This is a genomic window from Terriglobales bacterium, from assembly GCA_035457425.1.
Lineage (GTDB): Bacteria > Acidobacteriota > Terriglobia > Terriglobales > Acidobacteriaceae > JACPNR01.
Genome location: DATIBR010000018.1, coordinates 1 through 42,136 on the forward strand (window position 1 = coordinate 1; position 42,136 = coordinate 42,136).

At 67.1% G+C, this 42,136-nt stretch carries 43 protein-coding genes and 1 tRNA gene; 15 read left to right on the forward strand and 29 right to left on the reverse strand.

Features of this window, described 5'->3' with window-relative positions; translation table 11 throughout:
- Positions 1 to 757: hypothetical protein (locus tag VLA96_01565; protein HSE47874.1), on the forward strand; the 757-nt coding region annotated here is incomplete at its 5' end.
- A gap of 6 nt (positions 758 to 763) precedes the next feature.
- Positions 764 to 1,294 carry a phosphohistidine phosphatase SixA gene (gene sixA, locus VLA96_01570; GenBank protein HSE47875.1) on the forward strand — a complete coding sequence of 177 codons (531 nt, stop codon included), beginning with the start codon at positions 764 to 766 and terminating at the stop codon, positions 1,292 to 1,294.
- On the opposite strand, the gene VLA96_01575 is transcribed toward sixA, so the two are convergent.
- The 4 genes from VLA96_01575 to VLA96_01590 all read right to left on the reverse strand — a co-directional run bounded on the left by VLA96_01575 (position 1,246) and on the right by VLA96_01590 (position 6,214).
- Positions 1,246 to 2,772 carry a Ppx/GppA phosphatase family protein gene (locus tag VLA96_01575; GenBank protein HSE47876.1) on the reverse strand — a complete coding sequence of 509 codons (1,527 nt, stop codon included), beginning with the start codon at positions 2,770 to 2,772 and terminating at the stop codon, positions 1,246 to 1,248. The genes sixA and VLA96_01575 overlap by 49 nt on opposite strands.
- Positions 2,773 to 2,778: 6 nt before the next feature.
- Positions 2,779 to 3,645: a CHAD domain-containing protein gene (locus tag VLA96_01580; protein ID HSE47877.1), complete on the reverse strand. Its 867-nt coding sequence runs from the start codon at positions 3,643 to 3,645 to the stop codon at positions 2,779 to 2,781.
- The gene (locus VLA96_01585; protein ID HSE47878.1) at positions 3,626 to 5,365 is read right to left on the reverse strand and encodes an ATP-binding protein; all 1,740 of its coding nucleotides are present in this window, start codon (positions 5,363 to 5,365) and stop codon (positions 3,626 to 3,628) included. Before VLA96_01585 ends, VLA96_01580 begins: the two co-directional genes overlap by 20 nt.
- Positions 5,366 to 5,449: 84 nt before the next feature.
- Positions 5,450 to 6,214 (reverse strand): RDD family protein, encoded by a 765-nt coding sequence (locus tag VLA96_01590; protein ID HSE47879.1) that lies wholly within the window; start codon positions 6,212 to 6,214, stop codon positions 5,450 to 5,452.
- 3 nt (positions 6,215 to 6,217) lie between these two features.
- Here VLA96_01590 and VLA96_01595 point away from each other — a divergent pair, with 3 nt between their 5' ends.
- The gene (locus VLA96_01595) at positions 6,218 to 7,189 is read left to right on the forward strand and encodes a stage II sporulation protein M (protein ID HSE47880.1); all 972 of its coding nucleotides are present in this window, start codon (positions 6,218 to 6,220) and stop codon (positions 7,187 to 7,189) included.
- Here the strand turns inward: VLA96_01595 and VLA96_01600 are convergent.
- The 5 genes from VLA96_01600 to VLA96_01620 are packed head-to-tail and all read right to left on the reverse strand — an operon-like array spanning position 7,167 to position 12,473.
- Positions 7,167 to 8,543, reverse strand: coding sequence for a DUF58 domain-containing protein (locus tag VLA96_01600; GenBank protein HSE47881.1), 1,377 nt, complete (start codon positions 8,541 to 8,543; stop codon positions 7,167 to 7,169). The two genes, VLA96_01595 and VLA96_01600, sit on opposite strands and share 23 nt — an antisense overlap.
- Positions 8,544 to 9,494, reverse strand: coding sequence for a MoxR family ATPase (locus VLA96_01605; GenBank protein ID HSE47882.1), 951 nt, complete (start codon positions 9,492 to 9,494; stop codon positions 8,544 to 8,546). It abuts the gene before it with no gap.
- The gene (locus tag VLA96_01610) at positions 9,494 to 10,669 is read right to left on the reverse strand and encodes a DUF4350 domain-containing protein (protein ID HSE47883.1); all 1,176 of its coding nucleotides are present in this window, start codon (positions 10,667 to 10,669) and stop codon (positions 9,494 to 9,496) included. Before VLA96_01610 ends, VLA96_01605 begins: the two co-directional genes overlap by 1 nt.
- On the reverse strand, positions 10,660 to 11,634 hold the full coding sequence (locus VLA96_01615; protein HSE47884.1) for a DUF4129 domain-containing protein: 975 nt from the start codon (positions 11,632 to 11,634) through the stop codon (positions 10,660 to 10,662). The genes VLA96_01610 and VLA96_01615 overlap by 10 nt, the downstream gene beginning before the upstream one ends.
- 5 nt (positions 11,635 to 11,639) lie before the next feature.
- Positions 11,640 to 12,473, reverse strand: a complete 834-nt coding sequence (locus tag VLA96_01620) for a hypothetical protein (GenBank protein ID HSE47885.1) — start codon at positions 12,471 to 12,473, stop codon at positions 11,640 to 11,642.
- A gap of 249 nt (positions 12,474 to 12,722) precedes the next feature.
- Between VLA96_01620 and VLA96_01625 the strand changes: the two genes are divergently transcribed.
- The 3 genes from VLA96_01625 (at position 12,723) to kdsB (ending at position 13,901) form a co-directional block, all read left to right on the forward strand.
- Positions 12,723 to 12,799: transfer RNA gene (locus tag VLA96_01625), tRNA-Met, on the forward strand.
- Positions 12,800 to 12,857: 58 nt separating this feature from the next.
- Positions 12,858 to 13,127: a DUF2277 domain-containing protein gene (locus VLA96_01630; protein ID HSE47886.1), complete on the forward strand. Its 270-nt coding sequence runs from the start codon at positions 12,858 to 12,860 to the stop codon at positions 13,125 to 13,127.
- A 42-nt stretch (positions 13,128 to 13,169) separates the two neighbouring features.
- The gene (gene kdsB, locus VLA96_01635; protein ID HSE47887.1) at positions 13,170 to 13,901 is read left to right on the forward strand and encodes a 3-deoxy-manno-octulosonate cytidylyltransferase; all 732 of its coding nucleotides are present in this window, start codon (positions 13,170 to 13,172) and stop codon (positions 13,899 to 13,901) included.
- Between the two features lie 36 nt (positions 13,902 to 13,937).
- Here kdsB and VLA96_01640 read toward each other — a convergent pair whose 3' ends face one another.
- The 8 genes from VLA96_01640 to VLA96_01675 form a co-directional block, all read right to left on the reverse strand.
- Positions 13,938 to 15,086 (reverse strand): M48 family metallopeptidase, encoded by a 1,149-nt coding sequence (locus tag VLA96_01640; protein HSE47888.1) that lies wholly within the window; start codon positions 15,084 to 15,086, stop codon positions 13,938 to 13,940.
- A 166-nt stretch (positions 15,087 to 15,252) separates the two neighbouring features.
- Positions 15,253 to 16,698: a phosphoglucomutase/phosphomannomutase family protein gene (locus VLA96_01645; protein HSE47889.1), complete on the reverse strand. Its 1,446-nt coding sequence runs from the start codon at positions 16,696 to 16,698 to the stop codon at positions 15,253 to 15,255.
- An 83-nt stretch (positions 16,699 to 16,781) separates the two neighbouring features.
- On the reverse strand, positions 16,782 to 17,876 hold the full coding sequence (locus VLA96_01650) for a mannose-1-phosphate guanylyltransferase (GenBank protein HSE47890.1): 1,095 nt from the start codon (positions 17,874 to 17,876) through the stop codon (positions 16,782 to 16,784).
- Positions 17,873 to 18,871: a type I phosphomannose isomerase catalytic subunit gene (locus tag VLA96_01655; protein HSE47891.1), complete on the reverse strand. Its 999-nt coding sequence runs from the start codon at positions 18,869 to 18,871 to the stop codon at positions 17,873 to 17,875. Before VLA96_01655 ends, VLA96_01650 begins: the two co-directional genes overlap by 4 nt.
- 116 nt (positions 18,872 to 18,987) lie before the next feature.
- Positions 18,988 to 20,190 (reverse strand): pyridoxal phosphate-dependent aminotransferase, encoded by a 1,203-nt coding sequence (locus VLA96_01660; GenBank protein HSE47892.1) that lies wholly within the window; start codon positions 20,188 to 20,190, stop codon positions 18,988 to 18,990.
- Complete coding sequence (coaD, locus tag VLA96_01665) at positions 20,187 to 20,684, reverse strand: pantetheine-phosphate adenylyltransferase (GenBank protein ID HSE47893.1); 498 nt, start codon at positions 20,682 to 20,684, stop codon at positions 20,187 to 20,189. The genes VLA96_01660 and coaD overlap by 4 nt, the downstream gene beginning before the upstream one ends.
- A gap of 169 nt (positions 20,685 to 20,853) precedes the next feature.
- On the reverse strand, positions 20,854 to 21,921 hold the full coding sequence (gene recA / locus VLA96_01670; GenBank protein ID HSE47894.1) for a recombinase RecA: 1,068 nt from the start codon (positions 21,919 to 21,921) through the stop codon (positions 20,854 to 20,856).
- Between the two features lie 156 nt (positions 21,922 to 22,077).
- A complete protein-coding gene (locus VLA96_01675) occupies positions 22,078 to 23,682 on the reverse strand; it encodes an FAD-dependent thymidylate synthase (GenBank protein HSE47895.1) in 1,605 nt (534 codons plus the stop codon).
- Between the two features lie 165 nt (positions 23,683 to 23,847).
- Here VLA96_01675 and VLA96_01680 point away from each other — a divergent pair, with 165 nt between their 5' ends.
- Positions 23,848 to 24,507, forward strand: a complete 660-nt coding sequence (locus VLA96_01680) for a response regulator transcription factor (protein ID HSE47896.1) — start codon at positions 23,848 to 23,850, stop codon at positions 24,505 to 24,507.
- A 148-nt stretch (positions 24,508 to 24,655) separates the two neighbouring features.
- Here the strand turns inward: VLA96_01680 and VLA96_01685 are convergent, their stop codons facing one another.
- The 5 genes from VLA96_01685 to VLA96_01705 form a co-directional block, all read right to left on the reverse strand.
- Positions 24,656 to 25,009 (reverse strand): helix-turn-helix transcriptional regulator, encoded by a 354-nt coding sequence (locus tag VLA96_01685; protein ID HSE47897.1) that lies wholly within the window; start codon positions 25,007 to 25,009, stop codon positions 24,656 to 24,658.
- 182 nt (positions 25,010 to 25,191) lie between these two features.
- The gene (locus VLA96_01690; GenBank protein HSE47898.1) at positions 25,192 to 25,686 is read right to left on the reverse strand and encodes a GNAT family N-acetyltransferase; all 495 of its coding nucleotides are present in this window, start codon (positions 25,684 to 25,686) and stop codon (positions 25,192 to 25,194) included.
- Positions 25,670 to 26,284, reverse strand: a complete 615-nt coding sequence (locus tag VLA96_01695; GenBank protein HSE47899.1) for a DUF2238 domain-containing protein — start codon at positions 26,282 to 26,284, stop codon at positions 25,670 to 25,672. Before VLA96_01695 ends, VLA96_01690 begins: the two co-directional genes overlap by 17 nt.
- A 49-nt stretch (positions 26,285 to 26,333) precedes the next feature.
- Positions 26,334 to 27,080, reverse strand: coding sequence for a 3-oxoacyl-[acyl-carrier-protein] reductase (gene fabG / locus VLA96_01700; protein HSE47900.1), 747 nt, complete (start codon positions 27,078 to 27,080; stop codon positions 26,334 to 26,336).
- 41 nt (positions 27,081 to 27,121) lie between these two features.
- A complete protein-coding gene (locus tag VLA96_01705) occupies positions 27,122 to 28,294 on the reverse strand; it encodes a cation:proton antiporter (GenBank protein ID HSE47901.1) in 1,173 nt (390 codons plus the stop codon).
- 163 nt (positions 28,295 to 28,457) lie between these two features.
- Here VLA96_01705 and VLA96_01710 point away from each other — a divergent pair, with 163 nt between their 5' ends.
- Together VLA96_01710 and VLA96_01715 are read left to right on the forward strand one after the other, a co-directional pair.
- A complete protein-coding gene (locus tag VLA96_01710) occupies positions 28,458 to 29,138 on the forward strand; it encodes a DUF5752 family protein (protein HSE47902.1) in 681 nt (226 codons plus the stop codon).
- Positions 29,139 to 29,166: 28 nt separating this feature from the next.
- Entirely contained in the window at positions 29,167 to 30,549 is a 1,383-nt protein-coding gene (locus VLA96_01715; GenBank protein ID HSE47903.1) for a glycosyltransferase, read from the forward strand.
- Positions 30,550 to 30,608: 59 nt separating this feature from the next.
- Here the strand turns inward: VLA96_01715 and VLA96_01720 are convergent, their stop codons facing one another.
- Positions 30,609 to 31,331 (reverse strand): DUF2071 domain-containing protein, encoded by a 723-nt coding sequence (locus tag VLA96_01720; GenBank protein ID HSE47904.1) that lies wholly within the window; start codon positions 31,329 to 31,331, stop codon positions 30,609 to 30,611.
- A gap of 124 nt (positions 31,332 to 31,455) precedes the next feature.
- Between VLA96_01720 and VLA96_01725 the strand changes: the two genes are divergently transcribed.
- The 4 genes from VLA96_01725 to VLA96_01740 all read left to right on the forward strand — a co-directional run bounded on the left by VLA96_01725 (position 31,456) and on the right by VLA96_01740 (position 34,853).
- A complete protein-coding gene (locus VLA96_01725) occupies positions 31,456 to 32,061 on the forward strand; it encodes an MXAN_5187 C-terminal domain-containing protein (protein HSE47905.1) in 606 nt (201 codons plus the stop codon).
- A 134-nt stretch (positions 32,062 to 32,195) separates the two neighbouring features.
- Positions 32,196 to 33,755, forward strand: a complete 1,560-nt coding sequence (gene purH, locus VLA96_01730) for a bifunctional phosphoribosylaminoimidazolecarboxamide formyltransferase/IMP cyclohydrolase (GenBank protein HSE47906.1) — start codon at positions 32,196 to 32,198, stop codon at positions 33,753 to 33,755.
- A gap of 215 nt (positions 33,756 to 33,970) precedes the next feature.
- On the forward strand, positions 33,971 to 34,375 hold the full coding sequence (locus VLA96_01735; protein HSE47907.1) for a MerR family transcriptional regulator: 405 nt from the start codon (positions 33,971 to 33,973) through the stop codon (positions 34,373 to 34,375).
- Positions 34,376 to 34,532: 157 nt separating this feature from the next.
- On the forward strand, positions 34,533 to 34,853 hold the full coding sequence (locus VLA96_01740) for a PilZ domain-containing protein (GenBank protein HSE47908.1): 321 nt from the start codon (positions 34,533 to 34,535) through the stop codon (positions 34,851 to 34,853).
- Between the two features lie 9 nt (positions 34,854 to 34,862).
- Here the strand turns inward: VLA96_01740 and VLA96_01745 are convergent, their stop codons facing one another.
- Together VLA96_01745 and VLA96_01750 are read right to left on the reverse strand one after the other, a co-directional pair.
- Positions 34,863 to 35,909, reverse strand: coding sequence for an aldo/keto reductase (locus tag VLA96_01745; protein ID HSE47909.1), 1,047 nt, complete (start codon positions 35,907 to 35,909; stop codon positions 34,863 to 34,865).
- 71 nt (positions 35,910 to 35,980) lie between these two features.
- A complete protein-coding gene (locus tag VLA96_01750) occupies positions 35,981 to 36,472 on the reverse strand; it encodes a zinc ribbon domain-containing protein (GenBank protein ID HSE47910.1) in 492 nt (163 codons plus the stop codon).
- A gap of 112 nt (positions 36,473 to 36,584) precedes the next feature.
- Between VLA96_01750 and tsaA the strand changes: the two genes are divergently transcribed.
- Entirely contained in the window at positions 36,585 to 37,040 is a 456-nt protein-coding gene (tsaA, locus tag VLA96_01755; GenBank protein ID HSE47911.1) for a tRNA (N6-threonylcarbamoyladenosine(37)-N6)-methyltransferase TrmO, read from the forward strand.
- 18 nt (positions 37,041 to 37,058) lie between these two features.
- Here the strand turns inward: tsaA and VLA96_01760 are convergent, their stop codons facing one another.
- From VLA96_01760 to asnS, 4 genes are all read right to left on the reverse strand, one after another.
- On the reverse strand, positions 37,059 to 37,589 hold the full coding sequence (locus tag VLA96_01760) for a hypothetical protein (protein HSE47912.1): 531 nt from the start codon (positions 37,587 to 37,589) through the stop codon (positions 37,059 to 37,061).
- Between the two features lie 132 nt (positions 37,590 to 37,721).
- Positions 37,722 to 38,861 carry a serine hydrolase domain-containing protein gene (locus tag VLA96_01765; protein ID HSE47913.1) on the reverse strand — a complete coding sequence of 380 codons (1,140 nt, stop codon included), beginning with the start codon at positions 38,859 to 38,861 and terminating at the stop codon, positions 37,722 to 37,724.
- Positions 38,862 to 38,937: 76 nt separating this feature from the next.
- Positions 38,938 to 39,900 (reverse strand): arginase, encoded by a 963-nt coding sequence (rocF, locus tag VLA96_01770; GenBank protein ID HSE47914.1) that lies wholly within the window; start codon positions 39,898 to 39,900, stop codon positions 38,938 to 38,940.
- A 202-nt stretch (positions 39,901 to 40,102) separates the two neighbouring features.
- Entirely contained in the window at positions 40,103 to 41,425 is a 1,323-nt protein-coding gene (gene asnS, locus VLA96_01775; protein ID HSE47915.1) for an asparagine--tRNA ligase, read from the reverse strand.
- A gap of 122 nt (positions 41,426 to 41,547) precedes the next feature.
- Between asnS and VLA96_01780 the strand changes: the two genes are divergently transcribed.
- Complete coding sequence (locus VLA96_01780) at positions 41,548 to 41,967, forward strand: GxxExxY protein (GenBank protein HSE47916.1); 420 nt, start codon at positions 41,548 to 41,550, stop codon at positions 41,965 to 41,967.
- Positions 41,968 to 42,136: the final 169 nt, after the last annotated feature.

Consider the following 42,136-nt stretch of genomic DNA (forward strand, 5'->3'; position numbering starts at 1 on the left):
CAATCCCACGACCGCGCGCCTCTACACCGACATGAGCATGATGACGGCCGACTCCGTCGTGACCCAGGCCGTGCACTCCGTCTTCAACTTCCTCACCGCCTACTCCGAGCGCGGCGACTACGACGGCCTGCTGGTCGCGCCGCTCAATCTCGCGGAAGGCACGCTTCGCCTCATCGAGCGCGAGACCGAGCACGCCTCGGCCGGCAAGCCGGCGCGCATCATCGCCAAGATGAACTCGCTCATCGACACCGACGTCATCCGCGCGCTCTACCGCGCCTCGCAAGCCGGCGTGGAGATCGACCTCATCGTGCGCGGCATGTGCGCGCTGCGGCCCGGCGTGCGGGGCGTCAGCGACCACATCCGCGTGCGCAGCATCGTCGGCCGCTTCCTCGAGCACAGTCGCGTCTTCTACTTCGCCAACGCCGGCGACGAGGAGGTGTTCCTCTCCAGCGCCGACTGGATGCCGCGCAACCTCTACGAGCGCGTCGAACTGATGTTCCCGGTCCGCGACCCGCTGCTCCGCCAGCGCTTGCGCCAGGAGGTGCTGGATATCTACCTCGCCGACACCGAGAAGGCCCGCGTCCTGCGCTCCGACGGCCGCTATCATCGCGTCGGCCGCGCCCCGCGCCACGCCGGCGCGCGCCGCTCCTCGCCGGCCTTCAACGCGCAGGACTTCCTCATCGGCCTCGCGGAGGGCAAGAGCGTCTTCGAAGACAAGGTGGCGCGCAAGTCCGCTCCCACCGTCGAGGCCATCTAAACCGCCATGATCGTCTACTTTCTCCGCCACGCCAGCGCCGGCGAGAGCCTCTCCGACCCCAAGAAGGATGAGCGCCGCGCGCTCGACAAGGAAGGAGTCGAGCAGTGCCGCTACATCGGCCGCGTGCTCGCCGCCCTCGACGTCCAGGTCGACGCCCTCCTCTCCAGCCCGCTGAAGCGCGCTTCCCAGACCGCGTCCTTCGTCGGCAATGAGCTGGGTTACGACGGCAAGCTGCAGTTCGACAACGCGCTGCGTCCCGAAGCCGACTACAACGATTTCCGCCAGCTGCTCGCCCGGCACCACAAGCAGGACGCCGTCATGGTGGTGGGCCACAACCCCAGCTTGAGCGAGTTCTTGAGCCTCGCCATCAGCCGCCGCGGCGCCGACGAAGCCGTCGACCTGAAGAAGGGCGCGGTCGCCCGCGTCGAGGTCGACAGCAAGAGCGCCGTGCTCCACTGGTGCATCACCCCGAAGATCGCGCGCGCGCTTTACGCCTCTTCCGCGCGCAAGTCGCGCCCGAAGACCTCGCGGAAGTAGGCGCGCTCCTTCGCCAGCGCCCACATCTCCAGGTCCGCGCCGCCGCGCTTGGTGCCGACCCGCAGCCTGACCTCGCCGCCCCGCACGCCTGCGCGCACTCGCCGGACGGCGCCGCGGCGCCCATGGTTGAGCGCCCGCGCCAGCCGCAGCAGCACCACCGCCCGCCGGATCGCGTTCCGCTCCGCCGGCGCGAACCGCTTCATCAGCGCGTCGTCCCCCGAGGGCCGCGACTTCCCCAGGTACCGCGTGATCGCCGCGATCACCTGCCGCTCCCGCACCGAGTAGCCGAAGATGTCCGAGTGCGCCACGATGTAATGCGTGTGCCGCCGCCGTCCGCTGCGATTGATGAACGCGCCCACCTCGTGCAGCATCGCGGCCGCGCCCAGCCACTCCGCGTATTCCGGGCTCAGTCCATGCAGCCGCTTCAGCTCGCCGAACAGCTGCAGCGCGAGCTCCCGCACGTGCTCGGCGAATCCCAGGTCCACGTCGTAGTGCCGCGCCATGCTGAGCAGCGCGTCCCGCCGGTCCGCCTCGATGCGCCGCCGCAGCGGCGTGCGCCGGTCGTAGTCCGCCGCCATCTGCGCCAGCAGCCCGTCGCGCAAGCCGAGCGGCGAATAGCGGAAGCCAGCCAGCCTGGCCGTCTCCATCAGCGTGGCGAACACCGCCGCTCCCGCCACGATGATCTCCGACCGGCGCGGCCCGATCCCCGGCAGCGCCGCGCGCTCCTGGCGCGACATCTGCGCCAGCCGCTTGGCCAGCTTCACGGTCGTCGCTCGCGTCACGCCTTCGCTCACCAGTCCCCGGCCGAGCTTCACCTTGGCCGCCCCCGCCAGCGCCGCCGCCGTCCCCGACGTCCCGATCATCGCGCGCCCGCGCATCGGCTCCAGCTTGCTGCCCAGCCGCGAGAGCTCCTCCGCGATGAACTCGCGCAGCCGCCGCAGCTCTTTCTTCTTCGGCGGATCGTGTTGCAGGAAGTCGCCCGTCAGCCGCACCGCGCCCAGCGGCAGGCTCGCCATCTGCTTGATGTGCCCGCCCGCCGAGAGCGTCAGCTCACAGCTTCCGCCCCCCAGGTCCACCAGCAGCATCCGGCCCGAGGCCAGCCGCGTGTTCGACACGATCCCCAGGTGGATCAGCCGGCCTTCTTCCAGGCCGGTGATCACTTCGACCTTCCAGCCAGTCGCGGCCTTCACCCACTCGGTGAAGGCGTGGGCGTTGCGCGCGTCGCGCAGCGCGCTGGTTGCCACCAGACGCACCGCGTCCGTGCCGTATCGTTGCGTGGCTTTATAGAAGCGCTGCAGGACTTCGACGGTGTGCGCCATCGCTTCGGGCGCGAGCTGCCCCGACCGGAAGACGGAAGCGCCCAGCCGCGTGACCTCGCGGTCTTCGTGCACGACCTCCAGCCGCCGCCCGCGCACCAGCCGCGCGATCTTCAGCCGGACCGAGTTCGCTCCGATGTCGATGGCCGCGAAGATCGGCATGAGTGGTTAGGATGCGCTCGCGACGTCTGGTTTTCCGCTCGCCACCGACTCCGGCCGCTTCGCGCTCGTGGGCAGGCCCGGCGGCGCCTCCACCCGGATGTGCGGCCGCACCACCGCGCGCGACTCCTTCAGCGCCGCCGCGCGCGCGGTTCGCTCGTGGCTTCGCAGGATGTTGGTCAGCCGGCTGTCGGCCGGCAGCACCTCGCTCGCCCGTTCGTGCAAGACGAGCCAGTCGTGCCACAGCCCGATCGCATCCTGCACCTGCTTCATCCGCTCGATCAGCGCGCGCGCCTCGGCCCGCGGCAGCGCCTGCTCCGCCGTGTACCGGATCGCCTTGCACGCCAGCCGCAGCTCGTGCAGGTCCTTGACCTTCACCTTCGGAAACTCGTCCGCCAGCGCGGTCAGGCGCTCGACCGCGCTCTCCCACGCGCGCACCCGCGCGCCCGTCGCGCTCGAGGGCGCGCCGCGCTCCACCCGCCGCGCCCGCGCGATCCGCGCCCGCAACGCCGTCACGGTCTCGGGGTCGAGCTCTTTCGCCAGCTTCCGCGCCGCCCGTGCCCGCGCTTCCTCCATGTCCGCCAGCAGCACCCGGCGCTCCTCCCGCTCGCGCTCCGTCTCCAGTTCGCGCAGCAGATCGAGCTGCACGTCGAGGTCGCGTACCCGTCCCGCCCGCTTGCGCGCGCGCTCCAGCCGCTTCCCCAGCTTGCGCAGGGCGCGCGCTCCTTCCCCTTCCGCTAGCTCGGCATACGCTTCCAGCCGCCGGCAGCTGGTTCGGAAGAAGTGCACCGCCTTGGGGTCTGCCGCGCGCGCGACCGCGTCCAGGCTCGCGCGCACCCGCTCCAGCACCGGCAGCTCAGCCTTTCGGTTTGCCATGTCCGTCTCTTTCGCCTGCATGCGGAAGCAGGAAGTAGAACGTGGATCCGTGGTTCAATTCGCTCTCCACCCGCACGCTGCCGCCGTGGTTGAGCACGATGTGTTTCACGATCGCCAGCCCGAGCCCGGTGCCTCCGGTCTCGCGCGACCGCGCCTTGTCCACCCGATAGAAGCGCTCGAACAACCGCGGCAGGTGCTCGTAGGCGATTCCCGGGCCGAAGTCGCGAACGTAGAACTCTACGCCTCGGTCGCCCTTTCGCGCACCCAGCAGGATCCGGCTGCCCGAGCCCGCGTACTTGACCGCGTTCTCCACCAGGTTCGAGAACACGTGGTACACGGCGTCGCGATCCACCCGGACCGCATCCGGGAGTTCCGCTTCGATCGCGAGCTGCAGCCCCTTCGCTTGTGCCTCCGGCTGGAAACTGGCCAGCGCGTTCCGCAGCAGCTCGCTCGCGGGCACCGGCCCCAGCTTGAGCGGCTGCTCGCCCGACTCCACCCGCGCCAGCGTCAGCAGATCCTCGGTCAGGGTCGTCATGCGCCGCGCGTTCTCCAGCACGATACTCAGGAACTCGCGCGCGTGAGCGGGCTCTGCCGGGGCCTTTTCCAGCAGCGTCTCAGCATAGCCCTGGATCGAGGTCAGCGGTGTGCGCAGCTCGTGCGACACGTTGGCGATGAAATCCCGCCGCGTGCGGTCCACGCGCTCGATCTCCGTGACGTCGTGCAGCACCAGCACCGCGCCGCCCTCGGCGATCGGCGCCGCCGTCACCGCGAAGCTGCGTCCCGGGACGACCGTGGCCGTCCCGCTGCGCACCTCGCGCTTTTCCATGCATGCTTCCAGCAACCCCAGCAGGTCGGGGTCGCGGACCGTCGCCACCGCCGGCTCGTTCACTTTTGCTGGCTGCCCTAGCAGGCGAGCCATCGCGCCATTCGCCCATTGCACCCGGCCGTCCGCCGCGACCGCCAGCACGCCGTCCTGGATGCTGTTCAGCAACGCCTCCATCTGCGTCCGGCCCTTCTCGATGGCGGCGAAATCCTGTTCCAGGTGCCGTGCGGTCTCGTCCAGCGCACCCGCCAATTGCCCGATCTCATCGTTGGAGCGCTCCTCGATGCGCGCCGCCAGGTCGCCGTGCGCCACGCGCTGCGCGAACCTGGCGATCGTTTTCAGCCGGGTCGCCGTCGAATGCGCCAGCCATGCCGCCAGCACCATTGCCAACGCCATCGCCAGCGTGCTCGCCAGCAGCAATTGCCGGCGAATCTCCGCCACGCGTTGCTGGATCGAAGTGATCGGGTACGCCAGCCGCACTGCGCCGTTAGCGCTCGGCACCGCCACGTACAGGAACTCCACTCCGACCGTGTGGCTGCGCCGCACGTTGCTGCCCGGCTTGCCCGCCAGCGCGGCCACGAACTCCGGCCGCGTCGCATGGTTCTCCATCCGGTCCGGATCCGCTTCCGTGTCGGCCAGCACCTTCCCGCTGCGCTCGATCGCCGTGGCGCGCGCGTGCGCCGCCTGCGCCACGCGGTTCGCGATCGCCTGCGGCGCCGCGCCGGGCGTGTCCACCTCCTGCGCGAACAGTTCCGCCTTCTCGGTGAGCGACGCCTCCAGGTCCCGCAGCAGCGACTTTTCCCACGCGCTCCGAATCATGACGTCGAGCGTGAGCGTGGCCACGGCCAGCACGGCCAGGAAGGCGAGCGCGAGTTTCAGGAAGACGCGGCTTCTCACAAGTGTGGGCGGGGCCGGGCGGCTGGGGACGCTCCGATTGTAGGTGCCGGCGACACCGGCGAAAAGCACCTTCTCTGGTGCAGCCTACGAGTGGAAGCTCGCCGATCTCCGGTACTGGCGGACCACCGTCTCGATCAGCTCCTCGTCCCTGGGCCGCTCTTCCGGACGCAATTGCAGGCTCATGGCCAGGTGGTCGGCGAGTTCCCGGGCCAGGCGATAGCGCAGCTCGGAATCCAGGTCCAGCCGCCGCGCCAGAAAGTTCTCCGACATCGCGATCTGCTCTGGAACGAGCTTGGCCACCGGATATTGCTGAGTGTCCTGCGTCTCCTGCGTGTTCCAGTACACCTTCTCGCTTTCCGGAGGACGCTCGTGCACCACCACCGTGCCCGCGACATAGTCGCCGAGCCGCTTGTTCTGGCTGCTCAGGAACATCACCACCAGCCCGACGCCGTAAAAGCCGGGCAACGAATCCACCGCGCGCAGCAGGTTCCGCGCCATCGCGTCCTGTGCCGTGATGCTGGCGCCGGTGTCCTTGATCACGCGCAGCCGCAACTCGCGCTTCCCGGGCGTCTGCCCCTTCCAGAGCGCCTCGAAACCCGCGAAGTAGGCCCAATAGAGCACGAACCAGATCACGATCCCGATCGCCAGACCCCAGGATGGTCCCATGCTGCCGAACAACGAAAAGCCCGGCAGCGCGATCAGGCCGACGAAGAAGACCCCGATGACGATGACCGCCTGCAGCAGCGTGTCGATGGCGAACGCCAGGAAGCGGCTGCCCACTCCCGCCAGCGGGAATTCCAGCGCCACCTGCTCGGGGGTATCGATGGTAAGCTTCTCGATCGGTTCCATCCGATGATCTCCACGTACTGGCTGGAGAAGCGCAAACCGCAGTGGGACGCCCTGGAGGCGCTCCTCACTCGCACCGGCAAGTCCGGCGTCGCGCGCCTCAACCGCGCCGAACTCCGTGAACTTGCCCTGCTCTACCGCCAGACCGCTGCCGATCTGTCCGTCGTCCGGAACGATCCGGGAGCGCAAAACTACGCACGCTATCTCAATCGCCTGCTCGGGCAGGCACACAATATCATCTACACCGGCAGGCGCACGACCGGATTTCGCGGCCTCTTCCGCTTCTATCGCGAAGATTTCCCGGCCGCCTTCCGCCGCAATCTCAACTACGTCCTGTTCGCCACCGCGCTGTTCTTCGCCGCCGCGTTCGCCGGCTTCCTGCTCACGCTCTACGATCCCGACTTCAAGCTGCGCCTGCTCGGCCCCCACATGGTCCAGACCATCGACCGCCGCGAGATGTGGACCCACTCCATCCTTACCATGAAGCCGGCTGCCTCGAGCGCGATCATGACCAACAACCTCTCCGTCTCCTTCGTGGCTTTTGCATCCGGGGTGCTGTTCGGGCTGGGACCGCTCTACATGATGGCCACCAACGGCCTCCTCATGGGCGCCATCGCCGCCGCTTGCTGGATGACAGGGATGAGCGACAAGCTGTGGGCTTTCGTGGCGCTGCACGGCGTGCTCGAACTGCCCGCCATCTGGATCGCCGCGGGCGCCGGCCTGCTGCTCGGTCGCGGCCTCCTGTTCCCGGGGCGGCTCGCGCGCAAGCAGGCGCTCGCCTCGGCGGGCGCCGAGGCGGTGAAGCTCGTCGCCGGCATCATCCCATTGCTGGTCGTTGCCGGCATCCTGGAGGGCTTCGTCTCCCCTGTCGAACTGCCTGCGGTCGCGCGCTATCCGCTGGCTGCCTCCCTGCTCGCCGTCTTGCTCACCTATCTCTTCAGCGGCCGGCGCCCGGCTACAGCCGATCCCGGTCTTTGATCTCGAGATAACTGTTCAGGACGGTGGGAGTGAGGTGGGCGGCCTCCACCTCGTAGGGCAGCACGCCCTGCTCGCGCAGCCGCGCCATCGTCACGACACGGCGGTGCTCCGTCTCCGCGGCCGCGGTGAAGCGGTACAGCCCGGCCACGTCCTGCGACGCGGGCGGTTGTGAGCTGATGCTTCGCAGGTCGGCCTGCCCGATGACGGCGAACATCACCAGGTGTCGCCGCGCCAGTTGCGACACCGCCTCGACCACGTCCGGCGTCCGCGCCGTTTCCGGAAAATCGGTCAGCCAGATGATCAGGCTGCGTCGCGTCTGCATCCGCATGAGCAACGCCGCAGTGCGCAGGTGGTCGGCTTCCGACGTCTCCTCTTGCACTTGCGCCAGTTGTTCGATCAGCAGTCGCAATTGTTGGGCGCCATGGTTGGGCAGCAGCCGCGTACGCACTTTTCGGCCGTACGCCAGCAACCCCACGCGGTCTCCGGAGTGCAGCGCCAGCTGCGCCGCCGCCAGCGCCGTGTTCACCGCGTAGTCCAGTTTGCTGAGGTTGCCGTCGCGCGCCCGCATCAGGCGTCCGCAGTCGACCACCAGCCACACCGACTGGCTGCGCTCGGTCTGGTAGTGCCGCGTCACCAGCTTGCCGCGCCGCGCCGTCGCGGTCCAGCAGATGTCCCGCCACTCATCGCCCTCCTGGAATTCGCGCAAGCTCTCGAACTCGCGCCCCAGGCCGCGCTGCTGCGCCAGCCGGCGTTGCTGCTCGATCATGCGGCTGCGCGTGAGATACAGCGCCTGGCTCTCCCGGTCCTGCAGATTCGGATACCCGCGCGCCGGCGCTCGCGCCGGCGCTTCCACCCACAACTCCGCGATGCCAGCGGCGCTTTGCAGCCGCAGGTGCATGCTGCCGAACACCACGTCGCCCCGGCGCTGCGGCAGCACCGAGTACCGCACCGAGCTCTCGCCCGCGCCGGGCACCACGATCGTTTGCTCGCTGGGCTCCTGGCACAGCGTTGCCGGCACCGCGTCCGCGACCCTCGCCCAGTACGCCATGCTGCCCCGGTTGGCAAGCACGATCTCGACTGCGGAGGGCTGCCACAGAGCCAGCGGGCCCTGGAATCGGCGCTGCACCGTCAAATGCAGGCCGCGGCGCAGCCGCGCCAGGTCAACCAGCCACGCCACCAGCACCAGCGCGTCCCACGCGAACATTCCGAGAAGGAACAGCGGCTGCCAGAACATCGGCGCCACCCAGACCAGTCCCAGCCCCAGCAGCAGGAAGCCGCGCCTTCCCATCGCGAAGCCGCGCTTCACCGGCGCCGCGGCCGCGGTCGCTGGCGGCGGCATGAGCAAGTCGGCCATCTAGCGCGGCACCTCGACCGAGCCCACCAACTGCGTGAGGATGTCGTCGCTGCTGAACCCCTCGAGCTCGGCCTCGGGCCGCAACCGGACGCGATGCCGCAGCGTCGGCGCCACCACGCTCTTCACGTCGTCGGGGATCAGGTAATCGCGGCCGTCGAGCACCGCCTTTGCCTTCGCGACCTGCATCAATGCCACTCCCGCGCGCGGACTCGCCCCCAGCATCAGCGCCGGCCACTCGCGCGTCTTGCGCACGATGTTGCTCACGTACCGCAGCAGCTCCGGCTGGATGGTGATGTGCGCCGCCTTGTCCCGCGCCTCCTCCAGCCACCCCGCGGGCAACGGCTTCAGGTCGAGCGTGGAGAGGTCGTGCGCGTCGAATCCGCGATGATGACTGGCCAGCACCTCGACCTCGTCATTCGCCGACGGGTAGCCCATCTTCACCTTCAGCAGGAAGCGGTCGAGCTGCGCCTCCGGCAGCGGATACGTCCCTTCGAATTCCACCGGATTCTGCGTGGCGAATACCGTGAAGTCGCGCGCCAGCGAATGCCGGATGCCGTCGATGGTGACCTGCCGCTCCTCCATCGCCTCCAGCAGCGCCGCCTGCGTCCGCGGTGGCATGCGGTTGATCTCGTCCACCAGCAGCAGGTCGGTGAAGACCGGGCCGCGGTGCAGTTCGAACTTGCTCGTCGCGGCGTTCAGGATGTTGCCGCCGCTGATGTCCGCCGGCATCAGGTCCGAGGTGCATTGCACGCGCTGGAACTTGAGACCCACCAGGTGCCCCACCAGCTTGCCGAGCAGCGTCTTCCCGATCCCGGGGACGCCCTCCAGCAGCACGTGCCCGCGGCACAGCAGCGCCAGCAGGCACTGGTCCACTACCCCGGCCTGCCCCAGCAGGATCTTGTTGAGTTCCGTCCTTCCATGGTCGATGGCGCTTGCCGTGCCTGCTTGCATCACTGCTTCCCCTCCGTCCGGATGTGGACGTTCGTGACTTGCATCGTATACCGATGGAGCGCGCGCACCACCTCGATCGCTTCCAGCTCGCTGGCTCCCGGATCGAAGCGCAGCGCCTCGGCGTGGCGGATCGTGTCGCGCGCGCCCGCCGCGCCGTACTGCGCCTCGAAGGCGTCGCTGATCTGCGCCGCGGTCGCCGAGTGCGGCAGGCCCAGTCGCCGCGTCGCCGCGTGCCGGAAGCGCTCGTATGCCACCTCCACGCTCACGTTCGCGGCGTGAGCCCGGCGATACAGGTGTGCGAGCGCGTCTGTGAATTCCAGTGGGCTCAGCCGCGTCTGGCTGTGCCGCACGAATGTCGGTCCCAGCCGGCGCGAATACGTCAGCAGGACGAAGCCGCTCACCAACCCCAGCTGCAGCAGGCCCCACTTCAGTGGACTCGACCACAGCGAATCCAGCGCCGTCCGCGCTTCACCGTGATAGTACTCATCCCAGAGAACGCGGCGCCCCTGCTTCGGTCCCACGCTGTTGAGGAACAGGTAGAGGTTGCCGCGCTCCTGGATCCCGTTATTGGTGAGCGGCGTCGCCCCCGCCCACCAGATCACCTCGCCGCTCCCGACCGGGTACGAGACCACCACGTCTTCGCCGTCCGCGGAGTAGTGCACCACCGTCCCGTCTTCGGCGTGCGGCTCCCAGTACGATTCCGCCGCCGTGCTGATGGCCGCTGCGTCGCGCGTCAGCTCACTCGCGGTCACGCGCGGATAGGTCTTCCACACCACGTGCGGCATCCCAAAGCGCGCGCGCGATGCGCCCACCGTCCAGGCTGCCTGCGGACCGATGGCCAGCACCCGCCCGCCGCGCGTCAGGAACTCCTTGATGGCCCGCCGCTCCTCCTCGCTCGCCGCCGTCAGCGGCTGCGCCAGGATGTACGTCGCCGGCAACGCTATCCGCGCTAACTCGGTGGGTGAGGCATCGGCGCGCTCGACCTGGTATCCCAGCTCCTCGAGCAGCAGGTAGGAAGCCTTGGCTCCGCCGCGCCCCGCCGCGTACGACGAGGGCCACGCGCTGTCCTGCTGCCGGGTCGCGCCCGCCAGCACCGCGATGAGCGAAAGCACCGCCGCGGCCACGGCGCCGCCCAGCAGCAGCTTGCGGTCGGAGGGCGTGCCCGTCATCGGCATCCGAGCTGCTCCGTGTTCTCCAGCGCCGCGGCGAACTCCTCGCGCGTGACCGGCAGCTGCGCGTACCACGCCAGCTCGAAGCGCCGCGTGATCTCGCGCAGCGCTCCCTGTTCCGGGCGCTCCGCCCCGAGCAGTTGCAGATACTCGCGCGGCGTCCGAGCCCGGTCAGGCCGCCACGCCCCCGCGCTCTCCAGCCGCGAGATCGCCGCCCAGTACGCCAGCCGGGTCGCCTCGCGCCATTGTCCCGCGGCCGCCGCCGTATTCGCCTCCGCCAGCCACGTTCGCCAGTGCTTGCTCGAAGGCGCCGCTTCTCCGCCGTCCAGCGAGAATCCTCCCTCTGCCGGGATCCGCGAGATCAGCCGATAGCTCCAGTACGCCAGCACGGCCAGCGCCAGCACCATCGCGAGGATGACCAGCGCGCGCCCCAGGTCCGGCATGGAACCGATGTGCGGCAGGAGCCGCTGCACCATCTTCAGGAGCCAGCGGACCACTTCCTCCCGCAGGTGCTCCGTCCACGACTGGCCTCGGACGTTGGCGAACTCGCGCCGGTTGAGGATCGATCCCAGCCGAGTCCTGGGCGTAGCGGTGTCCTCGGCTGCTTGGTAGGCCGCCAATCGCTGCTCGAGGCGAGCGAGTTCGCCGCTCAGCCGCGCCAGTTCCTGGGTGCGCTGCGGGTCATCCTCTTCCAGACGGGCCAGCGCTTCCTTGACCGCGGCGAATGAGAATCGGTACTCCTCGCCGGTCGGCGCCGCGACGACCACGGCCGGCGGGATCGTCTCATTCAGTCGGTCGACGGAGGCCGCGTCGGCAGGCAGCTGCTCGATCGCGCCGCGCAGCTCGCGCACACGTTCCTGGAACGTAGGCAGGTCTATGCGGTCTGCCATCGCCTGGCCATGGACCGGCGTAGCCAGGCCCAGGCAGCCGCAACATAGCGCCACCGCCGCCAGGATGCGCAGGCGAGCCATGTCGCCTACGAGTTGCCGGCCGAACCCGCCGCTTGCGCCGCCTGCATCGCCGGCTGCCTGGTCGCGAGCACGTTCATCATGTGCTGCAGGTCGAACGCTTCCTTGCGCACTCGCAGGTCGTAATACAGCAGCGTCATCGAGATGCTGACGATGGGCGCGGTAAGCGCATTGAGCCCGAAATCGAGCACGTTCTGCACCACCTGGATCCCGACCGTGAGGGCCCCGGGACCCTTGATCCCTCCCATGAGCACCAGCACGACGCCCAGCAACAGCCCCATGCCGAACTTGATCGCCCACATCAGCAGGTAGACGAGGAAGACCGTCCCGCGGTGTCCCTTGGTGAGCTTCATGCTCCGCTGAAACGCATCCCAGGGGTTGAGCTGTTCGAACAATGCCGCTGGGACCGCCAGCGCCGCTCCCAGCGCCACGATGATCCCCGGAACGATGAGCGCCAGCATTCCCAGGAACGTGAGCAGGCCGACCAGCATCATCGTCCCGATGACCTCGCCGATGTGGCTTTTCATCCGCCCGAAAGCCTCGGCGATCGTGATCGGCTCGTTCAAGTGCACCGCCGACACCGCGAAGAAGCTCGCGCCTTGCGTGAATGCGATGCTCACCAGGTAGACCACCAGGAACAGCAGCCCGCTGACCGCGGTGATCACGATGCCGGCCGTGCCGAGCGACAGCATCGTCAGCGACAGTACCCCAAGCTGGAACAGCAGGATCAGCAGATACGGCAGCGCCGCGACACCGAAGAACAGCGCGAAATGCTTCCGATAGAGCGTGAACGTCGAATCGAACAGCTCACCGGTGCTCAGAGGACGCAGAGTATTTTCCATCTAATACCTTCCAAAAGGGTCCTGGGTGGCTGGCATCCTACAACGGCTTGGCAGCAGAGTAGAAGTTTCTCCTGCGCTGTTCTGGAAACCGGAACTCATGGATGCCCCGGCGGCGCTCCCCCGCCAGGCGCGCCAGGTTTGACCGCCTCCAGAGCTGCCTCTTACAATGGATATCGCGTGAGCCACCTCACGCACGGCTCGCCGCGGCGAGGCGTCCTGCCTTGAGGGTTTTCACCCGACAAGATGAGTGGCGGTGTAGCTCAGGTGGTTAGAGCGAGGGTCTCATAATCCCTAGGTCGTTGGTTCGAGTCCAACCGCCGCCACCAGTTTTCTCCGCTGCATTCCGCTTCCCGGGTCCCCGGCTTTTGTTACCCTGAGCAGGCTATGTGCAGAAACATCAAGACCCTGTTCAACTTCGAGCCTCCTGTGACGGAAGACGAGGTCCGCGCGGCTGCGCTGCAATTCGTCAGGAAGATCACCGGATTCAACAAGCCGTCCAAGGCCAACGAAGCCGCGTTTGAGTCCGCCATCGATGAGATCGCCGCCATCTCCAGCCGGCTGCTGCGTTCGCTCGAAACTTCAGCGCCACCCAAGAACCGCGAGGAGGAGGCCGCGAAGGCCCGGGCGCGCGCCCAGGAGCGCTTTGGCACGTAGCACCGCCGCTCTCGACTCCCCATCCTTTAGAATGCCCCGGGTTTGCATAAGACGATGAAAGCTGTCGCCATCATCCCGGCGCGCCTCGGGTCGACGCGCCTCGCACGCAAGGCGCTGCGCGAGCTTGCCGGAAAGCCCATGGTCGGCCACGTGTACGAGGCCGCGCGGCGCTGCTCCGAGCTGGCTGACGTCATCGTCGCGACCGATTCCGACGAGATCCTCGCCGTCTGCCGCCAGCATGGCTGGAACGCCCGCATGACCTCGCCCGACTGCCGCAGCGGCACCGATCGCGTGCGCGAGGTCGCGCAGCAAGTCGCCGCCGACGTCTACGTCAACGTCCAGGGCGACGAGCCGCTCGCCCGCCCCGAGCACATCCAGGCCATGCTCGACCTCATGCGCGAGCCGCACGTCGAGGTCGCCACCGTCAGCACTCCCTGCCCCGCCCACGACGTCGCCAATCCCAACGCCGTCAAGGTCGTCGCCGACCTCTCCGGCCGCGCGCTCTATTTCTCCCGCGCCACCATCCCCTTGGACCGCGACCAGAAGGGCGGCATCCGCTACGCCAAGCACCTCGGCTTCTACGCCTATCGCAAGCCCGCGCTGGACCGCTTCTGCGCGCTTCCGGAATCCGCTCTCGAACGCGCCGAGCGGCTCGAGCAGCTCCGCTTCCTCGAGAATGGCATCGCCATCCACGTCGCCCAGGTCCCCTTCGACACAGTCGGCGTCGATACCGAAGAGGACCTCCAGCGCGTCGAGTCCGTGCTGCGTCGTTGAAGGGAGTCCTGCGTGGGCCCGCGCCGGCGCGGTAGCTCAGGCGCGCTTCGCCGCCCACGCCTCCGCGGCGCTGATGCGCCGCGCCACCGGCGGGTGCGAGTGGAACAGGATCTCCACGATGCGCGACGGATTCCGCTCCGCCAGGTTCTGCCCTGCCAGCTTGTTCATCGCCGTCACGAACGGCCCCACGCTGGCGATGTTCGCCCAGCAATAGCGGTCCGCCTGGCGCTCGTTGTACCGCGAGTACGCGTTCATCACCGGCAGCAGCACGAGCGAAAGCACGCTCGACACCAGCAGCAACAGCGGGATGCCCGCGAAATCTGCCAGGCCCTGCAGTTCGAACCAGTGGCGCCCTTCGATCACGTACTGCAGCGCCTGGTTCGCCGCCCAGAAACCCAGCAGCGAGATCCCCGCCTGCATCACGATGCTCTTGAAGATGTGCTTGTGGACGTGGTGGCCCAGTTCGTGCGCCAGCACCGCCTCGATCTCGTCGTCGTTGTAGTTGCCCAACAGCGTGTCCGCCAGGATGATGCGCCGCGTCGCGCCCAGCCCGGTCAGCGCGGCGTTCGCCTTCTTGCTCTTCTCCGAGAGCTTCCACTCGTAGACGCCCCGCACGCGCGTCCCGGCCCGTTCGCTCAGCCGCACCAGCCGCGTCTTCAGCGCCTCGTTCTCCAGCGGCACGAACTTGTAGAACAGCGGCAGCAGGATGACGGGCGCGAGCTGCGCGAACACCACGAACAGCACGATCGCCACCGCCCACGCGGCCAGCCACCACAGGTCGGGCGCCTGCCGGATCGTGAAGTAGATCATCTCCAGCACGATCACGCCCAGCACCAGGCCGACCAGCCACTCCTTCACCTGGTCCCACGCCCACGCGCCTGTCTTTTCGTTCGAGAGGTTGTAGCGGTGCTCCAGGCGAAAACCGTAGTAGTCCAGCGGCAGCCCGATCAGCTTGGTCAGCAGCGTGAGGAACAGCACGTACACCAGCAGCGCCAGCGCGTAGTGGTCGCCGGTGACCTGCACCGCCCAGTCGCGCAGGCGGTTGGTCCAGTGGAAGGCCAGCAGCGCCACCAGGAACAGGAACCCGAGCGCGACGTCGCCCACGCTCAGCCAGCGCTGGACGCGGTTGTACTCCCGGGCCTCCGGCGTGTCAGGTGGCGGGGCCTGTTGCACAGGGAGAGCCATGCAGAAGGCATTGTAGATTGCGGATGGTTGATTGCAGATTGAAAAGCAGCAAGCGCAGATCGAAAAGCAGCGCAGGCCGACCATTCCTTGTCGTGCGATACGAATGTCATTTTGCGGCCGGCGTCAGCCGGCTGAGGAACCCATGCATTCCCGCGACGGGCTGCGCTCACGCCACCCGCGCCGCCTGCTCCGTCACCAGCGCTTCCGCCTCAGCCAGGATCTCGTGCACCAGCTCCGGCGACGACGCCTCCGAATACACGCGCAGCAGCGGCTCCGTGCCCGACGCCCGCAGCAGCACCCACGCTTCCGCGCCGCCGTCGCGCACCGGCGCGTCCAGGAACAGCTTGTAGCCGTCCATGTCTTCCGTGCGCGTCACGCGGTAGCGTCCCACCGCGCCGATCCCGTCCTTCGCGCGCCGGATCGCCGCTTGCTTCACGTCCTCCGCGAGATGCAGGTCGCGCCGCCCGTAGTAGTGCGGCCCAAATTCCTTCTGCAGGTCCGCGACCAGCTCCCCCAGCGTCCGCCCGTACGACGCCATCGCGTTCGCCAGCAGCAGCGAGTTCAGCACCCCGTCGCGCTCCGGCAGGTGCCGCGGGATCCCGATGCCGCCCGACTCCTCGCCGCCCACCAGCACCTCTTTGCCGCTCAGCACCACGTCGCACACGTACTTGAACCCGATGCCGTGCTCGATCAACTCGCGCCCGTACTTCTTCGCGATCCGGTCCAGCATGCCGGTGGTGTTGAACGCGCGCGTCACCGCCCCTGGCCACTTCTTGTGATCGAGCAGCCACTTCAGCAGGACGGCGAAGCACTTGTGCGCGTCCACGAAGCTGCCGTCCTCCGCCACCGCCCCGATGCGGTCGGCGTCGCCGTCGGTCGCGAACCCCGCGTGGAAGCCGCCCGCAACCACCTTCTCCTGCAGCGCGCGCACGTGCGGCTCGATCGGCTCCGGATTGATCCCCGGGAACAGCGGGTTCAATTCCCCGCGTATCTCTTCGTGCGCGATGCCGTGCTCGCGGAAGATCCCCGCCAGCACGCCGCGCCCCGCTCCGTACATGCAGTCGATCGCGATCTTGTAGCCCGCGCGCTGGATCAGCCCGAGATCCGCGAACTTCGTGATCGCCTCGACATACGGCTGCTTGAAGTCCGTGACGGTGACTGAGCCGCCTTTCTTCGAAGGTAGACCCTGGGCCGGAGGCTGCTCCGGCAGGAGCGCGGCGATCTTCGCCATGATGGCCGGCGTCGCCGACCCGCCATAGCCCGCCTTGTACTTCACGCCGTTCCACGACCACGGATTGTGGCTCGACGTGATGACCACGCCGCCCGCGGCCTTGGTATGCTTCACCGCGTACGAGATCGCCGGCGTCGGCGTCGCGTCGCGTGCCAGGCGCACCGCGATCCCCGTCGCCGCGATCGTCTCCGCCGCCAGTTCCGCCGCGCGCTTCGACGCGAACCGCGTGTCGTAGCCGACGATCAGCCCCTGCTTGGGATCTTCATTCCGGTGGACGTACGCCGCCATCGCCGCCGCCACCCGCCGCACGTTGTCGAACGTGAAGTCGTCGGCGATCTGCCCGCGCCACCCGTCGGTCCCGAACTTGATTGGTACTGTCATGTTTGCGTAGTTGCGAGTTCTGAGTTGTTAGTTGTTAGCGTCCGACGGCCCGGCCACTAACGCCTCACAAAACAACTCGCAGCTCACAGCAGCCTGTCCAGCTTCTTCTGCTCCAACTCCTTCACCAGTTTCCCGACGTCCTGCGACCGCTCCCGCGTCGTCACCAGCAGCGCGTCCTCGGTCTCCACCACCACGACGTCGTTCACGCCCACCGCCGCCACGAACTTCGTCGGCGCGTAGATGTAGTTGCCGTTGGCGTCCAGCGCCAGCCCGCTCTTCGCCTCGATCACGTTCCCGCCCTTGCCGTTGCGCGCGTGGTGCTCGTACAGCGCCGCCCACGACCCCAGGTCGTTCCACCCGAACTCCGCCGGGATGCAGTACAGGTGCGACGAGTGCTCGCCCTTCGCCGACCGCGGCTCCAGCACCGCGTAGTCCACGCTGATGTTCTCGCACTTCGGATACAGCTTCCGGAACGCGCCCTCGAACCTCTTCGTCCCCCACGCCCGCGCGATCTCCTCCAGGTAGGGCGCCGATTCCGACAGGTGCTCGCGCAGCGCGTTCGCCAGCGTCCGCGCGCCCCACACGAACATCCCCGAGTTCCAGAAGTAATTCCCCGCCGCCAGGAACTCTTCTGCCTTCTCCAGCGCCGGCTTCTCCGTGAAGCGCCGCACGCGCAGCACGCCTTTGTGCTTCTCCCCGGCTTCGATGTACCCGTAGCCCGTCTCCGGACGCGTCGGCTTGATCCCCATCACCACGATGTTGTCGCCGGCCGCCGCCAACTCCGCCGCCTTCTCCACCGTCTTGCGGAAGCGCTTCTCGTCCTCGATCACGTGGTCCGCCGGAAACATCCCGAGCACCGCGCGCGGCTCTAGCTTCTCCAGGATGAACGCCGCCAGCCCGATCGCCGGCGCCGTGTTGCGCTGCGCCGGCTCCGCGATGATCTGCTCGCGCCGCAGACCGCCGAGCTGCTTCGCGATCACCTCGCTCAAGTCGCCGTTCGTGATCACCCAGAAGCGGTCCTTCGACGCGAGCGGCTCCAGCCGCGCCACCGTCTGCTGGATCATCGTCCGCTCGCCGTCCAGCGCCAGCACCTGCTTGGCGAGCTTCTTGCGCGAGCGCGGCCAGAACCGCGTGCCGCGCCCTCCGGCCAGGATGACGGGATGGAAGCTCGCCTTCATCCGCGCGTCACCGCCCGCACGTCTTCTACATGGGTCTCCGGATGTTCGGCCCTCCCCGCCGGCAGCGCCATCGTCAGGAACTCGGCCTGCCATTGCGGATGCACGCTGAACTCGCGCACGCTCGCCGGCACCACCACCGCCTGGCCGCGCGCGAACGTGATCGGCTCATGCCCGGGCGCTTCCAGCCGCGCGCCGCCGTTCAGCGCGACGACGATCGTCGGCGACTCGCCTCGCCCACCCGCCGGCGTCCAGCTATCGCCCCGGTCAAGCTTCCGGCGCTCGATGCGGAAACACGGCGAGCTGATCAGCAGGGCCGTCTCTCCTCGACGCCGCACCTTGCCCGCATGCGTCTTCTCTTTCGTCGCCGCCAGGCCTTCCTCGACGTGCAGCGGCCGTGGACGACCGTAGTCGTACAGCCGGTAGGTCGTGTCGGAGTTCTGCTGCGTCTCCACCAGGATCGACCCCGGCCCGATGGCGTGCACCGTCCCCGCATCCACGTAGATCATGTCGCCGGCCGCCAGGTCGATCCAGTTCAGCAGGCTCTCGGCGCGCGTCTCCGCGATGGCGCGCCGCAGTTCTTGCTTGGTCGTGCCCGGCTTCAGTCCCAGTCCGACCTGCGCGCCTGGCTCGGCGGCGAGCACGTACCAGCACTCCGTCTTGCCGCACGCCTGCCCGATGCGCTTCGCGCCTTCGTCGTCCGGATGCACCTGCACCGAAAGCTTCTCACGCGGAAACAGGAACTTGATCAGCAGCGGGAAGCGCTTCGCATCCGGCGCTGCCTCGCCCGTCAGCGCCCCGCCAAACTCCTTCGCCAGCTCGCCCAGCGTCCGGCCGCGCAGCGGGCCGTTCGCCACCTTGCAGGCGTCGCCCGTCAACCACGCCTCACCGATCGGCTGCCCTTCGGCCTTCTTGTCATAGATGGGCGACAGATCCCGCGCGCCCCACGGGCGCTCGTGGAACTCCGGCAGCAATAGCAATGGATAGAGTTCTGCCATGGAAACGCGAAAGGGGCCGCGCAAAGCAGCGAGAACAGACGTCAGGCCGAGCCCGCCGCGGCGGGCTGCTTAGCTTAGAGAAGCTATTGTAGCGGCCAGTTGCCAGAAATCGACGCCTACAGCGCCGCGAAGAACTTCTTCATCCGCTCCAGGCCGCGGTCGATCTCGCTCGCCTTGGTCGCGTACGAGATGCGGATGTGCTCCCTGGTCCCGAAGCCCTCGCCCGGCACCGTGACCACCCCGGCCTCGCGCAGCAGACGCGCCGCGATGTCCGACGCCGACTTCGTCCCGCCCTTCCCGACGTGCGCCCCGATGTTCGGGTAGACGTAGAACGCCCCCTGCGGCTTCACGCACTTCACTCCCGGGATGGCGTTCAGCCCCGCGACCACGCGGTCGCGCAGCTCGATGTACTCCGCGCGCATGTCGTCGATGCAGTCCTGGTGCATGGTCAGGGCCGCCAGCGCCGCCTTCTGCACGATCGAGGTCGGGTTCGAGGTCGACTGGCTCTGCAGCTTCTGCATCGCCTTCACGATCGGCTCCGGCGCCAGCGCGTAGCCCAGCCGCCAGCCCGTCATCGCGTACGTCTTCGACAGCGACCCGATCACCACGATCCGGTCCCGGTAGTCCGTGCGCTCGGCCACCGACGTCGCCTTCCCCGCGTAGTTCAGGTAGACGTAGCACTCGTCCGACACCAGGTAGATGCCGTGCTCGTGCGCCATCTTCGCGATCTCGTCCTGGTCGGCCGCGCTCATCACCGCGCCCGACGGGTTCGAGGGTGAGTTCAGGATGATGGCCTTCGTCCGCGGCGTGACGGCCTTCGCGATCATCGCGGCCGTCAGCCGGAAGCCCTGCGCCTCGTCGCACTCCACGTAGACCGGCTTGCCGCCCGCGTACTGGATGATGTCCTTGAACGAGACCCAGTACGGCACCGGCACGATGACCTCGTCGCCGTGGTCCACCAGCACCTGGATGGCGTTGAAGAGCGCGTGCTTCCCGCCCACCGACGCGATGCACTCCTCGCGCTGGTAGTGCGAGCCGAAGTCGAGCGAGTGCCGCTTCACGATCGCGTCGCGCAGCTCCGCCGACCCCGCCACCGCGGTGTAGCGCGTGTAGTTCGCCTGGATGGCCTCGATCGCCGCCTGCTTGATGTGCAGCGGCGTCGGGAAATGCGGCTCGCCCGCCCCGAAGTCCACCAGGTCGGCGCCGCCCGCGCGCAGTTTCTCCGCTTCGTTCACCACCGCCAGCGTCGCCGAGATCTCGATCCGGTTGATGCGGTCGGTCAGCTGCTTCTTTTCCGTCTGCGTCGCCACTGCTGTCATCTCCGCCTCACTGGTTTGATCTTGCGTTTCAGGCGCTGCTCCACCAACTCCGGCACCAGCCCGCGGATCGACCCGCCCAGCTGGTAGATCTCCTTCACCAGCCGCGAGCTCAGGTAGCTGTAGGCCTCGGCCGGCATCATGAATACTGTCTCGATCTTCGGATTCAGCTTGCGGTTCATCAACGCCATCTGCAGCTCGTACTCGTAGTCGCTGATGGCGCGGATGCCGCGCAGCACCGCCCCCGCGCCCTTTTCCGCCGCGTAGTCCACCAGCAGCCCGTCGAACGTGTCGATGCGCACGTTCGCATAGCGCTTCGTCATGCGCAACAGCACTTCCTTGCGCTCGTTGACGGTGAACAGTGGATCCTTTTCGGGGTTCTTGAGGATGGCGACGATCAGCTCGTCGAAGATCTTGCTCCCGCGCTCGATCAGGTCCAGGTGCCCGTTCGTCAGCGGGTCGAACGTGCCCGGATAGATGGCGATGACTTTCTTCAATCTGCCTCAGGGGAGCTCGAAGTCACCGCGATTGTAGGGTGATTCGCTGTGGAGGAGCAATCAATAACACACGGGAGGCGCCGGCGACTCGCCGGCGCAAAACCAAGCCCACGGTTCCCCGTGGGCTCTTCTGCTCCGCGTTCCTCCACGTGCCTCTGCGGTTACGGTCTTACCGTCTTGCCACCGCCGACTTCGCCTCGTGCTTGGCCGGCTCCGGCGCCGGGGCGGGCGCCGGCGCCGACGGCGACGCGATGCCCAGCTTCTTCCGCACGTCGGCCTCCAGCTTCGCCATGATGTCCTTGTTGTCCTTCAGGAACTGCTTGGTGTTCTCGCGGCCCTGCCCGATGCGCTCGCCCTTGTAGCTGAACCACGCGCCCGACTTCTCCACGATCTCGTGCAGCACGCCGAGGTCGAGCACGTCGCCCTCGCGCGAGATGCCCTCGCCGTACATCACGTCGAACTCCGCCTCGCGGAACGGCGCCGCCACCTTGTTCTTCACCACCTTGATGCGCGTGCGCGACCCCACCACCGCGTCGCCATCCTTGATGGCCGCGATGCGCCGGATGTCCAGCCGCACCGACGAGTAGAACTTCAGCGCGCGCCCGCCCGTCGTCGTCTCCGGGTTCCCGAACATCACGCCGATCTTCTCCCGGATCTGGTTGATGAAGATCAGGCACGTCCGCGACTTCGACACCGTCCCCGTCAGTTTCCGCAGCGCCTGCGACATCAGCCGGGCCTGAAGTCCCACGTGGCTGTCGCCCATCTCGCCGTCCAGTTCCGCCTTCGGCACCAGCGCCGCCACCGAGTCCACCACCAGCACGTCGATCGCCCCCGAGCGCACCAGCGCCTCGGTGATCTCCAGCGCCTGCTCGCCGTAATCCGGCTGCGACACCAGCAGGTTGTCGGTGTCCACGCCCAGCTTCCTGGCATACGCCGGATCGAGCGCGTGCTCCGCGTCCACGAACGCCGCCATGCCTCCGGCCTTCTGCGCCTCGGCGATGATCTGCAGCGACACCGTCGTCTTGCCGCTCGATTCCGGCCCGAACACCTCGACCACGCGCCCGCGCGGCACCCCGCCCACGCCCAGCGCCGCGTCGCACGAGATCGACCCGGTAGAGATCACCGCGATCGGGACGATGGCCTCTTTGCTTCCCAGCCGCATGATCGACCCTTTGCCGAACTGCTTCTCGATCTGCGAGAGTGCCAGGTCGATCGCTTTGCCGCGCTCATCTGCCATACATGACTCCTTAGGATCGCTGTCGCTGGGGCGCTTCCTGTACTACCTTACCGCACGCCTTGCCGCCGTGACTTTCCGCATCTTGTCCGGGAATCGGGACAGGATGCAGTCTAGCCCAAGTCCCGTCCAAAGGCGAATAAAAAACGAACGAGGCGCCTAGCGCCTTAATAAGTCCACCGGTTCCCGCACGTCGTGCACCCGGAACAGCTTCCCCAGGCTCGGGTACCGCTTGGCCACCTGCTCGTACATCGCGTAGGCCACCTCGCGGTACGACCAGTGCCCTGCCGGCGTCGTCCGCAGCTCCGCGATGTACAGCGCCTCGGCAAGATCCATCTTGAACAGCGTGCGCTTGCGATAGCCCAGCGGGATCAGGTACTGCGCGCTCTCCGCCGCCTCCGGCGCCTGCCGCGCGCTGAGCTTCGCCACCGTCTCCGCCGCGCGCTTCATCGCCGCGCCATAGCGGGGCTGCAGTCCCGAGCTCACGATGTCCGGCGGCAGGTCGAACCCGTGCTCGGTCGTGAACCCCTGCTCGATCTGCACGCACCGCCGGTGCCGGTGCATGTCGCGGAATCCGCCGATGTCCATCAGGATGTCGAACCGGAACGCCTGCCCCGCCGAGAACGGCCGCAGCAGCTCGTCGTGCTTCCCGCGATGCCGCGTCCCGAGCGTGATGATCTCCCGCCAGAATTCCGCCGGATGCCCCATCACCTGCTCGCGGATCTGCCGGTACGGGTAATGACACGCGCCATAGAGCAGCGTGGTCGCTAGCTCCACCTCGAGCGGTTCGTCGTCGAGCAGGTCCACCATCGGCGCCTTCTCGATCGCCGGCGGACTTCCGCCCTTGTCGCGCATCAGCTCTGCCGCCGCCTGCGCCATTTCCTTGCGCGTCTCGATCTCGTACTGCTGCGGGTTGGTGTACTTCACCAGCGTCGGCGCCACCTTCACCGGCTTCAGCAGCTCGCCCTCCGCGCGCTGCGCCAGCCCTTCGTTCACCGCGCGGATCTCCGCGATCAGCTTCTTCCACGTCTCGTGGTTCACGTTGTACGCCGGCGTGCGCGCCGCCTCGCGCAGCAGCTCGCCCAGCTGCCGGATCTCGCCGTGCGTGTGCGAGAGCAGGCGCGAGATCTGCGTCTCCAGCGTCCTGGCGTTCACGATCTGCCCCAGCGAGGTGTTGGTCGCCAGCGGCAGCAGGTACCGCGAGACGTCGAACGCCCGCGCCTTCAGCGTCCGGTCGTAGGCCGCCTGCTCCATCTCCGGCGGGCGCGGCGTCCGCGCCACCAGCGCGAAGAACACCTCGTCGGAGATCGCTGTGTACTCCGCGAACAGGAAGTCCGCGGTCTCGCGGTAGAGCTGGCGCGCGGCCTCGTCGGCGCCGAACTCCGCCGTGTAGTACCCGGACTTCTTGAAGTTCTGGTAGCGCGTCGAGCGCTCCTGCCCGTCCCAGCGCTGCTCGTCCACCAGCTCGATCGCCGCCAGGATCGACAACCGCTCGATGGCGAACGCGATGTGCGCCAGGTCCGCGATCGACCGGTGGCCGTACTGGAAGTAGAAGGTGTTGAGGAACTGCTCCGCCTTCTGCTCGCTGATCTCCTTCAGCGACTCCTTCATCGAGAGCGCCGAGCGCGAGTACTTCGCCATCGCGTACGCCTGCACCTCCGGCTCCACGCCGTGCACGGCGAACACGTTCACCGCCGGGGAACTCTGATTTTCGGGAGCAGGTTGCGCGGCCGAACTGTCCTTGGGCATCTTCTGTTCCGGCATCGCTGGGGAAGGTCGATGTTACTCAGCCCGCTTGTGGAATGGCAATCGGATTCCCCCGCCCTCAATGCCCCCGCGACGGGCTGCGCGCCCGGCACCCGCCTCCCCCACCGGAAACTCAGGCAAAGGGCTGCCTCTGGACGCGGTAACTGCATCTACTTACAGGTCATGGTCGCCGCCAAGCCCCCCAAGATCCGGATCGTGATCGCGGACGACCACACCGTGCTGCGTGAGTCGCTCGCCGCGCTGCTCGAAAGCCAGCCCGACTTCCAGGTCATCGGCAAGGCGGCCAACGGCGCCGAGGCGCTCGAACTGCTGCGCGAAAAGAAGCCCGATATCCTCGTGCTCGACCTCTTCATGCCGGGCTCCGACGGATTCGAAGTCCTGCGCACGCTCGACCGCTCGGGAACCCTCGTCCATTCCGTCGTGCTCACCGGCTCCGAGAGCCAGCTTGACTACGCGCAGGCGGTGCGCTTCGGCGCGCGCGGCCTCGTGCTGAAGGGCGACGACCCGGCCAAGCTCTTCACGGCTATCCGCACGGTGGCGAACGGCGAGCTCGCCTTCTCCGACGAGATGGCGCAGCAGGTGCTCTCGACGATGGTCGACGACTCGCGCGGCCAGAACACCTCGATCACCCGCCTCAGTGACCGCGAGCGCCAGATCGCCTTCCTGGTCGCCCGCGGCATGAAGAACAAGGACATCGGCGCCGAGCTCGGCATCAGCGAGAACACCGTGAAGCGCCACCTGCAGAGCATCTTCTCCAAGACCGGCGCGCGCGACCGCCTCGAGCTGGCGGTCATGGCGCTGTCCGAGATCAAAGCGGCGTAGCGGAAGTCTTCAGACGCCAGGCTTCAGGGACCTCCCACAACCGGTTCCCACCTGCGAAGAAGCGGGGCGGCTCTCTCCCCTCTCCGCAGACACCAAGCCATTGAAATGAAATGAGTTACCTGAAGTCTGACGGCTGAAGTTTGAAGACCTACTTGCCGGCGGAGGCGGCCATCTTCTTGACCATGGCCAGCACGAGCTTGCGGTCGCTGTCGTTCAGCGACGAGGAGTAGCGGCGGATCTGGGTGAGGAAGCGGACTTCGTCCTCGGAGAGCTGCGGGGCGGACTTGGCGCCGCCATTCTCCCCGGCGTGGTCGGCGAAGAACTGGGCAAGGGGCAATTCCATCGCGCCGGCGATCTTCGCCAGGGTATCGAGCGAGGGGATGGTGTGGCCGTTCTCGACGCGGGAAAGATAGCAGCGGAGAAGACCGGTACGCTTCTCGATGTCACCTTGCGACATGCCTTTTTGCAGGCGGAAGTTGCGGATCGTCTCGCCGATGTTCATGGTTTTGAACTTTTTGCTGCTTGGGCGTCTCTGGGGTGCGGGAATAGTAACCAGAGTAGAACCCTATGGCAAGAACAATCTTGAGCCGTCTTGCGGGCGCGAGCGTAACCGGGAGCCGCCGGCGAAATTCCGAGCGCAGCGAGGGATCTGCGGGAAGCGCGGGCGAGGTGTCTGAACCCGGCCTACAGCTCCAGTTCCATGTAAAGCGTGCCCGGCATCGGGTTTTCGCGATAGGGAGCGATCTCGCGAAAACCGAGTTCGCGATACAGTGCGACCGCGTGCCGCATCACGGGCTCGACCGTGTCGAGCCGCATCTTCTTGTAGCCGATCGCCCGCGCCGCCGTGACAAGTTCGTTCACCAAGCGGCGTCCGAGTGCGTGTCCACGAAACTCCGGACGGACATACAACCGCTTCATCTCGCACAAGCCTTCGCCAGCGAGCGCGTGGAGCGCGGCGCACCCGGCGGGCCGGCCATCGACTTCGGCCAGCAGCAGCCGGCCGAAGGGCGGCGCGTAGTCGCCGGGAAGCCCTGCCAGCTCCTTGTCAAATGATTGAAAACAAAGGCTGAAACCGAGCGACTGCCCGTACTCAAGGAACAGCGCGCGCACGGCTTCGATGTCCGCCCGTCCGGCCTCGCGGATGGTGATTACGGCAGCGGATTCAGTCTGCTTCGACATATTCCTGGAGCTGGCGATCATGCCAGCGTGCGAGCAGCAGTTGTGCGGCCACGGCGCCGATGCCGGCCAGCGCCATGTCTTTCTGCGTATCCCACGGGTCGCCCTGCATGGCGAGGAAATCTTCGGCCTTCTCCGATGACAGCACCGCGACGGCCCACTCCAGCAGCTCATACGATGCGCTGATCGCGAGCGCGATGCAAACGACCAGGAAGAAAAGCCAGCCGCGTCCGCGCACCACGCGACGCCGCAGCAGGATCTCGCGCGCGACCATGGCGGGAACGAATCCCTGCGCGAAGTGTCCAAGGCGGTCGAAATGATTGCGCGCGAGATGGAACGCTTCGCGCAGCCAGTCGCCGAGCGGCACGCGCGCGTAGGAGTAATGCCCTCCGACGATGAGGATGAGCGCGTGCAGGAAGATGAGCGTGTAGAGCAGGTCGGTGAGCGGGAACCGGCGCCACGTCGCCACCAGCAGGAAGAAGGCGAGGACCGCCGGGAAGACTTCCAGCGCCCAGATGTCGTAGCGCCACGGGCGAACCGCCGACCAGGCGAGGGCCAGCAGGAAAATGATGGCGAGGGCTGCCGGAAGCCGCCGCGTCACCGGCACTCACCGCAAATCGGCGATCGGCGATCGAAGATCGGCAATCGCATCACCCCATGTGCATCCCGCCGTTCACGCTCAGCACGTGGCCGGTGATGTAGCCGGCCTCCTCGCTCGCCAGGAAGCGCACGGCATGCGCGATGTCGGTGTCGGTGCCGGTGCGGCCGAGCGGGATCATCTTCAGCACCTGCTCCTTCATCTCCTGCGGCAGGTCCTTGGTCATGTCGGTCTCGATCCAGCCGGGCGCGACCGCGTTGCAGGTGATGTTGCGCGAGCCGACCTCGCGCGCCACCGACATGGTCAACCCGATCAGCCCCGCTTTCGACGCCGAGTAGTTGGCCTGGCCGGTCTGCCCGATCTGCCCGAAGATCGACGTGATGTTGATGATGCGGCCGTAGCGCTGCTTGAGCATGGGCGAGATGGCGGCCTGGGTGCACAGGTAAGCGCCGGTCAGGTTGGTCGCGAGGACGGCGTCCCAGTCGGCCCGCTTCATGCGCAGGATGAGCTGGTCGCGGGTGATGCCGGCGTTGTTCACCAGGATCTCGAGCCGGCCGAGCCGGGCGACCACGTCCTTGAAGACGGCCTTGACCTCGTCCTCATTGGCGACGTCGAGCTTGAAGGTCTCGGCTTTTCCGCCGGCAGCCGTGATCTGCGCCTTGGTCTCGGCGAGCTTCTCCTCGTTGCGGGCTGCCAGCGCGACGTGTGCCCCGCACGAAGCGAGCAGCAGCGCGCAGGCGCGGCCGATCCCCTGCGACGCTCCGGTCACGAGCGCGAGCCGTCCTTCGACACCAGCCATGGGCTCTCCTTACGAAGCGGGATTATACCGACCGCAGGCCGCTAATCGGCAGCCACTGCCTTGCGCTCGTCGCGGTACAGGAAGCGGAGCGCGGGCGGCGCCAGGATCGTTGTGACGCCGGTCATGAAGACGACGATGGCGTAGGTGGCGTCGGAGATGGTGCCCATGGAGAGGCCGACGAGCGCGACGATCAGCCCGACCTCGCCGCGCGGGGTCATGCCCACGCCGACCCGCAGCGCGATCATGCGGCCTTCCTTCCACACCGGCAGGCCGCAGCCGATGACCTTGGAGATGATGGCGAGGAAGGTGACCATCGTGGCCGCGAACAGGATGTCGCCCGTGAACACCTTGAGGTTGAGCCGCGCGCCCATGGTGAAGAAGAAATACGGCGCCAGGAACTCGGTGATCGCGTTGACGCGCGGATGCAGGTCCCATTCCGGCGAGTACTCGGCGAACGCCAGGCCCGCGAAGAACGCGCCGATGATGGCGGCCATGCCGATCTTCTCGGCCGCGACCGAGAGGCCGAGGCAGATCGCCAGCGAAAAGATGAGCGGCGCGTTGCGCGTGGAGACGCGGTGGATGGCGGGCCGAATGCGCCCGATGATCTTCGGCGCCAGGAACATCATGAAGACGGCGAACGCGGCGGCCTCGATGAACAGGACGGCGAGTGCCCACACCTTCACGCCGCCGACCGAAGCCAGCCCGGTGACGAGCGCGAGCACGAGCATCCCGAGGATGTCGTCGAACACCGCGGCGCCCAGGATGATGCGGGCGGCGCGCGTTTTCAGCACGTCAAGGTCGGCGAGGACCCGGGCCGTCACGCCGACGGAAGTCGCCACCATCGCGGCGGCGACGAAGACGGATTCGTGCGTCGGGTGGTGCCGGATCGCCATGTACCCGAAGCCGAGCGCGAACGGCACGGCGACGCCGGCCAGCGCGACGCGCAGCGACACCCGCCCGACCTTCAGCAGGTCCTGCGGACGGGTCTCCAATCCGACGCTGAACAGCAGGAAGATCGCGCCGATCTCGGCGATGGAGTAGACCGTCTCGCTGGGAACGACGAAGGAAGTCGCGTATGGGCCGAGCACCACGCCCGCCAGGATCTCGCCCACGACCGCGGGCAGGGCGAGCCGCTCGAACACCTCGCCGAAGATCTTCGCCCAGACGAAGATGAAGAAGAGCTGGAGCAGCAGGATGTCGGGATGCTCAGGCATCATGCGGGCGCCCGGGGCGCCCGCGCACTATGATTCACCGGCAGGCGGATTTCATAAAGCAAAATCGGGAGCTGCTCCCTGATAATGGATAAGCCGACAACGGCTCGAAACGACGCGGCATCCAAGCCTGAATCGGTTCACTTCCGCCGCCGGAGGTCCCTGCATGGCAACCGCGCAACTCCCCACTCCGACTCTGCGTTGGGCGCGCTCGCCGTTCTACTTCTATTCCGCCGCCACGCTGATCAAGATCGGGCGCGAGAAGGCCACCAACCTCAACGAGTTGCTGGAAGGCCTGCGCAACTGCGCCGACGCCAGCATCTTCCAGCACACCTTCCAGACGCTGCGCGAGCATCACTTCATCCGCGAAGGCTTCTCCAACGACTTCGGCCATTGGGCGTTCGCCGCCTGCAATGAAGTAGCGCTGGCGGAGCAGCTCTCGTCCATCGACATCCGCGAGTTCACCAGCGTGCAGGACCTGCGCGAGAAGCTCGTCACCGTGGTGGACAAGTACCTGAAGAAGAATCCGCGCTCGGGAGAGCGCCCGGCCTTCGAGCCGTTCTATTTCTGCGCGTCGGAGGCGGTGATGATCCCCACTCCCTACGTCGCGCGCAACCTCCAGGAGTTCGCCGACGCGATGCGCAAGGTGAGCTTGCACACCATCCATCACCACTTCATCGCGGCACGCATCCGGCTCAAGCTCAACTCCAATGACTTTTCGGTCTGGCTCGAGAACGAGCTCGACCTCGGCAAGATGGCCGACCGGCTGAACCGTATCGATATCTATACCTCGACGCTGGAGGACGTGCGCCAGGCCATCCTCCGGGTGGTCGAGCGTGGCGCCTGATCCCGAAAAGTTTCCAAGGAAGAGCAACATGGCAGAGAAGAAGAGCGAGCAGAAGAACGTCGCAGTGCAGAGCGGCAACGGCAACGGCACCGGCCAGCCCGAGCAGTCGACCACGCAGGCGCCGCCCATCGAGCGCCGGCAGAACCGCCGCGACCCGAACTTCCTCACCCCGCAGCGCGTGCCCCCTCCGCCCCCGAAGCTGGCGGACTATGAGGCCATCATCGGCAAGCCCGAGCTCGACGAGCTGTGGTACCTGGCGCGCGCCCTCCGCGGCAAGACCGTGAAGATGGTGAACTCCACCGCCGTCGGCGGCGGCGTGGCCGAGATCCTGAACCGCCTCGTCCCCATGCTCAATGAGCTCGAGGTCCACACCAGGTGGGAGGTCATCACCGGCGGCAACGACTTCTTCGAGGTCACCAAGGGATTCCACAACGCGCTGCACGGCGGCGAGTACGCCGTCACCAAGGAGATCCTCGACATCTTCATGATGTACAACGAGCAGAACCGCCAGCGCATGGAGTTCGTGGAGGACTTGTTCGTCATCCACGACCCCCAGCCCGCCGCGCTCATCCGCTCCAAGGGCGACCGCGGCAAGTGGATGTGGCGCTGCCACATCGACCTCAGCTCGCCCCATCCTGACGTCTGGGGCTTCCTGCGTCCCATGATCGAGCAGTACGATGCCACCATCTGGTCGTCGCCCGCGTTCACCCGCCAGCTCAGCGTGCCCCAGTACCTCTTCTTCCCCTGCATCGATCCGCTCTCGGAGAAGAACAAGGAAGTCGACGAAGCCGGTGTCCAGAAAGTGTGCGACGACTTCGGCATCGACCGCTCGCGCCCTATCCTCACGCAGATCTCGCGCTTCGACCGCCTCAAGGACCCGGTCGGCGTCATCGAGGCCTACAAGCTCGCCAAGCGTTACGTCGATTGCCAGCTCGTGCTCGCCGGCGGCGGCGCCAGCGACGACCCCGAGGGCGCGGTGGTGCTGGCCGAGGTGATGGAAGCCGCCGGCGACGACCCCGACGTCATCATCCTCAACCTGCCGCCGTGGTCGGCGTACGAGATCAACGCCCTCCAGCGCGCTTCCACCATCGTGATCCAGAAGTCGTTGAAGGAAGGCTTCGGCCTCACCGTCGCCGAGGCGCTCTGGAAGAACAAGCCCGTGATCGCGGGCGCGGTCGGCGGCATTCCGACGCAGGTCATCCATAAGATGACGGGCGTGCTGGTGCACTCGGTCGAGGGCTGCGCCTACCAGATCCGCTACCTGCTCACCCATCCCGAGTTCGCCAAGCAGCTGGGCGAGAACGGGCGCGAGCACGTGCGCGAGAACTTCCTCATGACCACCAACGCCAAGCGCTATCTGCAGCTCTTCCAGATCCTGATGGGCACGGCCAAGCCGGCGAAGACGGCGTAAGAGCAGACCACCAAGGACCTCTGGCAGGACCTTTGTGGTCCCTTTGTGTCCCTTCGTGGTTAGGCTTTCTCTGGTAGCCACACCAGGACACGAATCTCGCGCGCGAAGAGTAAGTGGGGCGGCTCGCTTGGCAGCGTGATGCCGGCGGCCGCCGCCATCGTGTTTCCGGCGATGTCGGCCTGGGCGCGCTGCAGTGGCCAGGGCGCGTGATGGATGTGCCCGCGGTAGACCTTGCCTGCCTTCACCGTGTACAGGCAGTAGCGCTCGGTGAGGAAGTGCTCGAGCGAACCCGGCAGCGCGGGCGCGGCGGGACTGACCGGCCGGTAGACGCCTTCGAACACGGCGCCTCCGCGGCGCGAGCGGTACTGGATGGGATTCGTTCCCTTCACCCGCATCGACGCATGGAAGTAGGGCAGGCCGTAGCCGAGGCGTGCGCCCCAGACCGCCGCCAGCCGCGCGCAATCCAGGGAGAAGAAGAACACGCCGGGCTTGTCGCCGTAGCGCACGTAGGTCCGCACGTTGAGCTCCGGGAAGCGCGAGAGCCAGGGCAGCGACGGCACGCCGCGCAGTTTCACGCCCGACATCCAGAACGGCGTGACCGCGAGCCAGGCTTGACCGTCGCGCAGCTCGAGCTCTAGTTGTGGCGGAACGAGCGGGCGGATGTGCGCCGGCTCGACCGCCCAGTGCGCGAACAGCAGGTCATGCCACTTCTGCTCCATCACCCACGGGCCGTCAGGGAGCGGGAAGGGGCGGTGGTCGGTCAGCGCCAGCAGTGGGTCCACCATGCCAGTGTAGTGACGCCAGCCCGCAACCGGGTAGCGCCCTTCCCGCCCCTCTCGACGGAGACGGAAAAACCCCGGGCTTCGTGCTATATTCCCTCTCCCGAACCCCCGCCCGAGGTGCCGCGTGACCGTCGACGAGGAACTGAGTCTTCTCGACGAATCCGTCCGCCGTCTGAAGATCGAGTACGACGTCTACTTCGGCGGCGGCTCCAAGAAGCCGCCCGACGACACCGACTGGCGCGTCAAGACCCTCATCAAGAAGTACTCCGACGGCTCCAAGATGAGCTTCGCGCAGCGCTTCCGCTACAACTCCATCGTGCAGCGCTACGCCCTGTTCAGCGACCTCTGGCGCCAGAAGCTCAAGATCAAGGAAGAGGGCTACCGCCGCCCGCAGGATGCCGCTCTCGGCATCAGCGGCATGCGCCAGGAGGAAGCCCACCAGGCCGAGGCTGCGCTCAAGGGCGAGGCCGACGGCGTCGAGCGCCCTTTCATCGCTCACTTCTCCGACCCGGACGCCGAGCACGACCGCGTCCAGCAGCTCTACGAAGCCATGATCGCCGCCAAGCAGAAGGTCGGCGAAGCCCCGCCCGCCGGCGACATCAACTCCTTCAAGCAGTTCGTCAAGAAGAAGACCGAGCAGCTCCGCAAAGACTACGGCTGCCACGCCGTCGAGTACTCCGTCGAGATGGAGAACGGCCAGGTCAAGCTCAAGGCCAAGGCCAAGGTCTAGCGCTGGGTGGCGCGGCCGCCCTCGGCCGCGGCCTTTGACTTTCTCTGGTTAAGCGCGCGTCGCGTGACGGTCCGCCGTCCATGCAACTTCCTCTATAATTCCCCGCTCCGCCCAACTTCTTCACGAGGGACCACGTGGCCAAGATCGAGCGCGCCATCCTGAGCGTCACCGATAAGTCCGGGCTGGTCGAGTTCGCCAAGCAACTGAGCGCGCTCGGTGTCGAACTGGTCTCCACCGGCGGCACCGCCAAGGCGCTGCGCGACGCCGGCCTCACCGTCCGCGACATCTCCGACCTCACCGGCTTCCCCGAGATGCTCGACGGCCGCGTCAAGACGCTGCACCCCAAAGTCCACGGCGGCATCCTGCACATGCGCTCGAAAGCCGAGCACGTCGCCGCCGTGAAGCAGCACGGCATCCAGCCCGTCGACATGGTCGTCGTCAACCTCTACGCCTTCGAAAAGACCGCGCAAAGGCCCGCCGTCGAGTTCGACGAGATCATCGAGAACATCGATATCGGCGGCCCCAGCATGGTCCGCTCCGCCGCCAAGAACTTCCGCGACGTCGCCATCGTCACTTCGCCCGCCGATTATCAGGCCATCGCCGGCGAGATGAAGGCCTCCGGCGGCGCGCTCTCCCTCGCTACCAAGTGGCGCCTCGCCCAGCAGGCTTTCGCGCTCACTTCCGCCTACGACTCCGCCATCGCTTCCACGCTCGCTACGATCGCCGTCGAAGGAGAGAAGTTCGAAAAGAGCGGGGACTCAGGCTTCCCCGCCGCGCTTCGCCTCAACTTCCGCAAGGCGATGGACCTGCGCTACGGCGAGAACCCGCACCAGAAGGCCGCCATGTACTCCGACGGCTCCGGCTTCGGTGTCGCCAACGGCAAGCAACTCCAGGGCAAGGAGCTTTCCTACAACAACATCGTCGACCTGCAAGCGGCTTGGGACCTCGCGCAGGAATTCACCGAGCCGGTGTGCGTCATCATCAAGCACACCAACCCCTGCGGCACCGCGACCGGCGCGGACCTGCTCGCGGCGTACAAGAAAGCGCTCGAAGCCGACCCCGTCTCCGCCTTCGGCGGGGTCATCGGCGTGAACCGCCCGATTGGCGCGGCTTGCGCCGAGGAGATGGCCAAGCTCTTCGTCGAAGCCATCGCCGCGCCCCAGTTCGACGCCGGCGCGCGCGAGAAGTTCGCCGCCAAGAAGAACCTCCGCCTGATGGAGATCGCCAAGGCCGAGCCGAAGTGGACGCTGAAAAACGTCTCCGGCGGCCTCCTGCTGCAGGACGAAGACCACCGCCCCCTCACCGACGCCGACCTCAAAGTCGTCTCCCAGCGTCCGCCGACAAAAGAAGAGATGCGCGCGCTCCTCTTCGCCTGGAAAGTCTGCAAGCACGTGAAGTCGAACGCCATCGTGTACGCGCGCGACGGCCAGTCCGTCGGCGTCGGCGCCGGCCAGATGTCGCGCGTCGACTCCGCGAAGATCGGCGCCATGAAGGCCAATCTCCCGATCAAGGGAACGGTCGCGGCCTCCGACGCCTTCTTCCCCTTCCCCGACGGCGTCGAAGTCATCGCGCAGGCCGGCGCCACCGCCATCATCCAGCCCGGCGGCTCGGTCCGCGACCAGGAAGTCATCGCCACCGCCGACCGCCTCGGCCTCGCCATGGTCTTCACCGGCGTGCGCCACTTCCGGCACTAAGGTGGAAGAGCGACGCTTTAGCGCCGCGTCATAGTTCCAAGAAAGGTAGGGCTTCAGCCCCGGGGCTAAAGCCAAACTCGGTTTCGTCCGCGGACGCGGCCCTGAAGGGCCGCTCTTCCGCCGAAGGCTTTTCTCCGTCGAAAAGTTGAAGTTTTCCTTGAACCGCCGTACTATCCGGCAGCCGCCTCGTCCAAATCTCCCAGTGTGTGACGCGCATGAGCCGTAAGAAGAGCGCCGCCGGAACCAAGAAGCTCGCCGACATCCATATTCCCGACAAGCTCTACTTCCGCATCGGCGAGGTCTCCAAGCTCTGTCGCCTGCCGGCCTACGTGCTCCGCTTCTGGGAGACCGAGTTCCCCCAGCTCAAGCCGGTGAAGAGCTCCACCGGCCAGCGCATGTACCGCAAGAAGGACGTGGAAGCGGTCGTGCGCATCAAGACGCTACTCTACGACGAGGGCTTCACCATCGCGGGCGCGCGCCAGCAGCTGCGCACCGAGGCGCGCGGCGACGGCAAGCAGCCCCCGCTCTTCGGCCACTCCGTCGGCGTGCCGCGCAGCGAGCTCCGCCAGGTCCGCTCCGGCCTGAAAGAGATCCTCACCCTGCTCTCCGCGCGCCGCTAGGCCGCTGTTCGCGCGGCCATTGTCCTTGCCGCCGGGGCCCATCGGCCCCCGCCTCAACGCCCTTCCGTGCCTTGCCAAACCAGAGTCTCAGGATTATGCTTTCGGGCGATTTTAGACCGACCGGCCCCCCGCACGCCCTGGCCCCCCTTGGAGGCGTATGGAAGGCTCGCAGTACTCTGCGCCGCAGTCGTACGCACCAGTGCGCGCCACGCGCTACACCGTGGCGATGCCGCTGAAGTATCGCCGTGTCGGCGAGACGGACTGGCACGACGGGATGGCCGAGAACATCAGCCAGACCGGCATCTTCTTCCGCGGCGACCGCGGCCTCACCGAAGAGGAAGTCATCGAGATCAACTTCACGCTGCGCGGCCCCAGCGTCCCCGACTGCAACAGCCGCCCCTGCACTGCCATCATCGTCCGCAAGGACCGCTCCCGCGTCGAGAACCAGGACGCCTTCGGCACCCGCTTCCTCGACTGACCGCTCCGCTCAGCTCCATCTCCGAAAGAACAGCGCCTGCCGCGCGATCGGCTCGGTCTTCTTCTGCAGCGCCAGCATCTGCCCGTCGGTGAGCGGCGTGAAGTCCTTGGCGAACTGTACGTTCTCTTCCAGCTGCTTCACGTCGTCGACGCCGATGATCACCGTGCTCACCGGCAACGAGAGCGTGTAGTACATCGCGTCCTGCATGCTGATGGCGCCAGGCAGCTTCGCGTCGCCCACGAAGCGGTCTTCCGGCGGCATGCCCGGCTTCCAGCTCGAAAGGATGCGCCCGCGCGCCGGGATCTTCATCCCGATGATGCCCATCTGCTTCTCCACCGCCAGGGGCAGCAGCTTCTGGATGAAGCTCAAGTGGTGCTTGTCGGCCGCGTTCAGCGCCATCAGGATGGTGTCGAACGGGAAGCGCTCGATGGCCGCGATCAGCACGTCGGGATCGGCATGGCCGGTGCATCCGATGTGGCGCACGATCTTCTGCTCGCGCGCCTGCTGGAAAGCTTCCAGCGCGCCGCCTTTCGCGAAGATCTGCTCCACCTGCTCCATGCGCGAGAGGTTGTGCACCTGCCACAGGTCGAGATGGTCGGTCTGCAGCAGCTTGAGCGATTGCTCGAGCAGCTTGAGCGAGCCGTCGCGCGTGCGGTCGTGGCTTTTCGTCGCCAGGAACACTTCCTTGCGGCGCGTCTTCATCACCTGCCCGATGTAGGTCTGGCTCAGCCCGCCGCCGTAGAACGCGGCGGTGTCGATGTAGTTCACGCCCAGGTCGATGGCGCGGTGGATGATCTCGACGGCGTCCTTCTCCTTGCCCTCCTGCTCGAGCGTCGCCTGCCCGCCGAGCGAGAACAGCGCGGTGCGATATCCCGTCTTGCCGAGGTTCCGCGTCGGCATCGCTTTGGGCGTCGCCTTGTTCTCGGGCAGCGGCGGCATGGCGTGCGCTGTCGGCTGCGTCAGCAGGCTGTGCGCCGCGTAGCCCACGGCGGCCGAGCCGCCGATCTTCAGGAAGTCACGGCGGTCGAGCGAGAGGTCAGCGATCTTCTTCGGCATGCGGCACCTCGTGGCACATCTTCAACCCGGAAATGCTACTCCTCCGGTTGGACGCGCCACAACCGCATCCGTCACGCCGCGGGCTGGCCGGCGACGTAGGCTTCCCACTCGCGCTCTCCGTCGCCCGCGAGCAGAGCCCAGAGCGTGTAGATCCCCAGCGCCAGCCCGAACGGCACGTTGAACAGCGAGAGGAAGGCGACCACCAGCGCCGCGGTGCGCGCCCAATGCGCGCGCTGGAGGATGCCGAAGCCGGCCGCGGCGCCGATCGCGCCCTTCGCCAGGATGGCGATGCCGATCGCGGTGACCAGCGGCGGCAGGAAGTACATGCGCGGCTCGCGCGCCGCGACCGCCGCGATCACCGTGTTGCCCACGATGAACGCGGCCAGTCCCGCGAGCACGTGGAGCACCGAATACGCGATCCACAGGATGCCGAGCAGCTTGGCGTTCCGCGCCACGCGGCTGCCCTGCGGCGCCGCGATGACCGTCAGGGGCTGCGCATGCCCGCATTCCGGGCAGGTCGCCGCGGTCGCCGGGATGGGCTTGCCGCACGCATTGCAGAACATCTCTCAGACCTCCTGGGACGCACTGGTCCTGCAACAGGATACGGCGGCGCGGGCCGCGAAGTTTCACCATCTGGCGCTTGCGTGCCGGCCGCCGCGGTGAGACCCTCGCAGCATGTTCACGCCGCGACCCATCGGATACGTCCGCAGCCCGCACCAGAACACCGAGCAGGTCCCGAAAGGCCTGGGCGCGAAGCATGAAGCCGAGGGCGTGCTCGAACTGCTGCCCGAGTTCGCCGCCGGCCTCGCCGACATCGAGGGCTTCTCGCACCTTTACGTGCTGTGGGAGTTCGACCGCGCGGAAGGCTACGAGCTCATCGCGCACCCGCCGAGCGACGACCGGCCGCACGGCGTGTTCGCGACCCGCTCGCCGCAGCGGCCCAATCCCATCGGGCTGACCGTGGTCGAGCTGCTGCGCCGCGAAGACGCGCGCCTGCACGTCCGCGGCCTCGACATGCTCGACGGCACGCCCATCCTCGACCTCAAGCCGTATCTCTCGAACGTCCCGCCCGAGAAGCTGCGCCGCGGCTGGCTCGCCGAGGCGGAAGCACGACAGCGAACTTCGCGCTAGCCGCGCCCCCCTTCCCGGTTAGAGGTTCGCGCCGTACGTATTGCGGACGCGCTTCGACACGCGGAAGTAAGCGATCCAGATGCCGAGGAACAGGAAGGTCCGCAGCCACCCGCCGAACACCCATATCCCGCCCAGCATCTCGCCGTGGGTCGCGCGGAAGAAGAGGAAGATGCTCAGCACCGCCATCGTGAGCACCACTCCGAAGTAGAGGCGCAGCATCACCAGCGCCTGGGGCTTCGCGCGCCACAACTGGACGCCGGTGACGATGCCCAACACGGCCACGCCAAGCGACACCAGCAGCATCCAGTTCTCGCCCAGGTAACGCAGGTAAGGAAGGACGCGCAGCTCCATCAGCGGGCTGAAGATCGTCACCCAGATGCAGAACAGCAGCAGCCATCCGCCGACGCCGCGCGTCTCGCCGGCGGCGGGCGCCGCGGCAGTGGCGCCGGGCGTGGCGGCCGCTGCGGCCGTGCCGGCCAGCGCTCCGCCGCAGTAGTTGCAGAAGCGTTCGGAGCCCTGGACGGGTTGCGCGCAGGTCGGGCAGATCATGCGCGAGAGGGTACAGGAACTAACCGGCGGATGCACTTCCTTACGTGGCCCGGCACGTCCGTATCGGGAAAGCGGGAACAGAACAAGACCACGTGAGAGTCCCAGGGACGGCACCCGCTAGGACCCGCACGCTCAGATCCAGTAGAGAGCGGCGCGGTCGGCGTCGAGCGCGTGGCGCAGCAGCCAACTGTAGAGCGAAGCGCCGCGCTCGCCGTTGGTGAAGATGGCGAGGTGCGTCTTGCCGCCCTGCTCGACCCAGAGCAGGTTCTTGTAGCCCGGGCTATCGCCCCATTGGAACCACGCCGGCCCGCCGGTCACGTCGACGCCGATGCCATCGGCCCAGTGGATCATCCTGTTGACCTCGACGCGCGGGACGTAGTCATCGGCGCGCGCCTGGATGTCAGCGGCGAGCGCGGAGAGGAAGCGCTCGAAGTCCGCCGCCGTGGTCCACATCGAGCCCGCGACGTTGGGCGTGATGGCGACGTGGAGCGCCGGCTTGCCGGCTTTCTTCAGCGCGGCGATCTTTTCGTCCGCGGTCGTGCTCTCCGGATCGAGCCCGAGCGCCGCGATGCCGGTGTAGCTGCGACGGTCCCAGTAAAACGCGTCTTCGTCGTCCGGGCGGCCGCGGCGGCCGTGCCCGCGCGCGCAGCGCGATTCGTCTTCCTTGCGCAGCGCGAGCCGGCTGTCCGTCATGCCCAGCTCCTGGAAGGTCTCGCCCAAGAACTTGCGGATGGGCTGCTTGAGCACGGCGGTCTCGAGCACGCGCTGCAGCAGGAAGTAGCCTTCGCCGGAGTAGCTCCAGTCAGTCCCGGGCGCGAAAGCCTGCGCGAGCTCCTGCTTCGGGTCGAAGATCCAGTTCGGCAGGCCGGTGGAGTGCGTGAGCGCGTGACGCCCAGTGATCGTTTTCGCCTGTTCGCCCGGGAGCCCGAGATCCATGTAAGCGCTGAGCGGGCGCGTCAGGTCGAAGCGACCCGCGCGGACGAGTTTCCGCACGGCGTAGGAGAACACCGACTTGGTGAGCGAAGCGACCGGGAACAGCGTCTGCTCGTCGAAGGCCTGCGGCTTCCCTGCCTCGCGCAGCCCGCGGAGCTCATGCGCCTTCTTGCCGCCGATGGAGCCCACCATGGCGAAGCCGGGCGTCCGCGCCAGCACCTGGAGCGCAGCTTCGTCGAGCTGCGGCTGCCGAAACGGCTTGGAGAACGAAGGCAGGAAGGCGGCCGCGGGCAGTGCCGCGGCGGCGGTGCAGAACACACGACGATCGATGGTCGGCATGGGAGTAGGACGCTTGCCGGGATGAAAAGTAAGCGCGGGCAGGATGCCGCGCGGCCGGCGAGACGCCGGCGCTCCGCTAGAGGATCTTCTTTCCGAAGGCGCTCAGCGCCAGCTCGACCGCCAGGTCTGCCGTCCGGTTGTGCTCGTCGATGACCGGGTTGACCTCGACGATCTCGAAGCTCGTCATGCGCCCGTGGTCGGCGATGATCTCCATGGCGAGGTGGGCTTCGCGATACGTCGCGCCGCCTCGCACCGGCGTGCCCACGCCGGGCGCGTCCTCGGGATCGATCCAGTCCATGTCGAGCGAGACGTGGTAGCCGGCGGTGCCGCGGCCCGCCATGCGCAGGGCTTCCTCGATGACCGTGCGCATGCCGCGCTCGTCGATGTCGCGCATGGTGAAGACCTCGACGCCGGCCTTGCGCACGTTCTCTTTCTCGACCGCGTCGATGTCGCGGATGCCGACCAGCACGCAGTTCTCGGGCTGCACCTTGGGCGAGAAGCCGAAGATGTTGCCGAGCTCGGCGGGCCCGAGCCCCATGATGGCGCCGAGCGGCATGCCGTGGACGTTGCCGGAGGGCGAGGTGTCGGGCGTATTGATGTCGGTGTGCGCGTCGATCCAGATGAGCCCGATCTTCTGGTTCTGCTTGCGGTAGAACTCGGCGACGCCGGCGACCGTGCCCGCCGCGACCGAGTGGTCGCCGCCCAGCACCAGCGGCGTCTTGCCGGCTTCGAGCGTCTTCAGCACCAGCTCGGCGTGCTTGGTGCAGGTGGCGGTGATCTCCTTCAGGTACTTGGCGTGCGGCGAGCCTTCCTTCTTCTGCTCGGCGATGGCGACGGCGACGTTGCCGGCGTCCTCGACCACGTGGCCTTCGGCTTCCAGGCGCGCCTCGAGCCCGGCGACGCGCACCGCCGACGGGCCCATGTCGACCCCGCGGCGCGAGGCCCCCAGGTCGAGCGGCACGCCGATGACCCGGATCTTCTTGGGCGCGATGCTCGGACCACTGACGGGCTGGGGCGGCGGAGTGGGATTGGCAGCCATGACCGGGGGCTCGGCAGGAGCTTCGCCGAAACCTCTATTCTAAATGGGGAGCAGAAAAGCTGCCGGGGATGGGAATCAGGGGAGTCAGCCTCTTTTGGCTAAGCTATTGATTTCGTGAGGTTTGTTGTCGGGCTGTTGGTCGTCGGCCGTCGGCCGCGACCAGTCGGGTCGGCCGACGACCGAGGGCCGAAGACCGAAGACTTTACGGGTAGATCCGCGTCAGCGTGCGCGCGAACGGGATGGTCTCCCGCACGTGCTCGAGGCCGCAGATCCAGGCGACCGCGCGCTCGATGCCCATGCCGAAGCCGGCGTGCGGCACCCCGCCGTACTTGCGCAGGTCGAGGTACCACTTGAAGGCCTCTTCCGGCAGGTTGTGCTCGCGGATGCGCTGCTGCAGCTTCTCGTAGGAGCCGATGCGCTGCGAGCCGCCGATGATCTCGCCATAGCCTTCCGGCGCGAGCACGTCGACGCAGAGCGCCTTGCTCGGATCGGCCGGGTCGGGCTCCATGTAGAACGCCTTCACTTGCGCGGGATAGCGGTGCACCATGACCGGCTTGTCGTACTTGCTCGACAAGTAAGTCTCGTCGGGCGAGCCGAGGTCGCCGCCCCACTCGAACTTGTGCTCCAGCTCGCCCTTGGAGTGGCCCTCCTGCAGCGCGGCGACCGCCTGGTCGTACGAGATGCGGGGGAACGGCGGCGTGATCTTCTCGAGCTTCGCGATGTCGCGGCCGATGGTGTCGAGGTCCGGGTGCCGGCGCTCGACCACGCGCTGCACGATGTAGCTGATGAACTGCTCGGCCAGCTCCATCAGGCCGTCGAGCTCGAGGTAGGCGACCTCGGGCTCCACCATCCAGAACTCGGTGAGGTGACGGCGCGTCTTCGACTTCTCCGCGCGGAACGTCGGGCCGAACGAGTACACCTTGCCCAGCGCCATCGCCGTGGCCTCGATGTAGAGCTGGCCGCTCTGCGTGAGGTAGGCCATGTCGTTGAAGTACGGCACCTCGAAGAGCGTGCTGGTGCCCTCGCACGCCGCGGGCGTGAGGATGGGCGGGTCGGTGAGCACGAAGTCGCGCTCGTTGAAAAACTCGCGCGCGGCGTTCTCGATCTCGGCGCGGATGCGCAGGATGGCGGCCTGGCGCGGCGTCCGCACCCAGAGGTGGCGGTGCTCCATCAGGAAGTCGACGCCGTGCTCCTTGAGCGAGATCGGGAACGGGTCGCTCTCCGGCACTTTCTGGACGACCTTCACGTCCTGCACGTCGAGCTCGTAGCCGCCGGGCGCGCGCTTGTCGGCGCGCACCTTGCCGGTCACGATCACGCTCGACTCCAGCGTGAGGTTCTTCACCGTCTCGAACGCCTCGGGCGCGGCGTTCTTCGGCACGATGCCCTGGATGACGCCGCTCCCGTCGCGAAAGATGGGGAACAGCAGCTTGCCGCTCTCGCGCAGGTTGTAGAGCCATCCGCGCAGGGTGACGACTTCGCCGTCGTGGCGGCCGATCTGCGTGATGCTGGTGACAGGTGCGTCCATAGGAGAACCCATGATTCTAGCAGGAGGGCAAAAAAAGCCTTAAGCCACGGATTCCACGGCTCTCACGGATTTTGTCTTGGGTCTTGTCTTGACGGGCGGGAGCGGCCTAACCTCCGGTCACCATGAAACACGAAGAGCTTACGGAGAAGATCATCGGTGCTTTCTATGCCGTGTATAACGAGCTCGGCAACGGGTTCCTGGAGTCGGTCTACGAGGAATCGCTGGCCATTGCCTTCGTCGAAGCGGGGATCCGGTACCACCGGCAGTTCCCAGTGCCGGTGTTCTTTCACGGCAAGCGTGTAGGGGACTTCAAAGCCGACTTCGTTGTTGAGGGGCTCGTCCTGGTCGAGTTGAAAGCTTGTTCCGTCCTTGATAAGGCGCATGAAGCGCAGGTGATCAACTACTTACGCGGCACCAAGATCGAGGTAGGACTGCTGCTGAACTTTGGGCCGAAAGCACAAGTCAGGCGAATCGTGCTAGACAACGAAAGAAAAGAAATCCGTGTTCATCCGTGGCAATCCGTGGCTAAAGCGGGACTCTAGCGATTCGCGGCGGCGGAGACGGCCAGCTCGAGCCGCGCATAGGTCTCGGCCATGCCGGCGACGATGTCCTGGCCCTCGCCGTCGATTTCCAGCAGCAGCGCCGGCGACTGGGGCGCGGAGTGCAGCAGGCGCATGGTGTTGGCCCAGTCGATGTTCCCCTTGCCGGGCC

Bases quoted from the DNA above. Each gene is read 5' to 3' on its own strand.
- sixA (HSE47875.1), top strand. From the start codon at position 764: ATGATCGTCTACTTTCTCCGCCACGCCAGCGCCGGCGAGAGCCTCTCC.
- VLA96_01575 (HSE47876.1), bottom strand. From the start codon at position 2,772: ATGCCGATCTTCGCGGCCATCGACATCGGAGCGAACTCGGTCCGGCTG.
- VLA96_01580 (HSE47877.1), bottom strand. From the start codon at position 3,645: ATGGCAAACCGAAAGGCTGAGCTGCCGGTGCTGGAGCGGGTGCGCGCG.
- VLA96_01590 (HSE47879.1), bottom strand. From the start codon at position 6,214: ATGGAACCGATCGAGAAGCTTACCATCGATACCCCCGAGCAGGTGGCG.
- VLA96_01595 (HSE47880.1), top strand. From the start codon at position 6,218: ATGATCTCCACGTACTGGCTGGAGAAGCGCAAACCGCAGTGGGACGCC.
- VLA96_01600 (HSE47881.1), bottom strand. From the start codon at position 8,543: ATGGCCGACTTGCTCATGCCGCCGCCAGCGACCGCGGCCGCGGCGCCG.
- VLA96_01605 (HSE47882.1), bottom strand. From the start codon at position 9,494: ATGCAAGCAGGCACGGCAAGCGCCATCGACCATGGAAGGACGGAACTC.
- VLA96_01610 (HSE47883.1), bottom strand. From the start codon at position 10,669: ATGCCGATGACGGGCACGCCCTCCGACCGCAAGCTGCTGCTGGGCGGC.
- VLA96_01615 (HSE47884.1), bottom strand. From the start codon at position 11,634: ATGGCTCGCCTGCGCATCCTGGCGGCGGTGGCGCTATGTTGCGGCTGC.
- VLA96_01620 (HSE47885.1), bottom strand. From the start codon at position 12,473: ATGGAAAATACTCTGCGTCCTCTGAGCACCGGTGAGCTGTTCGATTCG.
- VLA96_01630 (HSE47886.1), top strand. From the start codon at position 12,858: ATGTGCAGAAACATCAAGACCCTGTTCAACTTCGAGCCTCCTGTGACG.
- VLA96_01640 (HSE47888.1), bottom strand. From the start codon at position 15,086: ATGGCTCTCCCTGTGCAACAGGCCCCGCCACCTGACACGCCGGAGGCC.
- VLA96_01645 (HSE47889.1), bottom strand. From the start codon at position 16,698: ATGACAGTACCAATCAAGTTCGGGACCGACGGGTGGCGCGGGCAGATC.
- VLA96_01650 (HSE47890.1), bottom strand. From the start codon at position 17,876: ATGAAGGCGAGCTTCCATCCCGTCATCCTGGCCGGAGGGCGCGGCACG.
- VLA96_01655 (HSE47891.1), bottom strand. From the start codon at position 18,871: ATGGCAGAACTCTATCCATTGCTATTGCTGCCGGAGTTCCACGAGCGC.
- VLA96_01660 (HSE47892.1), bottom strand. From the start codon at position 20,190: ATGACAGCAGTGGCGACGCAGACGGAAAAGAAGCAGCTGACCGACCGC.
- recA (HSE47894.1), bottom strand. From the start codon at position 21,921: ATGGCAGATGAGCGCGGCAAAGCGATCGACCTGGCACTCTCGCAGATC.
- VLA96_01675 (HSE47895.1), bottom strand. From the start codon at position 23,682: ATGCCGGAACAGAAGATGCCCAAGGACAGTTCGGCCGCGCAACCTGCT.
- VLA96_01680 (HSE47896.1), top strand. From the start codon at position 23,848: ATGGTCGCCGCCAAGCCCCCCAAGATCCGGATCGTGATCGCGGACGAC.
- VLA96_01685 (HSE47897.1), bottom strand. From the start codon at position 25,009: ATGAACATCGGCGAGACGATCCGCAACTTCCGCCTGCAAAAAGGCATG.
- VLA96_01690 (HSE47898.1), bottom strand. From the start codon at position 25,686: ATGTCGAAGCAGACTGAATCCGCTGCCGTAATCACCATCCGCGAGGCC.
- fabG (HSE47900.1), bottom strand. From the start codon at position 27,080: ATGGCTGGTGTCGAAGGACGGCTCGCGCTCGTGACCGGAGCGTCGCAG.
- VLA96_01705 (HSE47901.1), bottom strand. From the start codon at position 28,294: ATGCCTGAGCATCCCGACATCCTGCTGCTCCAGCTCTTCTTCATCTTC.
- VLA96_01710 (HSE47902.1), top strand. From the start codon at position 28,458: ATGGCAACCGCGCAACTCCCCACTCCGACTCTGCGTTGGGCGCGCTCG.
- VLA96_01715 (HSE47903.1), top strand. From the start codon at position 29,167: ATGGCAGAGAAGAAGAGCGAGCAGAAGAACGTCGCAGTGCAGAGCGGC.
- VLA96_01735 (HSE47907.1), top strand. From the start codon at position 33,971: ATGAGCCGTAAGAAGAGCGCCGCCGGAACCAAGAAGCTCGCCGACATC.
- VLA96_01740 (HSE47908.1), top strand. From the start codon at position 34,533: ATGGAAGGCTCGCAGTACTCTGCGCCGCAGTCGTACGCACCAGTGCGC.
- VLA96_01745 (HSE47909.1), bottom strand. From the start codon at position 35,909: ATGCCGAAGAAGATCGCTGACCTCTCGCTCGACCGCCGTGACTTCCTG.
- VLA96_01750 (HSE47910.1), bottom strand. From the start codon at position 36,472: ATGTTCTGCAATGCGTGCGGCAAGCCCATCCCGGCGACCGCGGCGACC.
- tsaA (HSE47911.1), top strand. From the start codon at position 36,585: ATGTTCACGCCGCGACCCATCGGATACGTCCGCAGCCCGCACCAGAAC.
- VLA96_01760 (HSE47912.1), bottom strand. From the start codon at position 37,589: ATGATCTGCCCGACCTGCGCGCAACCCGTCCAGGGCTCCGAACGCTTC.
- VLA96_01765 (HSE47913.1), bottom strand. From the start codon at position 38,861: ATGCCGACCATCGATCGTCGTGTGTTCTGCACCGCCGCCGCGGCACTG.
- rocF (HSE47914.1), bottom strand. From the start codon at position 39,900: ATGGCTGCCAATCCCACTCCGCCGCCCCAGCCCGTCAGTGGTCCGAGC.
- asnS (HSE47915.1), bottom strand. From the start codon at position 41,425: ATGGACGCACCTGTCACCAGCATCACGCAGATCGGCCGCCACGACGGC.
- VLA96_01780 (HSE47916.1), top strand. From the start codon at position 41,548: ATGAAACACGAAGAGCTTACGGAGAAGATCATCGGTGCTTTCTATGCC.